The organism is Methanoculleus sp. UBA291, assembly GCF_002499755.1.
In the GTDB taxonomy this organism is placed as follows: Archaea; Halobacteriota; Methanomicrobia; order Methanomicrobiales; family Methanoculleaceae; genus Methanoculleus; species Methanoculleus palmolei.
The window spans coordinates 1-57,671 of record NZ_DANC01000013.1 but is presented as its reverse complement, the minus strand read 5'-3'; the positions used below and the strand labels follow the sequence as shown (position 1 = coordinate 57,671).

The 57,671-nt window shown below is 56.0% G+C and carries 51 protein-coding genes, 1 tRNA gene and 1 pseudogene (1 of these 53 running past the window's edge); 34 read left to right on the top strand and 19 right to left on the bottom strand.

Features of this window, described 5'->3' with window-relative positions; all coding sequences use genetic code 11:
• From BP737_RS02830 to BP737_RS02815, 4 genes are all read left to right on the top strand, one after another.
• A protein-coding gene (locus BP737_RS02830) for a hypothetical protein (RefSeq protein WP_342685908.1) crosses the window boundary here: on the top strand, positions 1 to 661 show its 3' end. Its footprint begins 2,255 nt before the window's first position; the window shows 661 of its 2,916 coding nt (coding positions 2,256-2,916); its start codon lies beyond the left edge, outside the window; the stop codon is at positions 659 to 661.
• Complete coding sequence (locus BP737_RS02825) at positions 658 to 921, top strand: hypothetical protein (protein WP_342685907.1); 264 nt, start codon at positions 658 to 660, stop codon at positions 919 to 921. Before BP737_RS02830 ends, BP737_RS02825 begins: the two co-directional genes overlap by 4 nt.
• A 293-nt stretch (positions 922 to 1,214) precedes the next feature.
• Positions 1,215 to 2,669, top strand: coding sequence for a DUF4062 domain-containing protein (locus tag BP737_RS02820; RefSeq protein ID WP_342685905.1), 1,455 nt, complete (start codon positions 1,215 to 1,217; stop codon positions 2,667 to 2,669).
• Positions 2,662 to 2,949, top strand: a complete 288-nt coding sequence (locus BP737_RS02815) for a hypothetical protein (protein ID WP_342685904.1) — start codon at positions 2,662 to 2,664, stop codon at positions 2,947 to 2,949. The genes BP737_RS02820 and BP737_RS02815 overlap by 8 nt, the downstream gene beginning before the upstream one ends.
• A gap of 226 nt (positions 2,950 to 3,175) precedes the next feature.
• Here the strand turns inward: BP737_RS02815 and BP737_RS02810 are convergent, their stop codons facing one another.
• The 3 genes and pseudogenes from BP737_RS02810 to BP737_RS02800 form a co-directional block, all read right to left on the bottom strand.
• On the bottom strand, positions 3,176 to 3,694 hold the full coding sequence (locus BP737_RS02810; RefSeq protein WP_342685903.1) for a hypothetical protein: 519 nt from the start codon (positions 3,692 to 3,694) through the stop codon (positions 3,176 to 3,178).
• A gap of 19 nt (positions 3,695 to 3,713) precedes the next feature.
• Positions 3,714 to 4,142, bottom strand: coding sequence for a DUF365 domain-containing protein (locus BP737_RS02805; protein WP_342685902.1), 429 nt, complete (start codon positions 4,140 to 4,142; stop codon positions 3,714 to 3,716).
• A 3-nt stretch (positions 4,143 to 4,145) separates the two neighbouring features.
• Positions 4,146 to 4,594 (bottom strand): annotated as a pseudogene (locus BP737_RS02800) (EVE domain-containing protein).
• Positions 4,595 to 4,778: 184 nt separating this feature from the next.
• Here BP737_RS02800 and BP737_RS02795 point away from each other — a divergent pair.
• From BP737_RS02795 to brxL, 7 genes are read left to right on the top strand one after another with little or no spacing between them, the layout of a single operon-like run.
• The gene (locus BP737_RS02795) at positions 4,779 to 5,564 is read left to right on the top strand and encodes a hypothetical protein (protein ID WP_342685901.1); all 786 of its coding nucleotides are present in this window, start codon (positions 4,779 to 4,781) and stop codon (positions 5,562 to 5,564) included.
• A complete protein-coding gene (locus BP737_RS02790; RefSeq protein WP_342685900.1) occupies positions 5,561 to 6,112 on the top strand; it encodes a BREX protein BrxB domain-containing protein in 552 nt (183 codons plus the stop codon). The genes BP737_RS02795 and BP737_RS02790 overlap by 4 nt, the downstream gene beginning before the upstream one ends.
• A complete protein-coding gene (brxC, locus tag BP737_RS02785) occupies positions 6,112 to 9,594 on the top strand; it encodes a BREX system P-loop protein BrxC (RefSeq protein ID WP_342685899.1) in 3,483 nt (1,160 codons plus the stop codon). Before BP737_RS02790 ends, brxC begins: the two co-directional genes overlap by 1 nt.
• Positions 9,591 to 12,779 (top strand): Eco57I restriction-modification methylase domain-containing protein, encoded by a 3,189-nt coding sequence (locus BP737_RS02780; protein WP_342685898.1) that lies wholly within the window; start codon positions 9,591 to 9,593, stop codon positions 12,777 to 12,779. Before brxC ends, BP737_RS02780 begins: the two co-directional genes overlap by 4 nt.
• Positions 12,748 to 14,394 (top strand): DUF2254 family protein, encoded by a 1,647-nt coding sequence (locus tag BP737_RS02775; protein ID WP_342685897.1) that lies wholly within the window; start codon positions 12,748 to 12,750, stop codon positions 14,392 to 14,394. Before BP737_RS02780 ends, BP737_RS02775 begins: the two co-directional genes overlap by 32 nt.
• Positions 14,395 to 14,424: 30 nt before the next feature.
• Complete coding sequence (gene pglZ, locus BP737_RS02770; RefSeq protein ID WP_342685896.1) at positions 14,425 to 16,722, top strand: BREX-1 system phosphatase PglZ type B; 2,298 nt, start codon at positions 14,425 to 14,427, stop codon at positions 16,720 to 16,722.
• Between the two features lie 4 nt (positions 16,723 to 16,726).
• Entirely contained in the window at positions 16,727 to 18,775 is a 2,049-nt protein-coding gene (gene brxL, locus BP737_RS02765; RefSeq protein WP_342685895.1) for a protease Lon-related BREX system protein BrxL, read from the top strand.
• Between the two features lie 110 nt (positions 18,776 to 18,885).
• Here the strand turns inward: brxL and BP737_RS02760 are convergent, their stop codons facing one another.
• Positions 18,886 to 19,158 (bottom strand): hypothetical protein, encoded by a 273-nt coding sequence (locus tag BP737_RS02760; protein WP_342685894.1) that lies wholly within the window; start codon positions 19,156 to 19,158, stop codon positions 18,886 to 18,888.
• A gap of 482 nt (positions 19,159 to 19,640) precedes the next feature.
• On the opposite strand from BP737_RS02760, the gene BP737_RS02755 reads away from it, so the two are divergent.
• From BP737_RS02755 to BP737_RS02745, 3 genes are all read left to right on the top strand, one after another.
• Positions 19,641 to 20,153, top strand: coding sequence for a hypothetical protein (locus BP737_RS02755; protein WP_342685892.1), 513 nt, complete (start codon positions 19,641 to 19,643; stop codon positions 20,151 to 20,153).
• Between the two features lie 1,226 nt (positions 20,154 to 21,379).
• Positions 21,380 to 21,640, top strand: a complete 261-nt coding sequence (locus tag BP737_RS02750) for a hypothetical protein (RefSeq protein WP_342685891.1) — start codon at positions 21,380 to 21,382, stop codon at positions 21,638 to 21,640.
• A gap of 127 nt (positions 21,641 to 21,767) precedes the next feature.
• Positions 21,768 to 23,066: a competence protein CoiA gene (locus tag BP737_RS02745; RefSeq protein WP_342685890.1), complete on the top strand. Its 1,299-nt coding sequence runs from the start codon at positions 21,768 to 21,770 to the stop codon at positions 23,064 to 23,066.
• 678 nt (positions 23,067 to 23,744) lie between these two features.
• On the opposite strand, the gene BP737_RS02740 is transcribed toward BP737_RS02745, so the two are convergent.
• A complete protein-coding gene (locus tag BP737_RS02740; RefSeq protein WP_250317314.1) occupies positions 23,745 to 23,894 on the bottom strand; it encodes a DUF2080 family transposase-associated protein in 150 nt (49 codons plus the stop codon).
• A 136-nt stretch (positions 23,895 to 24,030) separates the two neighbouring features.
• Between BP737_RS02740 and BP737_RS02735 the strand changes: the two genes are divergently transcribed.
• Genes BP737_RS02735 through BP737_RS02710 form a run of 6 tightly spaced genes read left to right on the top strand, consistent with a single transcriptional unit; the run spans position 24,031 to position 28,341 of the window.
• Positions 24,031 to 24,294: a hypothetical protein gene (locus BP737_RS02735; protein ID WP_342685889.1), complete on the top strand. Its 264-nt coding sequence runs from the start codon at positions 24,031 to 24,033 to the stop codon at positions 24,292 to 24,294.
• Complete coding sequence (locus BP737_RS02730; RefSeq protein WP_342685888.1) at positions 24,295 to 24,618, top strand: hypothetical protein; 324 nt, start codon at positions 24,295 to 24,297, stop codon at positions 24,616 to 24,618.
• Entirely contained in the window at positions 24,618 to 24,761 is a 144-nt protein-coding gene (locus BP737_RS02725; protein WP_342685887.1) for a hypothetical protein, read from the top strand. The genes BP737_RS02730 and BP737_RS02725 overlap by 1 nt, the downstream gene beginning before the upstream one ends.
• Positions 24,758 to 24,913, top strand: a complete 156-nt coding sequence (locus BP737_RS02720; RefSeq protein WP_342685886.1) for a hypothetical protein — start codon at positions 24,758 to 24,760, stop codon at positions 24,911 to 24,913. Before BP737_RS02725 ends, BP737_RS02720 begins: the two co-directional genes overlap by 4 nt.
• A 3-nt stretch (positions 24,914 to 24,916) precedes the next feature.
• Complete coding sequence (locus tag BP737_RS02715) at positions 24,917 to 25,936, top strand: ArdC family protein (protein WP_342685885.1); 1,020 nt, start codon at positions 24,917 to 24,919, stop codon at positions 25,934 to 25,936.
• A 32-nt stretch (positions 25,937 to 25,968) separates the two neighbouring features.
• The gene (locus tag BP737_RS02710; protein WP_342685884.1) at positions 25,969 to 28,341 is read left to right on the top strand and encodes a toll/interleukin-1 receptor domain-containing protein; all 2,373 of its coding nucleotides are present in this window, start codon (positions 25,969 to 25,971) and stop codon (positions 28,339 to 28,341) included.
• 223 nt (positions 28,342 to 28,564) lie between these two features.
• Here the strand turns inward: BP737_RS02710 and BP737_RS02705 are convergent, their stop codons facing one another.
• Complete coding sequence (locus BP737_RS02705; protein ID WP_342685921.1) at positions 28,565 to 29,071, bottom strand: hypothetical protein; 507 nt, start codon at positions 29,069 to 29,071, stop codon at positions 28,565 to 28,567.
• A gap of 180 nt (positions 29,072 to 29,251) precedes the next feature.
• Between BP737_RS02705 and BP737_RS02700 the strand changes: the two genes are divergently transcribed.
• The gene (locus BP737_RS02700; protein ID WP_342685883.1) at positions 29,252 to 29,497 is read left to right on the top strand and encodes a hypothetical protein; all 246 of its coding nucleotides are present in this window, start codon (positions 29,252 to 29,254) and stop codon (positions 29,495 to 29,497) included.
• A gap of 301 nt (positions 29,498 to 29,798) precedes the next feature.
• Here the strand turns inward: BP737_RS02700 and BP737_RS02695 are convergent, their stop codons facing one another.
• Complete coding sequence (locus BP737_RS02695; RefSeq protein WP_342685881.1) at positions 29,799 to 30,143, bottom strand: DUF86 domain-containing protein; 345 nt, start codon at positions 30,141 to 30,143, stop codon at positions 29,799 to 29,801.
• The gene (locus tag BP737_RS02690; RefSeq protein ID WP_342685880.1) at positions 30,127 to 30,429 is read right to left on the bottom strand and encodes a nucleotidyltransferase family protein; all 303 of its coding nucleotides are present in this window, start codon (positions 30,427 to 30,429) and stop codon (positions 30,127 to 30,129) included. The genes BP737_RS02695 and BP737_RS02690 overlap by 17 nt, the downstream gene beginning before the upstream one ends.
• 373 nt (positions 30,430 to 30,802) lie before the next feature.
• On the opposite strand from BP737_RS02690, the gene BP737_RS02685 reads away from it, so the two are divergent.
• Entirely contained in the window at positions 30,803 to 31,951 is a 1,149-nt protein-coding gene (locus tag BP737_RS02685) for an ORC1-type DNA replication protein (RefSeq protein ID WP_342685879.1), read from the top strand.
• Between the two features lie 465 nt (positions 31,952 to 32,416).
• Here BP737_RS02685 and BP737_RS02680 read toward each other — a convergent pair whose 3' ends face one another.
• The 7 genes from BP737_RS02680 to BP737_RS02650 form a co-directional block, all read right to left on the bottom strand.
• Positions 32,417 to 33,388, bottom strand: coding sequence for a Kiwa anti-phage protein KwaB-like domain-containing protein (locus tag BP737_RS02680; RefSeq protein ID WP_342685878.1), 972 nt, complete (start codon positions 33,386 to 33,388; stop codon positions 32,417 to 32,419).
• A 2-nt stretch (positions 33,389 to 33,390) separates the two neighbouring features.
• Positions 33,391 to 33,933 (bottom strand): hypothetical protein, encoded by a 543-nt coding sequence (locus tag BP737_RS02675; protein WP_342685877.1) that lies wholly within the window; start codon positions 33,931 to 33,933, stop codon positions 33,391 to 33,393.
• Positions 33,934 to 34,515: 582 nt separating this feature from the next.
• Positions 34,516 to 35,406, bottom strand: coding sequence for a Shedu anti-phage system protein SduA domain-containing protein (locus tag BP737_RS02670; RefSeq protein ID WP_342685876.1), 891 nt, complete (start codon positions 35,404 to 35,406; stop codon positions 34,516 to 34,518).
• A 76-nt stretch (positions 35,407 to 35,482) separates the two neighbouring features.
• Positions 35,483 to 36,652: a hypothetical protein gene (locus tag BP737_RS02665; RefSeq protein WP_342685874.1), complete on the bottom strand. Its 1,170-nt coding sequence runs from the start codon at positions 36,650 to 36,652 to the stop codon at positions 35,483 to 35,485.
• Positions 36,653 to 36,713: 61 nt separating this feature from the next.
• Positions 36,714 to 38,159, bottom strand: a complete 1,446-nt coding sequence (locus BP737_RS02660; RefSeq protein ID WP_342685873.1) for a potassium channel family protein — start codon at positions 38,157 to 38,159, stop codon at positions 36,714 to 36,716.
• 562 nt (positions 38,160 to 38,721) lie between these two features.
• Positions 38,722 to 40,005 (bottom strand): serine/threonine-protein kinase, encoded by a 1,284-nt coding sequence (locus BP737_RS02655; RefSeq protein WP_342685871.1) that lies wholly within the window; start codon positions 40,003 to 40,005, stop codon positions 38,722 to 38,724.
• A 268-nt stretch (positions 40,006 to 40,273) separates the two neighbouring features.
• Entirely contained in the window at positions 40,274 to 42,238 is a 1,965-nt protein-coding gene (locus tag BP737_RS02650; protein WP_342685870.1) for a nuclease-related domain-containing DEAD/DEAH box helicase, read from the bottom strand.
• 125 nt (positions 42,239 to 42,363) lie between these two features.
• Between BP737_RS02650 and BP737_RS02645 the strand changes: the two genes are divergently transcribed.
• Positions 42,364 to 42,711 carry a hypothetical protein gene (locus BP737_RS02645; protein ID WP_342685869.1) on the top strand — a complete coding sequence of 116 codons (348 nt, stop codon included), beginning with the start codon at positions 42,364 to 42,366 and terminating at the stop codon, positions 42,709 to 42,711.
• Between the two features lie 10 nt (positions 42,712 to 42,721).
• Here BP737_RS02645 and BP737_RS02640 read toward each other — a convergent pair.
• The 3 genes from BP737_RS02640 to BP737_RS02630 form a co-directional block, all read right to left on the bottom strand.
• Positions 42,722 to 42,806 (bottom strand) — tRNA-Leu (locus tag BP737_RS02640).
• Positions 42,807 to 43,238: 432 nt separating this feature from the next.
• Entirely contained in the window at positions 43,239 to 43,505 is a 267-nt protein-coding gene (locus BP737_RS02635) for a DUF1922 domain-containing protein (protein ID WP_292409015.1), read from the bottom strand.
• Between the two features lie 71 nt (positions 43,506 to 43,576).
• Complete coding sequence (locus BP737_RS02630; protein ID WP_342685868.1) at positions 43,577 to 45,130, bottom strand: FAD-dependent oxidoreductase; 1,554 nt, start codon at positions 45,128 to 45,130, stop codon at positions 43,577 to 43,579.
• A gap of 108 nt (positions 45,131 to 45,238) precedes the next feature.
• Here BP737_RS02630 and BP737_RS02625 point away from each other — a divergent pair, with 108 nt between their 5' ends.
• Positions 45,239 to 46,471, top strand: coding sequence for a glycosyltransferase (locus BP737_RS02625; protein WP_292409017.1), 1,233 nt, complete (start codon positions 45,239 to 45,241; stop codon positions 46,469 to 46,471).
• Positions 46,472 to 46,596: 125 nt separating this feature from the next.
• Positions 46,597 to 47,352, top strand: a complete 756-nt coding sequence (locus BP737_RS02620; protein WP_292409009.1) for a coenzyme F420-0:L-glutamate ligase — start codon at positions 46,597 to 46,599, stop codon at positions 47,350 to 47,352.
• On the opposite strand, the gene BP737_RS02615 is transcribed toward BP737_RS02620, so the two are convergent.
• Positions 47,349 to 47,507: a preprotein translocase subunit Sec61beta gene (locus BP737_RS02615; protein ID WP_292409006.1), complete on the bottom strand. Its 159-nt coding sequence runs from the start codon at positions 47,505 to 47,507 to the stop codon at positions 47,349 to 47,351. The two genes, BP737_RS02620 and BP737_RS02615, sit on opposite strands and share 4 nt — an antisense overlap.
• 46 nt (positions 47,508 to 47,553) lie before the next feature.
• Here BP737_RS02615 and BP737_RS02610 point away from each other — a divergent pair, with 46 nt between their 5' ends.
• From BP737_RS02610 to BP737_RS02570, 9 genes are all read left to right on the top strand, one after another.
• Complete coding sequence (locus BP737_RS02610) at positions 47,554 to 48,597, top strand: amidohydrolase family protein (protein ID WP_292409004.1); 1,044 nt, start codon at positions 47,554 to 47,556, stop codon at positions 48,595 to 48,597.
• Positions 48,598 to 48,633: 36 nt separating this feature from the next.
• Positions 48,634 to 49,062 carry a universal stress protein gene (locus tag BP737_RS02605; RefSeq protein WP_292409002.1) on the top strand — a complete coding sequence of 143 codons (429 nt, stop codon included), beginning with the start codon at positions 48,634 to 48,636 and terminating at the stop codon, positions 49,060 to 49,062.
• A gap of 14 nt (positions 49,063 to 49,076) precedes the next feature.
• Positions 49,077 to 49,937, top strand: coding sequence for a CBS domain-containing protein (locus BP737_RS02600; protein WP_292409000.1), 861 nt, complete (start codon positions 49,077 to 49,079; stop codon positions 49,935 to 49,937).
• A 145-nt stretch (positions 49,938 to 50,082) separates the two neighbouring features.
• Positions 50,083 to 50,727 (top strand): archaeal proteasome endopeptidase complex subunit beta, encoded by a 645-nt coding sequence (psmB, locus tag BP737_RS02595; RefSeq protein WP_292408998.1) that lies wholly within the window; start codon positions 50,083 to 50,085, stop codon positions 50,725 to 50,727.
• Positions 50,728 to 50,747: 20 nt separating this feature from the next.
• On the top strand, positions 50,748 to 52,640 hold the full coding sequence (locus tag BP737_RS02590) for a beta-CASP ribonuclease aCPSF1 (protein WP_292408996.1): 1,893 nt from the start codon (positions 50,748 to 50,750) through the stop codon (positions 52,638 to 52,640).
• Between the two features lie 2 nt (positions 52,641 to 52,642).
• Positions 52,643 to 53,719 carry an MFS transporter gene (locus tag BP737_RS02585; RefSeq protein WP_292408994.1) on the top strand — a complete coding sequence of 359 codons (1,077 nt, stop codon included), beginning with the start codon at positions 52,643 to 52,645 and terminating at the stop codon, positions 53,717 to 53,719.
• An 8-nt stretch (positions 53,720 to 53,727) separates the two neighbouring features.
• Positions 53,728 to 55,158, top strand: coding sequence for an aldehyde dehydrogenase family protein (locus BP737_RS02580; RefSeq protein ID WP_292408991.1), 1,431 nt, complete (start codon positions 53,728 to 53,730; stop codon positions 55,156 to 55,158).
• Between the two features lie 207 nt (positions 55,159 to 55,365).
• Complete coding sequence (locus tag BP737_RS02575) at positions 55,366 to 56,109, top strand: fasciclin domain-containing protein (protein ID WP_342685866.1); 744 nt, start codon at positions 55,366 to 55,368, stop codon at positions 56,107 to 56,109.
• A gap of 291 nt (positions 56,110 to 56,400) precedes the next feature.
• A partial coding sequence (locus BP737_RS02570; RefSeq protein WP_342685865.1) for a fasciclin domain-containing protein occupies positions 56,401 to 57,671 on the top strand: 1,271 nt, incomplete at its 3' end.

Below are 57,671 nucleotides of genomic sequence, written 5' to 3'. Positions count from 1 at the left end.
CTACCGGGAGTGGACGGCAGAGCTCGCGGTCTGGCTGGAGGATGAGGGTGAAGGAGGGGAGGACGACTCCCCACCACCTTCTGGCGACGGTTTGCAACATCGACAACCCTGCTGCAAAGGGGAGCGCAAACATAGTTGCAAAGAGATCGAGGAGGGGGATTCTCAACGGGACGAGACGGATTTGATGAACGGAGGGATTTTGTCCGGAATCGATCGCGGCGATCAGAGGTCGTTTGCAGCAAAATCCGGATCACACAGTTCACCTGATCCCGTTCCACTGGAAGAGCATCTTGTTCTCGTGCATGGACAGGGGGTGCCGTGTGGTTCCAGGCCTGCTGCAAATGAAAAGATCGAACGCGCTAATTTATCGTCGAATTGTAAAAATTACGGCATATCAAAGATTCCGCACGCCAAAAGTGTTTGCGCTCCTATTTGCGCACCCCTTTGCAGCACGGGTGCAAATGCTGCAAACGGCGTCCGGCCGCTGTCAGGGGTGCTTGACCCCAGGTCGTTTGCCAGGGTGAAGGTCGAGCTCGGCCGGTGCGACGTATGCGGTGCCGCAAAAGCGGTCTACCGCTCGCGAGAGGCGCAGGCGAAGATCTGCGAGGGGTGTTATGCACGGCTGGTGCGGGAGGGGAACGCAAAGGAGGGAATACGGTGATCCCTGTCGATCCCCTGCAGGGGCCGGCCGTGGTGCTCGGCATGGCCGGAGCGGCGCTGGTGGCTTCGCGATCGCAGGGCATCAGGCAGATAGGGTTCGGTGCCTGGATTGTGGGGAACCTCCTGTGGGTGATATACGCGACGGTGGAGGGGAACGCCTATATGATGACCCTCTTCGGGTTTTACTGGGTCACGGCAGCACTGGGGCTGATGAACACACGAGAGAGGGAGGATGCGGCTCGGTTCGCACCGGAGAACTGAAGGATGCAGAACGGTCATCCGCTCAATAGTTCGTTAGAGCAGAACGCCATCTCATTGCACCATCATCCGACGCCGCACGGTGCAAACCGTTAACGTCAATGCAGTTCGGATTGAATCTCATTCCGATAGCAGCAAACAACCCTGCCGGCATAAACACGTTACATTCTTCTTCATTCCCGGGAGAATACTCAGAACGAGATCAGAGGCATAGAGAGGGGAGAGATGGCAGTCGGAAAGATCGGTGCCTGGACACATTTGGGAGCATCCGCGATGAGCGTCATAAGAGCTGCGGCATGACCCCCGTCCGCATCTTCATCAGCAGCGTGCAGAAGGAGTTCGCCGACGAGCGGGCGGCTCTCCGCGATTACCTGCGGGGCGACGCACTGATGCGGCGGTTCTTCGAGGTCTTCCTCTTCGAGGACGTCCCTGCCGCCGACCGCCGCGCCGACGACCTGTACCTCGACGAGGTCCGGCGTTGCGATATCTATGTTGGGCTGTTCGGGGACGACTACGGCTCCGAGGACGCCGGAGGGGTCTCGCCGACCGAACGGGAGTTCGACCTCGCCACCACCGAAGGGAAGTACCGGCTCATCTACGTCAGGGGCACGGATGACACCGTCCGCCACCCGAAGATGCGTGCGCTCGTCGGCAGAGCGCAGGCGGGCCTGATCCGGAAACGGTTCAACACCCCCTCGGAACTGGTCGCCGGGCTGTATGCGGCGCTGGTCGAGTACCTGGAGGAGAGGCAGCTCATCCGGTCCGGCCCATTCGACGCGGCCCCGTGCACGAAGGCGACACTCGAACACCTGGATCCTGAACGTATGGCGTGGTTCCTCCGCACGGCCAGGGCGACCCGCCGGTTCCCCCTCGCCCCCGATGCCTCTCCCGCTGACCTGCTGGAGCACCTGAACCTGCTCGACGACGGACAGGTGACGAACGCCGCGGTCCTCCTCTTCGGGAAGCAGCCGCAGCGATTCCTGATCTCCTCCGAGATCAAGTGCGCCCACTTCCACGGCACCGAGGTCGCCAAACCGATCCCGTCCTACCAGGTCTACAAGGGCACGGTCTTCGACCTCGTGGACGCGGCGGTGGACTTCGTCCTCGGCAAGATCGCCCTCTCGGTCGGCACCCGCGAAGCCGGCCCGCAGGCGCCGGTGCGCTACGAGATCCCCAAAGAGGTGGTGGCGGAGGCGATCGTGAACGCGGTCGCCCACCGCGACTACACGAGCAACGGCAGCGTGCAGGTGATGCTCTTCGCCGACCGCCTGGAGGTCTGGAACCCGGGCACGCTCCCGCCGTCCCTGACGCTCGAGAAACTCCGGCAGGCCCACGGCTCGGTACCGGGCAACCCGCTCCTTGCCGAACCTATGTATCTCACCGGCTACATCGAGCGGATGGGTACGGGGACGCGGGACATGATCCGGCGCTGCACCGAGGCCGGGCTGCCGGAGCCGGAGTTTGCTGTCAGTGATGGGTTCCAGACGATCATCCGCCGGATCCGGGGTAGAGGTGCCGGCGAACCTAGGGAAAAACCTAGGGAAGAAACTAGGGAAAAAACTAGGGATAAGATCCTGGCCCTGATCGCAGCCAACCCATCTATCAGCACGAATGAGCTCGCAGAGCAGATCGGTATCACACCCAAAGGGATTGAATGGCAGATCCAGCAACTGAAGCGGGCGGGTCAGCTCAAACGGGTAGGTCCAAAGAAGGGTGGCCGCTGGGAGATCACCGAAGGCGGTGATGAGTAGCGTCGGTGAGCGTGGGATTTTCACGCAGATGCTGGTCGTCACCTTCTTCTGGAGGATGCGTGAAGGCAGGCTCAACGAGGTGACGACAGAGCACCCGCACGACATCACCGTGGCTCTTCACGGCCCGGTCGGGAAAGGGCTTCTGATGAGCGAGGGGTCGGGCCGGAGCACGTTCTCCTACCGTCCCGGCCGCCACTCGATGGCGGGTGGATGTTCGGAGATCCTGGGATCTGTTCGAAGCCGAGCTCCGAACATTTGCCGGGGAGCTCCGAACATTTGATCGCAAGCTCCGAACATTTGGATACACTGCACGAGACCGCAAGACCGGTTGGATCTGTGCGAAAAGCGTCGAGGAAGATAGTTGAGGCAACAGTTCTCCGCCTCTGCGAGGGCAGATACCTGGCCCTTGATGACCTGGCCGGCCTGCACTCGCACCTTCGGGTGCTCACGCTCCACTCCGGAGGGAGCATCGCGGCTCGCAACCTTCTACGCGAGGGACGCGGGGACTACGCAACATTCTTGATCTTTGCCTTCAGTCTGGATGCGAACGTCTCCATTGAGCTCAGATCTTTGAACCCGGCGAGGATCACCTTCCCTGACGAGAAGATGAGGGCGGTCCCTGTGTCGCCCCGGTAGATCAGGCCCGGGAACTGTTCGGGCTCGTACTCGACCTGCTCCATCTTGAGCGCGACGACGAGCCGCGATAGCGGGACCTCGAGCTGGAAGTCGTCCATGCCGACGATGTTCCTGATCTCCGGCGGCGACGCGAGTGAAGGGTCGATGAGGGGTGAGATAAGGGTGAGGAATTCCCGATAGGAGGCATCGACCTCGTCGAGGGACGTGAGGCCGTAGATGATGTATTTCCCGCTCTTGTAGATGGTGGCCTTCCCTCTGGAGAGGAGGATGTAGGCCCCGTGGTAGTTCTCGGGATTGTATCGGTAGTTCGTATCGGGGAGCTCCGGCAACCGCTCAAACGGGACGGGTTGGTGAAGGTCGCCGGAAGCGACGATATTGATGAGTTTCATCCTTGAAAATTTATGGGACTTACTCCCGGAGATACCTTCCCCCGACCGGAACGAACCGCTCTGGCTTCATCACCGTATCGTACTTCTGGATATCCTCGAGCTCGAGAGCCATCCAGGGCCGCTTTCGGGGCACCTCCTTCCTGACCCGGACCCCTTGCCACCGCTCCTGGTTCTCGGCGTAGGCTTTTGCCTCCTCCCTTGTGAGGAAGATCGCATCCCCGAAGGTCTCGAAGAACGCGAGGGGGTTATCGTCGATGACGATCCGTTTGATCGTCGCCTCCCCGACGTAGCCGGTATCCTCATGGGACTGGTAGAAGACGAGTCTCATGCCCGGCTTGAGTTCTTTAAAGACAGTGGCGGGCTTGATGAAGACGGTCTTGTTGTCCTTGAAGAACCTGGGCATGAGGTGTTTGGGGACGGGGAAGGTGACGCCGGTGATCTCGGGCATCGGTTACGCCTCCACTCCGGCCCGTTTGAGGATGAGGCGGTAGTCCTCCTCCGGGATCTCGCGCATGGCTATCCTGAGGTGGCCGCTCCACATCGTCTTGTTCGTGATGAATTTGAGATCCTCGATCAGCGGCTTGAACTCAAGTGGTTCAGGGAAGACCGTAACCGGCCGGACCTTCATGCGGTAGGGAAGACCTCGTCGCCCATCTGCGGCGGGGTGACAAAGAGGCGGGAGTGGTCCTCGTAGGGTTCGGAGACGACTTCATAGGCGCCGGTTATCGCTGAGGGGAGTATTGTGTAGTCCTCTTTCTCCTGCCGGACGTACACGAGTATTGTATCCCCGGGCTTCACCCGCTGCATGAGGGTTCTGTTCCGCTTTGGAACTCCCCAGGTGTGCTTCGCATCGAGGATCTTGGCGTTGTCCCGGTTGGAGGAGGCGATCCAGTGGGTCATATGATAGAGTCATTAACTCCACATCATATGAGGTTTGTTTTTGTGATTGATCTTGAGAACTTATTTTTCACGTAGTATCTCTCCCTTACAATGAGCATTTTACTAAAGGATTTCTTGGATCAATCGAAATCAACCAAAAACAATTCCTAACGTTTTTATCGGAGAACAGGGCTATTAAAAACGTGTGCAGTACCGTATCAGCGCTCAACAGCAATATCCCGAGGATGCAGGTTTTTTAAACGGAGTCGGAGTGCACACCGCTCGAACAATAATGTTCAAAGAGATTTCAACCATTCTGAGCACAACCAATGCAGATACTTCGTTCGATGAAATTAAGGGTAAAGTAATCGATGAGAACCTGCTTCAAAAGGCCAGCATCTCCGGGAGACGAAAGTCATTTGCTTACCTGAAGAAGGCATACGGGCTCGATCCCGACATCCCAATTTTCAGAGCGCTCTGCTGGGCGTGGAACGTGAGCGAAGAGGGCGAACGCCCGCTCATGGCGCTTCTCTGTGTTCTCTGTCGCGATGCATCTCTCCGTGTCTCGGCATCTTACATCCTCACCCTGCCTGCTGGAACAGTCGTGGAAAAACAGGTGCTGTCCTCAGAACTGGAGCGCGCATTTCCAAACGTGTACAGCCCGGCGGTGGTCGAGTCGATGACCAGAAACCTGCTCTCATCGTGGACTCAGTCCGGGCATCTTCAGGGGTTTCGGGATAAGAGTCGATCGAAAGCCTCGTCTCGCGCCGGGTCAACTGTGTTTGCGCTTTATATTGCGTCTTTAACTGGATTAAAAGGGCGGACACTCTTTGATTCACTCTGGGTCCGGGCGCTCGATGCAACCGATCGCGAACTTCAGGACTCAATTCACCTGGCATCGAGGCGTGGGTGGCTGAAATATCACGAGAGTGGCGGTATGATGGAGATTACTTTAATACCTGAGATATTCGCCGGGGCGAGAGGTCTATGAGTAAGATTGACGATCTGCTCGCGGCATATCAAAAACAGATCTCGCTCCCCTGGAATGATCTCCTGTCGCCGCAGGAGAAGGTCTGGTTCTGCATTTACGATCCTTCCCAGGAACGCCGGCTCAGGAAGCAGATGGAGGCGTTCGCCATCGTCACCCAAGAGACGGGGCATGACTGGATCCCGATCGACGTTACGTTCCTCTTTGAGCAGTTTCTCGCATCCAACGAGCATCACGAGAAATACTACCGAAATCCCAGGCTCATAAAATTTGAAGAGAAGAACTTCCTTGAGCATCTCTCAAACTACGTTGGGAGCCGGGCCAGTTCGAGTACTTCATCGTCTGTTGTTGCGATCAGCGGCATTGGGGCACTGTATGGCATCATACGTGTCAGCAAGATCGTCGAGGAGATTGTGAAGACCGTCCCGATTCCCGGTCGCCTTCTGGTCTTTTTCCCGGGAGAGCGGGATGGAAGAAATTACCGATTATTAAAGGCGCGGGATGGGTGGAACTATCTCGCCACCCCCATTGAGGCAGAGGAGATGGAGTAATGACAGCAAATTCCCTTACAGTCTTAAATCGCGAGGTATTCTACAACGACCCTACGACCTATGCTCTACCGAACGACGGCGTGGCAAGGGTAGGGCCGCTTCCGGAGGACAGAGAGGACAGGCAGTGGGCTGTCGCCCGTTACGAACTCGAACACTTCGTCTGTGAAGGGTCCTATCACGATGGGCTCAAGAGAATCCTCAATTCGTATCTCCAGAACCTCGATCAGGGATCACAACCCGCAGTGTGGGTGAGCGGTTTCTTTGGGTCAGGTAAATCGCATCTCGTTCGCGTGCTTGAGTTCCTGTGGTCAGATCTCAGGTTTGCCGATGGGGCCACCGCCCGCGGAATCTGCAATCTTCCACCGGACATACAAGAAGCCCTGAGAGAGTTAACGACAGAGGCTCGTCGGACCGGGGGTATCTGGTCCGCGGCCGGGACGCTCTCCAGCGGCGATTCGGACGACCCCCGCCTTGCGGTGCTCCAGGTGGTGCTCCGCTCCGCAGGGCTGCCTGATATCCTCGATATCGCACGCGTGCATCTCTGGCTCGCGCACGAGGGTATCCTCGACGGCATGCGCGAGAAGTTACGGGCGATCGGGAAAGAGAAGGATATGGAACTGCCGTTCGTTTCGGAACATTTTGCGCAGGCCCTTCTCGAACTGAAACCAAAGTTCGCCGAGTCCGCCACACAGGCAACCGAGTTTCTCAGCAACCAGTTCATGACGGATCGCCGGATGACGAACGCCGAACTGATCGGTCTGATGAAGGACGTCTTCCTTCTCAAGGGTTCGGCCAGGGGGCAGGTCCCTCTTGTTCTCCTCGTGCTCGATGAGGTGCAGCAGTACCTGACTATTGGAGAGGGGAGCAAGCAGCTGCTCGCATTTCAGGAGATCATCGAAGCCTGCTGTAAGAGTTTCGGGGGAAAGCTGCTCGTCGTCGCGACCGGGCAGGAGGCCCTCCAGGCGAACGTCCTGCTCCAGAGGCTTCAGGGACGTTTTTCGGTTCCTGTCCAGCTGGAGTCAAAGGATGTCGATGTCGTGCTCCACCAGACGGTGCTTCGCAAGAAGGAATCGATGAAGAAGACGCTACAGTCGGTCTTCGACCAGGTGAACGGGGAGATCTCAAGGCATCTCGGCGGGACGAAACTCGCTCACCAGATGGAGGACGATGACGCCCTCCTCCTCGACTATCCCCTTCTTCCTACCCGAAAGCGGCTATGGGACAGGATTCTGCACGCTGTCGACACCGGCGGCATGAGTACGCAGCTACGCACGCAACTGCGTCTGGCATACGAGGGTTCCCGGAGCACAGCGCTTGAACCTATCGGGAGCGTCATTCCCGCAGACTTCATCTTCAACCAGTTGAGCACCTACCTGATACGGAACGGGCTGCTTGCGGATGAGATCAACGAGATGATCCGGAAGGAGGATGACGGGACACCGGACGGGAACCTCCGGTCACGCGTCTGTGCGCTGATCTACCTCATCCAGTATGTCGACGAGTCGTTCGGGGTTAACGCGAACGCACAGACGTTATCCGATCTTCTGGTCACGGATCTCTCTGCTGGGAGCGAGATGTTGCGGAAGAAGGTTCCCGAGCTTCTTCTGGAACTCAATGACCGCGGCGTGATCAGCGATGTGGGGAACCGGGTCTACCATATCCAGACCAAGGAGGGAAAGGCCTGGGACTCGGATTACCGGACGAAACTTGCGCAGTACAAGGCGGACGATTCGAGAGTCATGTTCAAGCGGGATGAACTGCTCGGCCGCGCGGTTGAAGAGAAGTTGCGTGGGCTCAGCCTGGTCCAGGGGAAGAGCAAGACCCCGCGCCAGACGGAACTTACTGTCTTCGGGTCACAGAAACCAGAGATCGGCACGAAAGTTCCCGTCTGGATTCGCCACGGGTGGGAGGTGCCGGAGTCCCAGGTGAGAACCGAGGCGCAGGAGGAGGGGACCGAGAGTCCCCTGCTCATGGTCTTCCTGCCCCGGATGCACCACAATGAGATCCGGAACGAGATCGCCGGGATGCTTGCCGCCACCGAGATACTTCAGAGCCGGCCGACACCGACGACGTCGGAAGGACATCAGGCCAGAACCAATATCGAGGCGAAGTGCAGGAACCACGCGACGAAACTCGCGGAGTATATTACATCCATTCTCGCGAACACGAAGTTGTATCCCGGGGGCGGGAGCCCGGTTGACTGCCCGGATCTTGTCAAAGCAGTCCACGACGCGGCGCAGAACTCGGTTCTCAGGATGTTTCCCCGGTTCAGTGATGCGGATGCCGTCGGCTGGGAACGGGTGATCCCGAAGGTCAAAGCAGATGCCAGAGCTCCGCTTGAGACGATCGGCTTTGCCCGGGCGACCGAGGAGCACCCGGTCTGTAAAGAGATCCTGCACCGGCTGCACTCGGGTCCAAAGACCGGCAACGAGATCCGGAACGCGCTCGACGCTCCGCCGTTCGGGTGGCCGAGGGATGCGATAGACGGGGCGCTCATCGCCCTCTGTGCTTCGGAGCACCTGGTCGCCACGCTGCAGCGGAAACCGGTTCCCGCGAAGGAGATCGATCGGAAGAGTCTCGGGAAGATGGAGTTCCGCACGGAGACGGTCGTGCTCATAGCTGACGATAAGATCGCCCTGCGGGGTGTCTGCAGTACGCTCGCGATCCCGACTGATAATGTTGCAGAGGTTGAATCCGCACGCAGTGTGCTCGATGCGATAAGTGCGCTCGCCGGGAAGACCGGGGGTGAAACACCGTCACCGGAGCCAGAGGTGCCGGAGTATCTCTCTGAACTGCGGACACTCTCCGGGAACCAACTCGTCAAAGCGATCGTGGCCCGCCAGTCGGATATCCGGGGTGACGTCCGGCGATGGCAGCAGACGGTCAAGCGGATCGAAGAGCGTATGCCTGCGTGGACACAGCTGGCAACCCTGAATGATTACGCGGAAGGGCTCGACATCCATGAAGAGATTCAGGAGCAGTATGACGCGATACTAGAGCGGCGGAGCCTGCTTGATGATCCCGATCCGGTGCCTCCTCTCCTGCAGAAGATCCGGAAGGGGTTGCGTAATGCCCTGACAGAGGGGGCGAAGCAGGTAAAACTTGCGCAGGAAACCGTGCTTGACGAGTTGCAGAACGATGCCCTCTGGCAGCGGCTCACGGATTCGCAGAAGGAGGATCTGCTGAGCACGTACCAACTTGTCGTCCAATCCCTCCCGCCGCTTGAGGACGATGAGGCCATCATCGCGCAGATCAAGAAGACACCGCTCGCCTCGTTCGCGCAGACAGCCCGCCTGATCGAAGGGTCTCTGCCTGAAATCAGGACCGAGATGGCGAAGATGCTTGAGCCGAAGACGGTGACGGTGCGGCTCGCATCGGGGGTCATCGTCAAAACGGAGGAGGACCTCGATTCTTACCTGGGCGACCTGAGAGTCCGGGCGATGAGCGAACTCGAAAAGGGTAACCCGGTGGTGTTGAAGTGACGGTGCTGGAGAAGTCCGCCCGGAACCAACTGGACAAGGCGGTGCAGGCAGCCCGCCGGGCTGCGACGGCCGGCGCCGACCGAGCCCTGCGGGCGCTCGCTGTGGACCAGGAGAAGAAGCCGGCATATCTCACTTCTGAGCAGAGCGAACTGCGCCGCCGGCTCCGTGTCCGGTGCCGGGGACTCGGATCGTGGCAGGACCTCGTCCGGGCAGTCGCTTATGAGCAGTGGCACCGGATGCTCTTTGCCCGGTTCCTGGCAGAGAACGGGCTCCTGATCCACCCGGAGTATCGTGCGCCGGTGACGCTTGAGGAGTGCGCCGAGATCGCACGCGCTCGCGGGCTCGACCAGTGGGAGGTCGCGGCTGAGTATGCGGCCGGGATGCTGCCAGGCATCTTCCAGCAGGACGACCCCCTCCTGCTCCTGAAGTACGCCCCGGAGGACCGGGCCGCCCTACAGGAGATCCTTGCAGGGATTCCGGCGGAGACGTTCCGGGCGCAGGACGCACTCGGCTGGACGTACCAGTTCTGGCAGACGGAGGAGAAGGCGACGGTCAACAAGTCGGGGCGGAAGATCGAGGGGGCGGACATCTGCGCCGTGACGCAGCTCTTCACCGAGCCGTACATGGTGCAGTTCCTGCTCCAGAACACGCTCGGCGCCTGGTGGCTCGACCGGCACCCGGAGAGCCCGCTTCGTGCAGGGTGGGTCTACTACAAGGACCAGGTGCAGCACGACTTCTCGGCGTTCCCGGCGACGGCCGGCGACCTGAAGATCCTCGACCCTGCCTGCGGCAGCGGGCACTTCCTCGTCGAGGCGTTCCACATGCTGCTCGCGATGCGACAGGAGGAGGGCGAGTCCCTTGAGGCGGCGATCGCGGGCATCGTCCGGGACAACCTGCACGGGCTTGAGATCGACCCCCGCTGCATCCAGATCGCCGGGTTTGCCGTCGCGATGGAGGCGTGGAAGGCCGGTTTCCCCACCGACGATTACCTGCCGCTCCCGAACCTCGCCTGTGTGGGCCTCCCCATCCGTGCGGAGAAGGAGGAGTGGCTGAAGCTTGCCGGCGGGGACGGGCTGCTCGAAGGCGAACTTGAGAAGTACTACGACCTCTTCAAGAACGCCGACAGCCTCGGCAGCCTGATCCAGATCGAGGAGGGCGGCACGCTCGTTCCCGGCGAGGTGCTGATGCAGAAACTGGAGAAGGCGCTCGCGAAGGAGAAGGCGACCGGCGATCCGGTGGCGGAGGCGTTCGGGGAGACGGCGAGCGGGGTGTTGAAAGCGGTCCATTACCTAAGAAAGAAGGACTTCCATATTGTGGTGACGAACCCGCCGTTTTTAGGATATAGAAAACAGATCAAGATATTGCAAGACTATTGTGAACAAAAATATCCCCATTCAAATGCCGATTTAGCAACGTCGTTTTTTGAAAGGTGCAACTCATTCGTGAGACCCTATGGGCAATATGGGCTTGTAACTCCCCAAAACTGGCTATATTTAACCACATATGAGATATTAAGAACCACTTATCTTCATAATCAAATGTTTGGCACGGTTGCTAGACTAGGAGCGAATGCATTTGAAACGATTGGTGGATCTGTTGTTCAAGTAGCATTGATTACATTAGCAAATACGCATCCAAAAGAGGAATCTATCTTTCTCTTTTCGGATCTATTAGCAACTAAATCGACGATTGAAAAGTCCACGGAACTAAAAGAAAATTTTAAAGAAATCCATCAAAAAGATCAATTGAAAAATCCAGATGCACGAATCGGATTGGATGCAGATTTGAGTTGTTCTAAGACGCTGGATAATTTTTGCTATTCAGCACAGGGCATAGGAACAACAGATAACCCTCATTTTGTAATAAAATTTTGGGAGATTGCTGAAATAAATGGAGATTGGGTTTACTTCCAGACTGCAAATAAAACAAATAGTCTAATTGGCGGATATCATTCTCTATTGAGATGGGGGTCGGAATATTTTGATTACATTAACCTACTCAAATCGCAAAACAGGATTGGGGGGGGATGGCAAGCCGGGCGTTTAGCATGGGGTCACAAGGGTTATGCAATTAATGTAACCGGTTCAAAATATGTTACGATTTACTCTGGATGTAAATTTGATACCACGATTGGAGTTGTCATACCCCGTGAAGAGAGATACCTTGCAGCGATTTACCGTTATATTACTTCAACAGAATATATCGATAATTTATTGAAAATCGATCCCACATTAAGCATAACTGAAGGGACGCTAATTAAGGTCCCCTTCGACCTCTCTTATTGGCAAAAAGTCGCTGATGAGATGGGCCCGCTCCCCGAACCCCACTCCGACGACCCCACCCAGTGGCTCTTCAAGGGTAACATCGCCGGCAGCGAACTGCCGCTCCACGTTGCCATCGCCCGGATGCTCGGCTACCGCTGGCCGGAGCAGCCGGCAGACGACCCCCTCGACGCCCTCGCCGACCAGGACGGCATCGTCTGCATCCCTCCAGTCTGGGGCGAGCGTCCGGCAGTCGAACTGCTCCGGAGCATCCTCGCCGCTGCGTACGGGGACGAATGGTCGCCGCGGAAAGAGGAGGAACTCCTGCGGCAGGCCGGATGCACAAAGACCGGCGGCCTCGAAGGATTCCTCCGCGACGAATTCTTCGCGTCGCACTGCAAGCTCTTCCACCACCGGCCGTTCGTCTGGCAGGTCTGGGACGGCACGAAGGACGGGTTCTCGGTGCTGCTCAACTACCACAAACTCAACCGGAGGACGCTTGAGAAACTGATCTACACCTACCTCGGCAACAACTGGATCTCGCAGCAGAAGGACGAAGTCCGGCAGGAGAAGCCCGGCGCCGAGCGGAGGCTTGCCGCCGCCGAAGCGCTCAAGGCGAAGCTTGAGCAGATCCTCGAAGGCGAGCCGCCGTATGACATCTACGTCCGGTGGAAGCCGCTCCACGATCAGGCGGTGGGCTGGGAGCCGGACTTAAACGACGGCGTGCGGATGAACATCCGGCCGTTCATGGAGGCCGGCGTCCTGCGGTGGAAGCCGAACATCAAGTGGGGCAAGGACCGGGGCACCGATCCGGTGCCGAACTGCTCCGGGACGACGGAGCGGTTGAACGACCTGCACTTTACGCTGGAGGAGAAGCAGAGGGCGAGGCAGAATGCTGGAAGGATTGAGACAGAAGATCAGTGACTGGATCTATACCGACCCATATAAGCGCGGGTTTTGTGCTTGCAGCGCTCTTCTTTTATCGGCGTTTGCAGTAGCTTTGCTGATCGTATTGTCTTTTCCAGGATTCAACATCACTAGCGAGAGCGCCCGCTCTTTTGTTAGCGCTTCGAATCAGATCCAGGCAACAATCCTTGCTATCGTAATATCCCTCACGCTCCTTGCAGTTGAAATGACCGCATCAAAGTATTCGCCGAGAGTCATTGAAATATTCAAAAGAAATGTGACATTGTGGTTTTTCCTCTGCAATTACATAGTCTCGATCATAATCGGCTCGATAATTCTCACGCTTATTGACAGTCTTAATTCGCCAAGATCTACTACGTTCGGAACACTTTTTGTTCTTGTATTGGGAGTATACCTGTCCTTAATGCTTATTCTCTACGTCTTCAGTACCTTAGATTTCCTAAACGCAGAAAAAGTTGTAAAAAATCTCGCAGATTTAATTGATATAGAGACAATCAGCCCGCAGGTTGATCCGTTCCAATCAGTCTTTGACGTCATTTATGGCGCAGTTAGAATTAATGACTTTACTACCATGAGCACGGGGTTGGCCTGTGCTGAAGAGCGATTTAAAGAGCTTATCGCTAATCGTCCGGCGAATTGGCAGGACGATTACATTTTGTTCCGGTTCTTTGATGATATCAAACGCTGTGGATTCTTGCTCATCGAAAAGAGGGAAGATAAATATGTGTTTGAGATAATCACTCGTTTGGAAACGATTAATGAATGGGCTTTCAAAGAGCAGCAGATACTTGTTCTCAATAGATCTTGCTCCGCAATAGAAGATGTTGCAGTTAAAGCGTGCGAATATAATCTGGTTTCTGTTGTTAATCATTCACTCACAACATTGAAAGAAACAGCCAAATCTATTGGAGGAATTGAGGGGTTAACTCAAGACGATGAAGTTACGGAGAAGTGGAGATTCATACTATTCTCATTTGCTGAATCGATAAGCAACATCGGAAAAGCCTCGGTCAAACATGATCTGGATACCTCCTCACAGAAAGCAATTGAAATACTTGATAACCTTGGAAGGTGTGCAATAGAAAAGAACCTTATCTTCAAAGATGACTTTGTCTTTAAACGAATCGGTGAGATCGCACTCGAATACGTAAACAGAGATAAAACTACACTATTTAATTCATCGGTTCAGATGCTGCAGTACCTTGGCAAATATTCAATCCACCAAAATAACGGCAAGGAAGCGCTCTGGATACTGGACGAATTAAGAAAGATTGGAAAAAGCGCAGCGCATCAAAAGAAGACGCGGTGTATCCGGAAAGTGGTAGATGCAATTCAATCTATTGCCATTAGTGCTACAGAAAAAAAGAGGGGCGATATTGAAGCAGATGCTATTGATTTAATTGTAAAGTTTAAATTGATATACTCCGCCCTTTTTAAAAGGGAAAAAGAGGTTCAGTCACTTGATTATGGCCCCGATACTATCACTGTCTCAAAAGAAGAGTATGATATTGCGCTCCAGTATGAGTCTATCTTATTGGACGAATGCCTTCGTCTACCAGACGATTGGGAAGGCGCTTATGACGATGATGATGCAATGGTCCTCTCGCTCTAATTCACATCAAATTGTATGAGGGAACTCGAAATGAAACAAACCTTCTTAGACCGGGTCCGCGACTCGCTCGCCGGCGCCATGAACGATTACAACCGGGAAGACGTCGTCCGGCAGCAGGTGGTCGTCTTCCCGGACAGGACCGGCGAGTGGGCGCCCATCGTCGCCCGCCTCCGGGACAGCCTCCCCATCGTCACCTTCGGCGCCTACGACCCGGAGCACCTCACCGGCCCGGCCATCTACCTCCGATGCCTTGTCGCCCATACCACCGACGCTCCCCTCCCCCAGGACCAGCCGGTTATCGTGTACCTCCCCGGGTACTCACGCGAACAGCTCCGCAACCTTGAAGACTGCCCCGACGAGATCAAACCGCTCGCCGGCCTCCAGTACCTCGGCAACGTCTGGTCGCAGCGAAACGGGCGCGACTGGACCCTGCTCGCGTTCTTGAAGACAAGCCAGGGCGGCCTCTCCATCCAGGTCCACGACGACGCCGAGACACGGGATGCCATCCGGAGCGCCGCGGCCGTCCTCGCCGACGAAGCCGTGGAGTTCCTGAAATCAAAGGAGCCGCTCAACGCGGCCTTCTTTGCCGAACTCCACCACCCCGACCCGAACAAGCAGATCCTCCTGTGGATGAACGCCCCGGCCGGAGAAGAGCAGCGGATGAAGGTCAGCGGCGACTGGGGAGCGTTCTGTAAGATATGCAGGAAAGAGTACGACCTCGACCCGGAGAAGGACGGTGCGGCTACTGCCGCGGAGAAGCTGGGCTCTCAGTCCGGCAGGTGGGCGGACGTATGGGAGCGGTTCACGGAGAAGCCCGGAGCCTACCCCGAGGTCCCCCGGCTCCTCCGCAGCGTAAAATTGCCCGGCTGGATGCCCTATCCGGACTCGTGGCCGCAATACAACGACTTACGCGAGAAAGAACTCTATCTGGTCTTCATGGCCCTTGCCGAGGCCTCCCCGGAGGAAGCACGCCGGCAGATCGCGGACCTGGAACGGGCGCACGCCCCGCGGCGGGAGTGGGTCTGGGCAGGAATGGGGGAGAGCCCCCTCGCCCGGGCTCTCGAACACCTCGCGCACCTCGCGATCATCACGGCCGACATGAAGTTCGGCGGGACCGTACTCGAGCAGGCAGAGCGGTACGCCACTACCACATGGCGGGCCGACGATGCCGTGGTCCGTGCGCTTGAGCAGGCGACGGACAGGAAGAGCAGCGAGGCCGTTGCAGCCGTTGTCAACGTGCTCTACCGGAACTGGCTCGACGCGATGGCAGAGGCGTTCCAGAAGGAGTGGCTGCAGGAACCGGCACCGATGCGCAAAGAGAACCAGGAGCCCGTTGCCGGCGAGGTTCTGCTCTTTGTCGACGGCCTCCGCATGGACCTCGGCCACCGCCTCTCTTCGAGTCTGAAGGATGCCGGGTACTCCTGTAGTCTCTCCCACCGCTTCAGTGCTCTTCCAACGCAGACCTCGACGGCAAAACCGGCGGTCATGCCGATCGCCGGCGAACTCGTTGCCGGGGAGAACCTGACCCCCAGAACTAAGAGCGGGGCGCTCGCGACGATCACCGCGTTACGCAGCATCCTTAACGACAAAGGGTTCAGCGTGCTCAGCGACTCCGAGACCGGCGATCCTGCGCACTCCGCCTGGACTGACTGCGGAGACATCGATACAGAGGGGCATACCAAAGGGGCTGCCCTCCCTGAAGTTCTCGACAGGGAGATCGAGAAGATCCGTGACCGGGCGATCGAACTCCTTGAGGCCGGCTGGCAGCAGGTGCGCATCGTCACCGACCACGGCTGGCTCCTCCTCCCGGGCAAACTCCGGAAGACCGAACTGAAACCCGGGCTCACAGAGGTGAAGAAGGGCCGCTGCGCCGAGTTGCGGGCCGACGCAGAGACCGACTACCCTGTCGTCCGATGGTTCTGGGACCGCAACGTCCGGATCGCCCTGGCACCCGGAGTCTCCTGTTTCGAGGAGGGGAAAGAATACGAGCACGGTGGCCTCAGCCCGCAGGAGACCGTCGTGCCGGAGATTGTCGTCAAAATTGGTGCGACACGCAGCAAGGGTATCGAGATCGGTCAGGTCCGGTGGGCCGGACTGATCTGCAGGGTCCATGTTGACGGCGCCGAAGGCTACTCTGTCGACATCAGATGGAGGCCAGCCGACGCAGGGAGCAGCGTCACGACCGGCAGCCGTACGGTCAGCATCGAGGGCAACGCCTCGCTCACCATCGAAGATGACGGTAACGAAGGAAAAGAGGCCTGGCTCGTCGTTCTGGACAGTCAGAAATCTCCCGTAGCACAAAGGGCGGTCCGAATAGGACAGGAGTGACAGTATGGTGGACCTTGACGCACTTGATTCAAAGGTAACGGCGGCGTTTGAAGGATACGTGGTCCGTAAAGACCTCGCCCAGAAGTTTCGCGGCGGCTACCCTGTTCCGACCTACGTCGCCGAGTTTCTGATCGGCAAATATTGTGCGACCACTGACGAGGCCGAGATCCGCGAAGGCCTCGCCATCGTCCAGCGGCAACTCACCGAACGAATCGTTCGTGCCGGCGAGAACGAACTCTTCAAAGCCCGGGCTCGCGAGCAGGGCTCGGTCAAGGTGATCGACCTGATCACGGCCCGGCTTGACACGCGCTCCGACACATTCATGGCCACCATCCCGACCCTCCTCCTCAACGATGTCTACATCCCGGCCGAGATGGTCTACGAGAACGAACGGATGCTGACCGGCGGGTTCTACGGCGAGGTCGAGCTCGAGTACGGCGCCGGCCCCGGCGAGGGCAAGAGCGGCCGACCGTTCTCCATCACCAACCTCCGGCCGATCCAGCTCTCCAAACGAAACGTTATCAGCGATCTGGCCCGTGGCCGCGAGGGAATGACCACCCGCGAGTGGAAAGACTTCCTGATCCGCAGCATCGGCCTCGAACCTTCTTCCTTTGACGAACGGGCGCAAAACGTCCTCTTCCTCCGGATGGTCCCGTTTGTCGAGAAGAACTACAACTGTATCGAGCTCGGTCCCCGAGGCACAGGCAAATCCTACCTCTACCAGCAGATCAGCCCCTACTCGCACCTGGTCTCCGGTGGCAAAGCGACCGTGGCCAAGATGTTCGTCAACAACGCCTCCGGGCAGCGCGGTCTCGTCTGCCAGTATGATGTCGTCTGCTTCGACGAGGTCTCCGGGATCAGGTTCGACCAGAAGGACGGCGTCAACATCATGAAAGGCTACATGGAGTCGGGCGAGTTCAGCCGCGGCCGCGAGAGCATCCGCGCCGAGGGCGGCATCATCATGCTGGGGAACTTCGATGTCGACGTCGAGCACCAGCAACGGATCGGCCATCTCTTCGGTCCGATGCCCCCTGAGATGCGAGACGACACGGCCTTCATGGACCGGATCCACAGTTACATTCCGGGATGGGATTACCCGAAGATCCACCCCTCCATGATGACCGAGCACTACGGGCTCGTCAGCGACTTTCTCAGCGAGTCCTGGCGGCAGCTCCGGAACGGCAGCCGGCTCCACCTGATCACCGACCGGCTCCTTCTCGGCGATGCACTATCAGGCCGCGACCGCCGTGCGGTCATGAAGACGATCGATGGCCTTCTCAAACTTCTTTATCCATCACCCGACTGCGAGATCTCGGATGAGGATCTCGAATGGGCCGCCCGCATTGCTCTTGAGTCACGGCGCCGGGTTAAGGAGCAGCAGAAGCGTATCGGATCGGCCGAGTTCCGGAACACGATGTTCAGCTACCGGCTTGGGCCGGATGGGATTGAGCAGTACGTCACCACACCCGAGCTTCACAGGGAAAACACGATCAGCCCCGAGCCGCTGCCGCCGGGGCAGTGTTGGGCCGTAGGACCTGACGAGGAGGGAGGGGGCAGCGGCCTCTATAAGATCGAGGTCACGGTCACACCCGGCTCAAGCATCCGGTTGATCAACGTCAAGGCGCCAGCAGGACTTCGTGAGAGCCTCCGGGCGGCTGAGCAGGTTCTCTACACTCAGGCTCGCCGTCTTGTTGGGGATCACGATCCTGCAGATGCTGAGTATTCGGTCCAGGTTAGATCGATGACGCCGGTCGGCGCTGGCGCCTCTCTCTCGGTCTCGATCCTCATGGCTCTCGCCTCGGCCACGCTCAACAGGAGTCTTAAGGGAGGCATGGCGATAGCCGGAGGCATGAGCGTCGGGGGTACTATCGAGCCGGTATATCATGCGCTCGACATGGCAGAGCTTGTGGTCGAAAAGGGAGCGACCATGCTCCTCCTCCCTGTTGCAAGCCGCCGGCAGATGAACGAGATGTCGGACGAGTTAGCAGCCCGGCTCACCGTGATCTATTATACCGATCCCCGCGATGCGTTCCTCAAGGCAATAGGGGAGTAAATAGAAGTTAGTGTAACGAAAGCTCTGTAGTATTGAATTGGCCCTGAATCCAATCCCGATCCGGAGAACGGAAAATCGGGGCCATGAATCCCTTCGCGTTTATCGAAACGTCATCTGAAAAAATTCATCGCAACAAACCACTTTATACCCGCTGTGAAGGTTCCAACAATTATCTGAATGATCACCTGTCCAATTGAGGTTGGAGGAAGCGCCGTCTGAAGGAAGTACTGAATGAAAGCTTCAATAAAATCACCAGAAACGATATGGGGCAATGCGTTGAGAAGTGCCAATATTCCTCCACCATAGATGTACATTGAAACAGCGCCTACAATGGTTAGAGGTGTAAAAATGATATATTTGAGTAGTCCTTCCTCATATGCCATTGATTTTTAATCTCCTTTTGACAATATAAAGCCGCCTTATGCCGTGTGAGAGTATCTGAGGAATCTGGGTGAGGCTGCCCCAAAACGCCTATGCTGGAAAGGAAAATGCCCTCGCCGCACCCTCTCCTGCCGTGCCTCCAGACTCTTCACCCGCTCATAGAACTTCGTGCAACCTATCGACCCGATCGCGACCTATCAAGATGGGTAGCCCTTCTTGAAGGGTGGAGCGATTGCAGGGAGTGAGCGGGGCATTTATATGGTAGCCGTGGTAATTGGGCTGTATCTCGAGGGGCATGCGAGGGGTGTTCTTTCAATCAAAACAGTATAGGCTCAAACGCACACAACTCTCCGGGTAACGTATGCACGATTATCTCCCACAGTGAGTTCCCTGCTAGTTTTCTCCACCACCTGTCAGAGTCCGATAGCGGCATGGAGCCGCGACAACCAGGACATGCGCTGCCCTGCGTCTCCCCCGGGATAGTATGACTCAGGAGGAATTAGCTTTGATGGAATCTTCAGAGAGGAGTGAGTTAATCGTGGTGAGAACTCTTGAAGAAAAATTGGAGATTATCGATGAGAGATTCAGTTATCCGCACCAATCAGGTCGAAATTATGAGCGCTCTTACATGGGAGAGGTTAGGCAGATCGCAGCATCTACTCTGAACCTATCTGAACCCGACCATGCGGTCAGTATCACACTCACTCGCTCAGACTGTGCCCCAACCTATCTCCGTAATGTCATGACGTTCTTTGTAGATGGTACCACCCCGTTCTTTATGATTAAAAGCGTGGGGGACTATTATAAGAAGTATATCCCGGAGGAAGCAGCCAAAACTATCGATATACCGGGTCAGGATCCCGAGGGGTGGCGGGAGATATCTGAACTTCGAAGGCCCGGGCAGTTTAAGGGAACGGATATCGAATTGCTTTGCGAATACATCCGGTATACCTTCAACTGCTGTATTGGACGGCGACAGGAACCAATTGTTATTTAATTCGGAGAAGGGGCATGAATAGCCTCTAAAGCAATTTTATTGCCCCTAAACCCGGTTAATCTCCCTTTTTTACCCACGGATGTTACCTGATTTATCGACTCTCTCAGGCAGAAAACAGTGCCACACAATTCAGTATCCATCATCGAGGTCTCGTCCAGAGTCTCTTTTGACACCATTGTTCTGCCTCAGGACCCCGATACTACTTTGTTATAATCGGTCTGAGTCAGCCTCTGGAAGATTGCCATCATTTACGTAAGTTGGTCTACCCATAGAGATTCTTAAAAATCCGCTTATATGCCGCTCGATATGAGATGCTTGAGCGCCTCAAAGTTGTTGTAATTCTTGAACTCGACGTTCTTGGTGCTGGGCTTGTACTCAAGGCGAGTTGAAGGCAAAAAAAATTCAATGACGCCGGATGGCCTGCAGGGTTACTTGCCTATACTTACCCCCCGAAGAAAGTAACATCGATCGACCACAATATAAACAAGATGATGAACACGACCAGCGCGGCTAACGCCATTCTGCCCTCGTACTCTTCTTTTGTCATATGTGAGGGTCTGGGAAAAATTCGCGTCAATGAAAGTCACCTCCACAACCAGAACCGGTAGAGTACCGGGTTGGCTGTAAACAACGCGACGAGAAATAGCCGTTTATGCCATCATGCTGGGAATTTCTCAACCTGTTACATTCTTCACCTACAGCGTATGCTGTTCGTTCGCCCATACATCCGGCTGCGGTGAGAGTCTGGATCAGGGGCATGCGAGTTCTGTACACGTGGAGGAATAGAAGGAGGAGATATATTGCTGTTTCTACCGGCACGCAAGGGGCGGGGAGTTTGAGGCCCGGGGAAGCAACACCAAGACCGTCGTCACCCCGGACTCGCCTGCCGGGCCAGTTCCATGAACGCCCCCCGGCAAAAGACCCTCCATCCCTGGACCCGGCTGCAGGTCCCCCACCGGCCATGGCCGGTGTGACAGGCGTTCGCCTGTGCCAGAAGAGGGCACACCCTTATCCCGCCCGACAGTTCCGCCAGGCCCCCGCCGGTGGGGATATGAAAGCAACCCCTTTTATTTCTGTGAACAAATGACTCTCTGATGCCCGACCGGACCCTGGAACCAGACCGCGCGGGTTCCAGAGAGATCGAACCCTTCTCCTCATCCGGCGAATACTTTTATGCACTATTCTCCAATAAAAATTGAATTTGAACCAGCAGGAGTATCGACAACGTGAGTCAGCCCCACCCCGTTCCACCCGAACTGCTTTTAAAATCAGCCATTCTCGATGCGCTCATCAAGGGTGTACTCATGGTCGACCACGAGAGTCGGGTGGCATGGATCAACCGCCCGCTCGAGCGCCTGCTCGGCGTCGACCACTGGCTGACAGGGGATGAGGTGGCGGTTGTGAAGGGGGTTGTGTGGTGCAGGGGCCGATGCCCTGGAGATCCGGCGCAGGAGTGCTGTGAGATTTCATCGAGAGTAAGGATGTGATGGCATTCCGCTTTCAGCAATCATCAACGGTGAAAGGGTTATCGCCCCCGATCTATCTGATAGCGAATGGAGCGAACTCAAGGCTCAGCATAGAAAAGGCCTCACTATAACAATGCCCTGCTGCGGGATGAGCGGGCATGCCAGAATATCGAAGTGCGGCCTCAAACACTTCTACCATGCTCACAGATCTGATGAGTGTGGGAGAGAGCCGGAATCGCTCGACCACTTAAGACTCAAGAACCAGATTTACCAGATCTGCAAAGCAGAAGGATGGGATGCTCAACCCGAATACCAGTCGCCGGCCGGCGACTGGCGGGCAGATGTCTACGCAACGAGGGGAGAACGGAGCGTGGTGTTTGAGATCCAGCTCAGTAAGATCAGCCAGGAGGAACTTCAGGAACGGGAGGAGAAGTACGCCCGGGATGGAATCGAGTCCTACTGGCTCTTGAGAAATTACCTGGATCTTCAGCCCTATTATGAAACGTGGGGGGACTACGAGATCCCTTTGAACTTTCAGAATATCGATAGAAACGACCTCCGTTTAACTCACGAAAGGCTTTACTACGTTCGAAAAGGCATCCGTACTATCGGCATCAACTCCGACAACAAGACGCTGTGTACAACAAAAAACCCGTCGACAGGATTGAGGGAATGGGTCTGGTATGTGCTGAACGGGGATTACTCGCATTATCTCGCTGATGTTAAGGCGCAACACCAGAGATGTGCCAGATTAAGAGACTCTGTGTTACCCGTCCTGGACGATCTCACCGAGTTAAAGGACAAATACTACTATTATCGACGCGACCTGAAGAGACTCTATGCGGTGTTTAAAAGCAATACCTGGGACAATCCTACAACTCTGAGAGAAGAGATCAAATTAATGTACGCGTCATTTAAGGGATTCAAGGATGCTCTCTGGAAGGTCTACTCCCCAAAAAACGGGTTTGTATGGAAGACCAATTCCTATTCTGAAGGTAAATATAGGGAACTCGACCTCGTCTCAGAGAATCAGATATCCTCAATCCGTGAACAGGTGAGAGACCTTAAAGAGCTCGAAGCAAGGTTTTCGTCAATATTCAACGACCTGGATCACTATCTCGAACATAATGGCAGAAAGAACCAGACTGTGGTGCACACAATCGAGAGAGGGACGCTCCATAAACCGGATGATATCGAGCAAGTGATCCATAAGCCGGACAATAAAAAACAAGAACAAGTGATCCACAAACCAAACGATAGAAAGCGAGAACAAGAAGAGAAGGTGTACTTCGAATTTGCGAAAGTGCTGCCCGAGCTCACCCTCGTATCGCAACAGGGGCTGAGGTACAATAATCCATACGGATGCACGTGGGCTATCAACAAGGACGATGCAATAGAGTTTGAGCAAAAAGGCTACGGAAAAATCGTAAACCGAGCCTCAACTTAAGATCTTTTTCAACGTATCGCTCGCCACCGCGAGTTCTGGCCGAGTGGTGCAGTTCACGGCCTACCTGGGGAAAAACCGCTGCTCTGGACCCTCAACCGGCAGACCACACTCCCTCCGGTCAGCGAGGGTCGCGCCTCCGGCGCTGCACTTCGTGCCCCCTCGCCGCCCTCCGGTCGTGGCGTCTGCCTGGTCTTCTCTTCCAGTATGGGACCTCTGACGACCATGACCGGCTCGGAACTCGCCGGTCATCGTCTGCTGGGAAGTGCTCGTCACGCCGTGCTCCGCACCGCGCTCCTCGCACGGAGGGGTGGCGCAAGGCCACCCCTCAAACGGACCCCACCGCCCGCGCACTTCGCGCTCCTCCTCCGCACCTGACGGTGCTCGAACTCCGTTCCTGATGGAACGTCGTTCCGCCCCCTCGGGAGGCGGGCAGTCCGTGGCGATAGGACCCGGCCGGAGGGATAGGCAAGTATCCCTCCGGCCTGTTCATGGGGATCTGTGTTCCCCTCCATTATGGAGCAAACGCGGGGGCAGCCGTTGCGCCGCGAGGCCGCGACAAGCGAGGGAGGGCGCCCGAAATACCAAAACGCAAAAAAATGATAGCGCTGTTCTGAAGCGATTACGAGCAAGCGCGGTTGACCGAGAATGCTCGCCCGTCCGGCGGGACCCGGCCGCTCCTTACTCTTCCTCGACCGGGTCGAGCAGGACGATCTTCACCCGCTTGCCAACCCACGAGACCGGCACCATAACATGACCGCTGTTCCCGGTTTTGGTAACGGTCTTCTCTCGCACTTCGTATCCGCTGACGGTGACGTCCACCTTCTCCATACTCATAATATGACCCTCGTATCATTAAAGTCTAACTAAAAATATACAATGTACATACAAAGTATAAACATTTAAATACTCAGCCCTCCTATACTATAATAGTGAGACGAGAAGCACTCACTGGAGGAATCGAGAGATGACATTCAAGAAAATCGGCAGGCTGGCCCTCTGCGACGGCCGGCTCCGGGTGGAGATCGACACGGTCGGATCGTTCCACTTTGACAACAACTGCCTGGTCGGCGAGGACGGCCGGCAGCACGGCTACGCGATGCCGAGCGCGACGGGAAGAGCGGTGAACCTGCACCTGACCGAAGGAGCGCTCTGCACGGTGATCAAGTCACAGCTCCTGCAGGTCGTCAACGGGAGTATCGGAAAAGCGGCAGTGTTCGAGGTGGCGTAAATGTCCTGGTCAGACGCGGCCACCACGAACCCCTGCACAGAAATGATCGGTGGGCAGCCCCTTAACCCTTCCGGGCGCCCCCTCTCTTTTACCGACGCGATCCCCTACCGCGACCTGCTGAAGATGGCAGAGTACGACGAGCAGGCTGCAGAACTGGACGGGTTCCGGGACCGGCTCGCAAGGCTGGCGGCCGAGGAGTGCCGGCAGAAGGCCGAGCGGATCCGGGAGCACTACCGGGATCTCGTCGCGGAGTACGGCCTCGCCTTCTGCGTGCAGCAGGCCGCGGAGGAGGACGAGCGCTACGGCAACGGGAGGTTCTTCTGATGCCGTCCTTTACCCTCCCTGTTTTTCGGCACAGCGACAATGAGCAGGACGAGCCGGGCGCCCCGGACCTTGTCGTCCTCGTGTCGCCCTACGAGACCGGCAGGCAGGCCGTGCTGGTCCCCCGCAGGAGGGGAGACGAGTGATAACGACTACATGCGACAGGTGCGGCGCCGTCGTCAGGGAAGAGCACTGCCGGACGCACCGGGAGCGGGAGACCTTCTGGGGAGCGCCCTGCTCCTACACGGTGATCGCTGCCTACGTCTGCCCCGAGTGCGGCTACGAGTGGGAGGCCTGAAGCATGGTATCGGTCTATGAGGTGGTCCGGGACCGGATCCTCTCCTCCCTCGAGGCCGGCACCGTTCCCTGGCGGCAGACCTGGCAGAGCCTCTCCCCGATGAATATCGTCACCCACAAACCCTACCGGGGGATCAACCGCCTCCTCCTCTCCGGCCACACCTGGTGGGGCACCTACAACCAGATCCGGCGTGCGGGCGGCCACGTCCGGCGCGGGGAGAAGGCGAGCGGGATGGTGGTCTTCTGGTCCTCCTACGACACGGAGAAGGTCACGAACGAGAACGGCGAGCAGGTGACGGTGGCGCTCCAGCGCGACCGGCCGCTGGTCCGGTACTACAAGGTCTTCAACCTCTCGCAGTGCGAGGGCATCGAGGTCGAGCAGGCGGGCGAGGTCCGGCCGGTCGCCACCTGCGAGGACCTCATCGCCCGCAACCGGCCCCGGGTCGGTCCGGGCGAGCCGGCTTACTATCCGGCCGGCGACCGGATTGCCATGCCGGCACCGGACCGGTTCGCCTCCCCGGAGGCCTACTACTCGGCCTTCTTCCACGAGTTGACCCACTGGACCGGGCACGCCTCCCGCCTCGCCCGGCCGGGGATCACTGAGCCGATCCGGTTCGGGTCCGAGCGGTACAGCAGGGAGGAGTTGACGGCGGAGATGGGCGCCGCGTTTCTTTGTGCCATGACCGGCACCGACATGCCGGTGGCCGAGAACCAGGCGGCCTACATCGCCGGGTGGCTCCGGCACATCCGCGACGGTTCGGCGGCCGACGTGATCCGGGCGGCCGCGGATGCGCAGCGGGCGGCGGACTTCCTCACCGGGGGTGGTGAGGAGGGCTCTTCTTTTTCGGGCGGTGCGGCCGGGCGAGCTTCTTTGCTCCCGGTGGTCGCTGCAGAACATCGCCCTGGTTCTTCCCGGTGCACGGGACCGCGGACGCCCTCACCCGCTCGCTTCCGCTTGCACCGTGGCGGTCGCTTCTGCCTGCCGCGCGCACCGCCGGCTCCGCCAGGCATGCTCGCTGGCTAAACATTTATCATTTCCCAAACTGACGATCCAGTGTGGCTGATTTCTTTATAAGTTACAATATAGTCGACAAATTGTGGGCTGAGTGGGTTGCGGGGGTCTTGGAAGAAAATAGTTATTCAGTTATTATCCAAGAATGGGATTTCCGACCCGGAAATGACTTTGTTGTTTGCATGGACAATGCATTAAAAGAAAACAGTGTTTTAATCTCAATTTTGTCTCCCGATTACCTTACATCTGCGTGTTGTCAGGCAGAGTGGGCTTCAAAGTTTTGTGAGGATCCTACAGGTACACAAAGGAAAATAATTCCAATAAAAGTTCGTGAAACCGCCATAGGCGGCCTTCTCCGGTCGAGAATACACATCGATTTAGTTGGTCTCGAAGAAGAACAAGCAAAAGAGAGGTTATTGCAAGGCGTTTCACAGGAGAGGGCAAAACCATCACACCCGCCTCCTTTCCCCGGTACAAAACCAACATCGAAAAGACCAAGATTCCCCGGAACACTTCCTGAGACTTGGAATGTTCCTTTCCTTCGCAACAATAATTTCACAGGCCGTATTGGGGTTTTTCAGGCAATTGAGGCCTCATTAGACTCGCAAATACCCTCGTCTCGCATTCACTCGATACACGGTTTAAGTGGGACTGGTAAAACGCAAGTACTCGTTGAATACGCATACAGATTCTCTGCTAAATATGATCTGGTGTGGTGGATAAAATCGGAATCCCCAGAAACAGTCCTCACTAATTACCTTGATCTCGCTGAAAAAATAGGTTTGGATATCTTTGATATAAAAGAGCCAAAAGAGAAAATAGGCGCTATTCGGAGATGGCTTGAAACAAATTGCAACTGGCTATTAATATTTGATAATGCTAAGAGGCCTGAGGATCTAATTGGCTTTCTTCCAAGGTCAGCGACAGGAGACGTTCTGATCTCTTCAACATATCCTCACTGGGGGGAGTTATGCAAAGACACACTGGTTTCTGCATTCAGTCGAGAGGAATCGCTGGAATTCATCTATAAGCGGACTACACAGGATTGCATAGATGAGGCTAATTTGTTAGCAGAGTCGTTGGGGGATCTGCCGTTGGCTCTTGCACAGGCGTGTGCCTACATTGAAGCAAAGGGACTCCAAATCTCTGAGTACAACGGTCGCTACAAAAAATATCACGTAACCCTCCTCGATAGGGGCATCCCTCGAGATTATCCCTTAAGTCTAGTAAAAACTCTAGAGATATCTTACCACGAAATTGAAAGTCAGTCCAAAGTCGCAACCGACTTATTATCACTCCTTTGTTTTTTTGCACCGAATGATATCGATCTAAGTATATTAAGTAAAGATCAGGAAGCGATTCAAGAGCCATTAAGGTCAGTGTTAGGCAATGAATTGCTTCTTGACGACACCCTCGAAATTTTATTGAATTACTCTCTCATCGAGCGGAACAGAGATTATATTTCCCTCCATAGATTAGTCCAATCAATTCTCCGCAATCGTCTGGAAGAGCCATTTAAAAGGCAGATGAGTGCTACCGCATTGAAAATATTGTGTGATAATTGTCTCTTCGACTTTAGTGATTTCAATAACTGGCCAAAAGTATTACCTCTTCTCCCACACGCACTCGTCACAATTGAAATCGCAGAATCTTTAACCCTCGATGGAGGGATGAGAGGCTTCCTGCTGAATCAATTGGGCATATACTTTACTTCGATCGGTGATTACGATGTTGCAGCAAAGACATTCAAGAGATCGTTAGAATCTTTTGAACCTGCTTTGGATCGGGAGCATCCGATTTATGCAAGAGTTTTAAATAACTATGTAATAACTTTACGGCACCTCGAAGATCCTTCTCAACTGAGTGCGTTTGTTGCTGAATTAGAAAAGTCGCTTGACATTCATATCAGAACTTTTGGTCCTCAAAGCCCCGAAGTAGCTCCAGCGCACACAGCACTCGGCGTAGTTTTAAAAGATATCGGTGGGAAAGAGAACCTAATAAAGGCCGAGAAGCATTTTATGTTTTCTTACATTACCAACCGAGATCATATAGAAGAAAACCCTTTACGGGCGTCTACCGATTTAAGTAACCTTGCCTCAATACGGCAGGAATTAGGAGGCTCAGATAATCTAATGAGGGCTCGCCTTCTTCTCGAAGAAGCCCTTAGTATTGATGAGAAGTATTTTGGTAGCAATCACCCTATCTACGCGATGCACTTAAACAATTACGCTCTACTCCTTCAGGACCTCGGCCGCACGCAAAGACAGCATTGGTTGTGTAAATTAGCTAACACAAAGTTACATGAGGCTTGTCGGATAATGCTGGAAAAATACGGTGATCAGCATCCGGAAACTAGGATTGTATTGGAAAATCTACGAAACTCCGATGCATTTCTTTCAAAACTGAACCAGAGTTAGAATTTCAACAGGGCGATCTTCCGCACTCACGCTGCTCGCTTCGGAACACCGCCCTGCTTTTCTGGTGTCCGAGACCTCGGACGCCCTCACATCATGACAGATGTTTCCACTTGCCACTCGCATCGCTGGCGCTTGGGCATATTCATGGCAGCGGATAGAGTTGAGAGAAATTTCTACAAAGGGCTCATTTTCCTGAAGGAAAGAGAGGTAAAGAACCTCTCTCTCACGCCAGTGCGGGCACGGCGTCCGCCCAGGTCTCGACTGCGGTCCGGATGGCGTCGTCCTGATAGGACGAGATCCGGACGGTCTTCCTGGTGAAGGTGACGTAGTAGTCGTCACCGGACGGGTCGTGGCACTTGAGCTGGCAGTAGTAGGTTTCGCCGGCAAAGTTGCGCTCGGCGTCCCCGCCCATCGCGGCCGCGAGGGTCGCGTTTGCGAGAGCCTCCGCGGCGTTCGCGTTGAAGGCGGTGATCGAGGGGGACTGCAGGGAGACGTTCCCGACGCGCTTCCCCTCGCCGTCGATGAAGTCCACCTTCGCGGTGTAGTGCTCGCGGTTCCGGACAACGGCCGCGACGGGCTGGCCGTCGGAGCCGGTATACCCGACGCACCCGAAGGGGTTGTCATCGATGATGGTCTCGATGAGGTTGTCGAACGACGTTACATCGGCGATCGGGACAGCGAGGTCCCGGACCGCCGTCTTGTTGACGGTCTTCTGCACGAAGTCTGCCATGTTGGTACTTCCTGCCTGCATGCTCCCGGGAATATGACAGACAAGCATAGGATATGCCTTCCAGTAATATTAGCCTGACTTTATCTTAGACCGCAGATTTGGCCGGGATTCCTGTGTATATCCTTTACGGTCAGCCTTTTGGGGTCCGATGGCACATAGTCCTCGGGGAGGGTTACCAGGATGACCGGGGAAAAGACCACCAGGGAGCTCGTTTACGAGACGAACCGGGACGTAAAGTGGATCTGCCGGACGCTCCAGAGAATGGAGGCGCAGGACGAGGAGTTCGAGGCCCGGATCCGGGCGCTGGAAGGGTGGCGAGCCGAAAAAGTGGGCGAGGAGCGCCGGCTCTCGACGGTGAGCGCCGGCGCCGGCGGGGTCGTCGGAGGGGTGGTGGCGGTGCTGGTGCGGGTGCTCGGCGGGGGGTGAGAACCGGCGCATCTAGCAGAGATCCTCCGCCGATCCGATGCCTTCGGAGAACTCCTCTACGCTCAGTACGGTACCAAAGGATGCGGTGAAGATACGCGAGGTCCTCCGGCGTCATAGTGGTCTCCCGTACCTTCCTGGTTAATGTGCGTCCTGCCATTACGCCCGCCCGTATCTATGCTGAGTGGTATGACGCTCACCTCGTATCAGTCTTTTAAGGGGCGGGAAGGTTCTCCGGCACGAATAGGCGAGCTCAAACGACAGAATAAGCGCGTTTGAGCCCCGAACCACAGTAGAGGGGTGATCAGGCAGCCTCGTCATCAAGCATCTGCCTGACTGCAACCTGGAGTTCCGGGATCTTGTTCTTGACGACGTCCCACACGATCTCGTTATGGATCCCGAAGTATGCGTGAATGAGGATGTCGCGCATCCCTGCAATCTTTCTCCAGGAGATATCGGCATGTTTGCATTTCAGCGGTTCGGGGATGAGTTTCACGGCCTCGCCGATGACCATGAGGTTCCGGATCACTCCGTCCTGCACCAGGTCGTTTGCCAGGAACTCCTCGTAGTCCATTCCCCGGGTATACCGCTCAATTCTCCCGATAGCCTCGAGGATATCCCGGAGATAGAGGTTATACTCCCGGGACATATCGAACACTCCGGAGGATGTGCGGTGCGAGAGCCGGCTTTATGGCATCGCGGTCGACGAGGTCGACTTTCCTCCCGAAGAGATCTTCGAGGAAGAACTTGAGGTCCATGTACGTGTCAAAAGAACGGCCCCCTTTCTCGAACTCGATAAGGATATCGATATCGCTCTCTTCGCGCTCTTCGCCCCGGGCAAACGATCCGAAGACCCCGATCCGCCTGACGCCAAGGCTCCTGATCCGTTCCCGGTGTTCTGCCAGCGTGCCGAGGATGCCATCAGCCGTAAGCATGCCTATCATACTCCTGTTACCCGCCCGTCAGGATAACGCTTTTCCCCCGGGTTGCCGGCCGCAGGGTGGTGGCGGCGAGCATTTACCACCCCGGCAACGCTGTTTCTTCCGGTATACCCCCCATGGCTCACTGTTGAGCAGGTAACAATCTGTCTGCGGGACGGTTGCACCGGCGGGGTCGTTGGCGGGGTGGTGGCAGTGCTGGTGAAGGTGCTCGGTGGATGATCGGCCACACCGGATTTTTCGGCCATAGTGCCCTCTATCGGACAAAGCAACGGTGATAAGAGCGTAAACTCCTCCCGGCACAACTCCTTTTTCACTTTCACCATGCGCACGGCTCCCGCTTAAATAACCACCCCCCGACGATCCCTGTATGAGAACGCGACTCCTCATGTCCGACCAGACACTCTTCCGGAGCATCGATGTCTTCGAGATCGATTACGCTCCAGAGTTCTTCAACTACCGCGAAAGCCAGCTCAACGACCTTGCCTACCAGATCCGCCCCGCATTCGAAGGCGGGCGGGCACTGAACGCCATCTGCAGGGGTCTGCCCGGGACCGGGAAGACGACCAGCGTGCTCCGGATATTTTCCGAGCTCGAGCAGACCACCAAAAAGATCGTGCCGGTCTACGTGAACTGCCAGAACGACCGGACGAAGTACATGGTCTTCTCCCGGGTCTATGCCGCGGTCTTCGGCCATGCTCCGGCGCGGACCGGGGTCTCGATCCGGTCAGTGATGGACGCGATCGGCGGCGCCCTGCAGCGGCAGGAGAAGAGCCTGATCGTCTGCCTGGACGACGCGAACCTGCTCCACTACAACAACCTGCTCGGGGATGTCGTCAACTCCCTGCTCCGGCTGCACCAGGACTACCCCGGCGCCCGGGCCGCGGTCTTTGCGACGGTCAGCGACATGAACCTCGACCTTGCTGCCGACCTGAGCAAATGGGTCATTTCGCCGTTCCGCCCCTCCGACATCTACTTCCCGCCCTACGACGCCGACGAGATCCGGGGCATCCTCCAGGACCGGATCCGGATCGGCCTCTACCCCGGCGTCTTCCCGGCGCCGATGCTGGACCGCATCGTCGAGCAGACGATGGAGTCGGGCGACGTGCGGGTGGGGCTGGACCTGGTGAAGCGGGCGGTGCTGAACGCGGAGTGCGCCGCCCGCACCGAGGTCGTCGAGGAGGATATCACGAAGGCCTACGAGCAGGCGAAGCACATCCACCTCGCCTGCACGATCCGGGCGCTCTCGACGGACGAGCGGCTGCTGCTCCGGAGGATCGCGGAGATGTCGCAGGAACAATCAGGCCCGCTGGTCTCCGGCACGATCTACGGCCGGGTAGAGGAGACGCCGAAGGTCGGCTACACGGTCTTCTCCCGGCAACTGCGAAAGCTTGACTCGCTGCGACTGGTCGACCTGATCCGGGTGCAGGCCGGCGGGAGGACGAGCGAGGTTGCGTTGCGCTATGAGCCGGAGAAGGTGGTGCAGATCTGCGGGAAGCGGGGTATCGGCGGGGAGTGAGGGGCCGGCATCTGTTCACGATGCTAAAGATCCATCTTTTTTGGGATATGGAGACTGCCGGCGGGGACCTCGACCGGCAGACCACACTCCCTCGCGGTCGTGGCGTCTGCCTGATCTCTTCTTCCGGTATGGGCTCTCTGACGGCCGCGACCGGCTCGGAACTCGCCGGCCGCCGCCTGCAGGGGTGCGCGCTCCGCACCGTGCTATCGCACCGTGCTCCGCGCGGGAGGCGGTGGCCCTGCGGGGCCACCCCCTCTATTACGAGTTTTTCAGATGGGTCGATCAGTTGTTTCTCCCCATCCACGGCCTATCGCCCTGCACTGCCCGCCCCTGAGGGGCGGAACGACGTTCCGTAGGAACGGAGTTTGAGCACCGTCAGGTGCGAGTGAGGAGGCGCGGAGCGCCGGGCGGTGGGGGTCGTTTTAGCGTACCTAAATGTGTGGATTAAAACCGTAGGAAAAAGATTCAACGATTCAATAGTTTCAACTTTGAACGGGCTTCGTAGTTCTCTCCAGTCAAGCCTGAAGTTAGGTAATCGTCATCTAATAGGCGTAGTACTATCCACATATTGCTTTGACAGAAAGCGACGCTGCCATCCGCATCCATCTGGAGTTCGACATTGTATCGATGAAGCTGCTCTGATATTCTCTCGCGTGAATATATGCTTGGGTCGAAAGACCGATATGCAAGGATTCTCGCGAGCTTACGAATCATCAGACCGTGCTGCGAACAGTATTCGACCACACCTTGTAAATTGCAGATGAATTCGATGCCATCAAGTTTGGATTGATGCACGGATATCGCATGCATGTAATGCTCTTTGTAGTCGAAGAAAGCCTCAAAGTTCGGTCTGTTGAAAATGAAGACCTGATTCGATGTAGGAGACAATACTTCAGCAGTAACATCGGGTTGTAAGAAAGCTGCATCGTATGAGCCTTCAATAGTCAGGATATTTGCATTAACCTCTGAAAATGATCCGTCCCTCACCATTGCAAGAATTCGTCCTTTATGCAGTAATTTCGTAGGAGTACTCTTTTTGACTAAATATAGCGTGTTCCCCTGATTTTCGATTTTGACAATATAACCCAGCACAGAGCTGTAATTGTCATCCGAAATGGTATCCAGATCACTCTGCGCCAGTTGAAGTAAAAGATCTGTGAGATAGGGAACGTCTGCGGCGCTAATGAAATCAATAGTATATCTATCGGACGCGGAGAGAATGCCGTGCTCAATGAATTCAGGCTCTCGAGAAAGTATTGCATATATCTGGCTCTTCGCAGATTGGAAGAGTTCATCTCCGATTCCGTCCGAAATGGTCGTAGAATATGGGGAATAGCAATATCGTTGAGGGCCATTTGACTTCTCTCGGATAATAAAAAATAAGGTAATATTCGGCTCACGAACATGATTTAGAAAAGAAAAGATGTCGTTAAGCAACCTCATTCCTCCAGATATGTTGCCTTATCAACTTTATGCAACGACAGGGTCATGTTACGAGGTACTTTTTTCCTTCTGGTAATAAGCGTGATCATTTGAGTAGAGGTCTCTTCTCCCATAGAGGGTTTGTAAACCTCCAGCTCATAGATGTTGTAAGAAAAAAACAGAAGAAGCGGGTTAACGTATAACAAGTCCGAGTTTACGTAAACCATGAACACTATAACCAGGAGAACGACTAGTGCGGCCCAATCTTGCCATATGTTGACATTTAATGGGAGAAACCCGATGATGTACGGCAAGAGGTATGTTAATGACTCTTTCATCTTATTTGTCGCGGCAGTTACTCGGTATTCCTCTTTTGTTGTCTGCCTGGCAATGCGAACTATGAGCCACCACCAAATTAAGCTGTAGACAGAAATCACAACAAAAAGTACGAAGGTCGGAAGGTTGAACCAGTTTTTAATGGTCAAAATAAAGAACAGAGGGAGGTAAGCACTTAGAAAAAGACCAACTTTCACCCAGAGTCTCATTGTGGTTCTCTCCATCGCGAACTTATCCTTCCAGTTACGCCTGATCTATCTTCTGCGTTATAATCTGATAGTTCTTGCTTAACTCACCCGCACACCCCCTGCACTTTCTCCAACTCGTATCACAGCACGATCTTGTTCGTCCCGCCGCTGGCCTGCACCCGGATCAGGTCGACCAGCCGCAGGACGTCGAGTTTTTGCAATCACTTGAAGAACACCGTGTAACCGATTCTCAGGCCCTCCCTCACCGTCGCGTAGACCGCACCGAAGGTCAACGGCTCAATCTGCTCCCGTGACAACTCTGCGATCCGCCGGAGCAACTGCCACCCCTGTTGAGAGCGCCCGGACATGCTCGCGGCTGTTGGTCGGGTTTGCGGACCCCCGTCCTGTTCTATCGGCAAGAGGGTCCCCAACTACGGGCTATCGCCACGGACTGCCCCCCCTCTTGGGAGGGGAGCGGAGCGACCGAAGGGAGCAAGCGGAGGTGGGATGCGCTGGAGTAAGGTACTTCTAAACGTTGCTCTAGAAACGATCATTTTTCTTGAAAGTGGTGATTATGAGTATCTCCACTCCGCCTTAAATATTAGAGTGAACTCTTGATTATTCTGCATCGGCAGAAGATATTATACCACGATCTGAGGTTTTCGACCACTCATTCCAATAAGGAAGTCGACTCTTTAAGAAGGTTTTTCGAGTTTGTGATATATGTTTATTTGAGTCAATCGCAAATTCGAGTCCAGTTAACTGTGAACGCTCTTTGGCTAAACTGGGAGACCATTTAACCGTAGCGGGAACCGATATAGTCTCGAATATCACTTTACCATCCGATTTCCTAACATTCATACAAACTAATTGATCTGCATTACGATCTGGAGCCAACCGATCATAGGTCATAATTTTCACATCGGGTGGTAGCAGAAGATGACTTCGCAGTTTAGTGAAGTAGGGAGATCTATTTGCCTCCTCTCGGCGCCCATATACTAGGAGGTAGGACGGCTTGAAATCTCTACCATCTAACATTGCATAATTTAATCCATAGAAGGCCTTGAATGCCTCTACATTATGAGGCTCATTAAACCACACTTTCCACTGACTAATCTGGTTTAGTGCCTGTGTTAGTGTTGCTGTTGGCTGGCCGGATTTAGTAAACCACGATTTACCCGGTTCTTCAATTTCGATAAGTACCGGTTCCACCACTTCGCTGTTGAGTGCCAACCACATAAAATCCGGTACGTGATAATTGTATGACGGGAGTATGGGTTGAGAAATAAGCCCACAAAGCCATGGATAATGTCCACTCCGATTTCCCATTAGGTTGAAGGCACCAGGCACCATTGCGGGATACTCTTCAAGAAACCGTTGAACTTCTTTCTCGGTAGGTCCGGGGTTGCGATTCAACAACTCATCCCACCCAGATACCATCATTTGCTGGTATATCTCCCAATCCATTGCTGGCTCCGGTGGTGTTTCGATTTGATAAGTACGTTTCAAACACATCATCTCTCTTGCCGCGTATTGATCGAAATTGTGTAACTTTAGCAATGAAACTCGAGGCTGTTCCACTGTATCACGTAATTCGTGAAAGGTGTATGTATTCCTCAAAAAGATCATCGATCGTCCCCTCAAGGCCGTCTGCCCAGATCCCGATACGACGAAGTTCATCAGCAACCTCATCCAATTCTGCATACACTGATTCGGGAATGTCGTCCTCCACTTGGGTTGATTGCCATTTATCGGCATTATTCTTCCCAGAGGCAATTAACTGCTCATATTTACCACAGGCATCTTCAACGCGCCCGGGTATCAAACCAGGATCATACGTGAATAACTGGAGCCAGTTTGACCTGATTTTAGTATTTTCATACGCAGAGCCAAGTAACTCTTTCAGCTCCCGCGGTAAACTGGTGAATGCGGACAGTAGCGAGTTTAACCCGTACGTATAGATGAAGTCAAGGCACCAGACCATTAAATTCTGTGCTTTAATATCGCTAAGATCTCCAAACCTGCTCGAATCTTCGAACATGAGTTGAGACATGCTGAGGCATCTGTTGACGGTAACGGCTCTATCTTTCATATCCCAGAGCGTCCTCATAAGTTCTTGTGATGGTGGTCGGCTCGGGGTACTGGGAGGTGGATTATCGATTACCTCAACTATACTTTTCATAATCTGGAATATTGCCAGTTTAGTAGGTGAATTGTCTGCCTTGAGTTTAAGGGTGAGGTCAGATTCATTCAGTCTTTCTTCAAGAATCTTCTCATCCCAAAATTCCACTTTTGAAGCGAATGTTTCTCGTTGGTCCCTGAAACTCTGAGCTGCCCCATTAACGTATATATACATGCGCTCGTGTGCATCTCCTTGAGATAACTCTAAGACCTGTCCTAAATCGCCCTTCTTCGGTTTCTTTTTTACAGCGACGATGATTTGTTTGCCGTCTGAATCTCGCCTGCATTCGAGATCTATGCCTTTTTCGTTAGCAGGATCCTCTCTGTGACGCCAGATAACGCTAAAGCCAAGGATCTCAAAATGCAGTTTGAGGATCGCTTGGATTTCTACTTCGGAGAATGATGGCCACGGTATTCCCTTTGAAATTGGTTTGCCGAGGGCCATGCTCAATTTATCAAATTGTTCATCCCGTTCTTGAATGTCCCTCTTGGCACCCCTGAAAATGTTGTTCGTTATATCAAAGAGTGACGTATCGGAAGATTCCCTTGGCTTTGTTCTTTTGCCCTTTTCCATGATGAGAAGGATGTTTCTTAGATTTAAATGGATTTTGATAAAACAATTGCTTGTTATTCTCCTACCGCATGTACTTCCTTGCAAAGATCGTGATGAAGGCAGCCCACATAAATGTTCCAAAGAAAGCTTCGATCAGTGCTAACCATTGCCATCCGGGAAGAATTTTGTAGCCGCCGAATCCTGGAGTCATTGCGGTAGTCGTGCTGAAGTATACGTACTCAATAAATGTTGATCCAGGATCAAGTGTTTGAAAGTTGTGGTATATCAGCGCAAATGTGAGAATGACTGCAAACCAAATACAAAAGGTTCGAAGAGGCTTTATACCATATCCAAATATCAGTTGAACAAGGATATACTCTGGCCACCTAAAAACTTCCAGTTTTTGCCGTCGTTTCGCCTCCATCTCGCGGTAGAAATAGTTGTCAGCTTCAATAGTATCTCCTAAGTTCTCGTAAACTTTTTTTGCATATCTACAGGCTTCTTCTTGTGCTTTTGGATGTTTAAACGTTGTATTTTTAAACGAAACACAATTGCAATCTCGTAAGGAATCAATGAGTTCTTGATTATTAATTGTCGCTTCATCAAAATTCCAATGACTCTTGATACTGCGATTATTCCGAATCCATATATGATTGATTACAGATTTTTTGAAATTTAAAGGACCAGATACCGAAGAATTTGTGATATTAACAGAACCTGAAAAACTCTTAAAAGAACAATTTCCATCAACTTTAGAGTTGTTAATCTTGAGGTGTTCAATTACCGCATTATCAAAGTTCAAACCCCACATATTTGCGATGTTTAAAAACTGTACATTTTGAGTGACCCTTACTGTATCAAAATGAACTTGACCGCGAAAATTAGAATTAGTAATCTTTACTTCTTTATAGTGGGCATTTCGACAATCAAACATTGCTCCTACCAACATTTTGTCTACAACAAACTTTTCAGCACTCAATGATCCGAAATCAATAATTCCAGCGACTTTCGTGTTCCAAACTATAATATCGCCGCTAATATTAGCATTACTAAATAGAACAGATCCGCCAATATTATCCTGGCATTGGCTATCCCGATCGTTGTTTACAGGATCGAATTCGCCACCAAAAAAGATGGTTCCCGCGATTTCTGCATCCCTGAAACAGATATCTTTGCCAATTTCTATGCCCCCAAAAAAAACATCGCCGCCAATTTCCGCCCCATCAAAAATGAGTTCTTTCCCAATTTTTGCGCCGTGAAATATTGCATCCCTACTGATTTTCACGCCTCGAGAAATGATGTTCTCTTTAATTTCTGCTTTACTGAAATCGAGTTTTCCACTGAGTTGAGCATTAGTGAAATTAACGTGTCCAACTGCGTGAATTGGTATCTCAAAGGAGTCTAATATCGCACCCTCGAAATTTAAATTACCTTTGTCCACTTTTTCCCGTGCTTTGTCCTCCTTCTGTTTCAGCAATTGCTGGTAACGCTCGATTTCAGTATTCTCGGGAAATGGGGTGTGTAGCACACAAAATGGGGATCCTAATATCGCAGGTTCTTGGCATTTCTCACCGTTTTGAAAAGTATATTCACACAAAAAGCGTCACTTCCTGCTCCCACCTATTTTGACAACTGTAAGTTCCGCGATCAGACACTTGTCGCCGGTATGAATCTCTCAATGATTACCAATAAGAAGTATAACCTGAATAAACGTTTTGTATTTTATTTAGCAACGAATCTCCAGCGCTCCGGATTATTAGTCATTATGGCTGAAATAGGGGGTTTTGGTGCTTTTGTCTCAGGGAGGGGACGCCCGTGTGTCCTAAAGGCTAAACTGTGCGGTGTTCCCGTACATGCTTATTCAGCATAAATGGCTCTCCGCTCCTCGCCTCTGATTCCACCGTTGTTGCTGCTGGAGGCACAGATATTCTCAAACTTCCGTTCAACCACCCCACCTCAAGGTTTTAGATTCGCGAATGTGCGTTATATGCATGATTGTAGATTAGAATATGCTGACACGTCGGTAACGAGCAGAGCATTGGGTAAATACCGGTGACGGAATAGAGTAAATCCTAGTTCATAGCTATGAACTATTCATCATGCAATTCACGTATCATTTTAGGAATCCGAGGTTTGTCTAGGTAGTATTGGCACCATTCAGCCACGTTAGGTCGCGATTGTAAGAAAGTTCTCACCTTAATGATCAAGTATTCATCGTCTAGACCACTCACGATATCAGCGAATACATCGCCGACATACCAGCGACTATGATTGGCTCCTAATATTGGGAGCCGCTCAAGGATTATCTCTTTGATATAGAGAGATACATCCATATAGAAGACTTTGTGGTAAAATGACGCGACAACGTCACAATAACTATACTCAAGTGAACAATCGATTGAGTCATCATACGCCTTAAAAAGAGTCGCAAACATTTCCGGATAGTTTTGAATAAATTCTTTCAATATTGGATCAGGTAACTTCGGAAATATTCTCACCAACAATTCATCATCTTTGATGTTTTCCAGTAGTGCATATATGATCGACTTCACGGATTCCTTGCTGTAATCCCCAGAGTCCGACAACTGACGGAGCAAAGACTCAATTTCATCGATAGTTTTTGGAGATAGTGCTCCCTCTTGAAAAATCTTGAGATCCCGAACAAAGTCCTCAACACTCTGATATCGATCCTCTATTTTAGTCTTGCATGCTTTCTGAACTATAAACCTATATTTCGGAGGTAATTTTGCTACATCTTTATCGATAAAGTAAGGCTCTCCAGCCAATACCTCATACAAGAGAGCGCCCAGAGAGTATATATCTGATAAATGATTGACATTTTTGGCATCCTTATACTGCTCGGGGGACATATAGCCTGAGGTCCCCATTCCCATATTTGTAAGTGTAATCGATGAAGTGTCACGCTGCAAAAATCTCCCCAATCCAAAATCTCCTACAGCTGCGAAAACTCCATCACTTTCGCTATCAAAGATTAGTACGTTTTCAGGCTTAAGATCGCGATGAATGACACCTTGACTATGTGCATGTCTCAGCGCATCTGCAATCTGGCTTATTACCCAGAGACAGCTCTCCCCATGATGGTGGTGGAGATATTCTCGTAGGCTGCACTTTGCCAAAGGCATGGTAAAATAATAGGGCTCATAAACAATATTGGAATCCAAAATAGAGACAATGTTTTTGTGACTCAATGTGGACTGCAGACGAACTTCACGCTGGAATCTTGCTATCTCCTCTGATTCCGAGCCCGGTTTTAGGAATTTAATGGCACAGATGTTCCCGGAGTCATCACTTGCCTCAAAAACTTCCCCAAAGCCTCCGCCTCCAATCCGCCTCAATTTTTTGTAGACCTTCATTCAGCACCACATTGTCTGCTACAGCCTGCAGTAAAAAAAGTAATTTTAAGAGATTCAATCATTACTGTAAAATTCTTTGATTTCTAGAGCCGATATTACTATCCCCATCTCTGGTTAGCGTTTTGCCAAGATATAAACCTTGATATTTGCCATCCACTTTAGTGTGCCTGACTTCCTAGATCTCCCTTGTGCTGAAATCTCTCAGCCATCACGGTGCTAAAATTAACGATCACATTTACCCTCTAACTCTTGCCCTGTTCCCATACGATTAATAGACCACAACTTCTTCTGAAGCCAGCATCTTGTTGACGTACTCATTCTCCAATGAATGCGTGATGATCAAGACATCCTCGGCCCGCGTAAGTGCAACATAGAACCGGCTGTTCTCAAGCGGCAGGTCACCCGGCCTGACCGGCACGAACGCATCCGGCCAGAGCAGGATCACCACCCGGTACTGCAGCCCCTTTGCAGAGTCAACCGTCTGGATCTTGACACCCTCGTCCATCACCTTCGCCCGCGACGAAGAATCCTCGTTGATCCAGACGATGGGGGCATACGGGCGGATGCCTTCGATGAGATCGCCGAGCAGCTCTTTGTCCTCTGCCGACGCCTTCCGGTAGAGAATCCCGATCTCTTCGGGGTGCACGTCTTCAAGAGCGCTGCCGTCCGGCAGCCTGCCGGCAAGAAGGCCTTTCACGATCTCAAGTGCCTTCCGGCACTCATCGCCATGATCCGTGCACTGCACAAGGAACGGCTTCGGACCGCTCCGCTGCGCCTGATAGGGATCGACCGGGATGATCCCGAACGAGTCCTCGTTAAATTGTGTATCCTGCGAGGCGAAGTGTGATGCGAGCTTCAGGATCTCGCGGGTGTTCCGGTAGTTCCGATCCAGGTCCAGGGCGCGATGAATGGTTCTGCCCTGCGCTTTGATCCCTACGGACTTCCAGCTGACCGTCCCGACCGGCCGGATCCCCTGGTTGCCGTCGCATACGATCAGCAGGTCGCCGTCATAGGGGTCCTTCATCGCGAGAAGGATGCACGAGAACCAGGTCGGATGGAAGTCCTGAGCTTCATCGACCAGGACCGCATCATATGCCCGAAAGTCGCCGACGCGGCTCGAGAGTTGCGCGTGCAGGCGGTTGCCAAGGTGCTCGTCTTCCTCGACATGGCCGGTGATCGGGTCGCACCTGTACCGGATAACATCGTTCTGCTTTGCCCATCCGTCGAAGTGAGTGACGGTTATCCGTGGGTAATCGGCGAGGATATGTTTCAGATAAGCTCCAAGGGAGACGTTGTAGCAGAGCAACAGGATCTTTGCCTCGGGGTCGCGGTCGTGAAGCCAGCGTGCCCGTGCGACCAGGACGACCGTCTTGCCAGACCCGGCTACGCCACAGGCGATCCGGTGCCCGTCGCCGATCTTCCTGGCGGTGTTCTCCTGCCGCCTGTCCAGCACCTTCAGCGATGTTACCTTCGGTTCGTGGACTCCCCGGGCATAGGAGAAGACATACTCCTTCGCTGGCTCCTGGACTATGTCACTCTTTGCGGGGGCTGACTGCACCGGGTCCTGCGCCGGCGGCGTGTCGGAGGAGATGTAACTCAGGATGATCTCCGGATGGATGATAGCGCGGAGCACGTCGATCTGCTTCCGGGAGAGGGGTTCGATCCGCCAGAATGGGTCGAAGTACGATCTCAGTTTGTCGGCAATCTCCTGCGGCGACGCACTCTCAAGGCTCATGAGCACATCCCGCGTCAGGGTGTTTTCAGGCCGAAATACACCCGATAGGTCGTGCCCTTTATAATTCCGGAGTTGGTCCTGGGAGATATTCGAGAGCACGACGAAATGGCCGAACGGGAAGACAAATCGGTTCTTGTGCGGTCCGTCCTTGTGCAGGAGGTGTGAGAAGCTCGGGTTCTTCTCGCACGCTTTCACGAGCCGCCACTGGTAATTCCGTGCCTGCGTGAGCGGGTGTATCTCGGCCTTTGGGCGTCCGTCGTAGAGCGTAACGACTTCGCTGTCGCTTACCTTCTGGATGTCGTCGAGGTACCATCCTTTCACTTCGATGACGATGACACCCTGGTCCGGCGCGATCACGATGAAGTCTGGCCGCCGGTTGTCGATATTGGGTTCGTAGTAAACGAGGTAATCGTCAGGCAATTTCTTTAGAATACTGAATGTACGCTCCTCCCCTTTACTCGCCCTCGCTGGAAGGCGATCGGGGATAAATTCGGCCATGTTTTGAAGTTTTGCGTGGCGTGAGGAAAGTCTTTTGATTTTAAGGCGATAAAATGCGTTTTTTACAAAAAATCAGGTAAAGTACTCCTCCTCATTTTAATGTATGCGAGTGCTCATGACGGACTATGACTCAGGTCTGCCCGGACTGCAAAGAGAAATGGCCTGACACTTCGAACTACTGCGGGATGTGTCGGGCGAAGCTTCCGAATGCTGCCCCTTGGCTCACCGATTACAAAAAAGCCCGGAGATTTTTCAAGCATCTCACAGAGGAGGAGTTTTCAGAGTTCTTTCGAGCATGTTTTGCCAATCCAAAATTTAAAGACCGGCTGCTCGCACGGATTATCGAGCGCGCGGTCAATGAGAATGCACCGGGTGCCCCCGATAAGGCGTACTTCAGGGATGAGATCTTCCGCATCCTGGCAGAAGAGCTGCTAAAGGAGTACGAGAAAGGCACCGGCTACCCAGGAAGATAGATGAATAGTATGCGAGGGAAGGGATTCGAACCCTTGAACTCCTTCGAGAACGGACCCTAAATCCGTCGCCTTTGACCTGGCTCGGCAACCCTCGCGCGTGGGTGGGATGTAAGTCAGATATAGGAACCTTTTTTAGTATAAGACCCTAAATCCAGCGCCTTTGACCTGGCTCGGCAACCCCCGCGTGGATATATATCGGTGCCGGGAGAATTATACTTGCTCCTTGGAGGCCGCACCCCGCACACCGGAAGAGGCGGGGCGGTTCTGGCGGGCCAGTTCTGCACGGGAGGCGAACATTTTTCCGGTTTACCTGGGATCCGGCAAACAGAGGGAAAGGAAATCTTTTTGCGAAGGACTGCACATACCTGAACTGATGGTCAGGCACGAGTGTGGGTTTGAGGCCCCGATCTATTGTAAACGGTGCGGGAGACCCCTATCCTGCGACGAACGTACGGGTGGTCTGTTCTGTCCGCATTGCGGAAGGCGAGTGAGCCTCCTCTGTCCCGGTTGCGGGCGTCTCTGGTAAGTCAGACCCGATTTTTCACCCACTCGGCATACCGGGCCCGTAACCTTTGAAGGTCCTGTTCGGTGAGGTCTTCTTTTCCGGTCCGGTGAAGGTACGACTCCAGTTGTTCCACCACCTGTTCTGCGTCCAGGAAGTCGTCGGTCTCCAGGTAGACCGGCGCACGTCCGACGTTGATCGCCTCCCCGCACATCGGACAGAGCCTCCAGCGCTGATAGCGGTCCACATAGGTGAAGGTCTTGCAGCCCGGGCAGCGGATGACGAGATACATACCTACTGGGAGTAGGCGGTCGGCCGGATAAATAGTTATCTATCTTATCTTCTTCCGGGGTTTGGAGCGCTCTATGGGCGAGGGTTCCGCCTCCTTCGCGGCACAAGGTTCCTGACAGCCGGCCCGTGGATCACCTTCCCGAAGGTATCGTAGCGCGAACCGTGGCAGGGGCAGTCCCAGGTCTCTTCGGCGTTGTTCCAGGCGACGGTGCAGCCCATGTGCATGCAGGCCGGGTCCAGCGCAACGACTCCCCCGCGCCCGTCCCGAAAGACCGCAACCTTCCGCCCGTCGATCTCGACGACCCTCCCTTCCCGGGGCGGTATCACCGCGGCTTCTCGGTCGAGCCGGCCGGCGTCGATCTCGACCGGTCCCTTGACGACCGCGGGTTTCTTCCGTACCCCGTCGGGATACTCCGGCTGCCCCCCGAACCGTGCAGGATCGAAGACCTCCGCCCAGGGATTCGTGCGGCCCCGGACCAGGTCCGTGAGGATCATCCCTGCCGCGGTGCCGTTGGTCATCCCCCACTTCCCGAACCCCGTGGCGACGAAGACGCGGTCGTGCCCGGAGGCGAGCGGGCCGATGTAGGGGACGCGATCGGCCGTGACGTAGTCCTGCGCCGACCAGCGGTAGTCGACGACTCCGTCCGGATAGACCGAACGTGCATACGCTTCAAGGCCGCGGCAGTGCGCTTTCGTGTCGGTCGCCTGCCCGGTGTCGTGCTCCGCACCGGTGACGATGACCAGTTCGCCGGCATCTGCGGGATGCGACCGCCAGGAGTGAACGGGCCCTCCGGCGTTGATGAAGACGCCGTCCGGAAACGGTTCGCCGGTCCGGATGCCGAGGGCGTAGGAGGTAGACGGCCGCATCCGGGCGAAATATGCGCCGGGACAGTCGTAGAAGGGATACTGCGTGGCGAGAACGGCGTAGTCGGAAGAGAGCGTTCCCCGGTCGGTCCTCACCGCGACGCCGTCCGGCCGCTCCTCGAGGTCCAGGGCCCTTGTCGTCTCAAAGACGTAACTCCCCTCCCCCGGGAGGTGTCCGGCGAGCAGCAGCAGGTAGTTACGGGGGTGGAACTGCGCCTGGTCCTCCAGAGCGACGGCCCCGTAGGTCTCCATCGGCAGCGGCACGTCGTCCACGAACGCCGCCGGGAGCCCGAGGCTTCGTGCCGCGTCGGCCTCGGCCGCAACAGACTCGCGGGTCTCTTCCGACTCAGCGTAGGTGTAGGCAGGTTTTCGCTCGAAACTGCACGGGATGCTGTATTCCCGGACGAGTGAGGCGATCATCTCGATTGCCGCCCGGTTTGCAGCGGCGTACTGCCGGGCCCCTGCTTCGCCGAACCGATCGATGAGGTCCCGGTAAATCAGCCGGTGAAGGGAGGTGATCTTCGCCGTCGTATACCCGGTGGCGCCCGTGACGATCCGGTAGGCGTCGATGAGGGCGACGGTCAGTCCCGCGCGTTTCAGCAGAAAGGCCGTGGTGATCCCCGCGATTCCGCCTCCGATCACCGCAACGTCCGCGTGTCCGTCCCCGTCAAGCGGCGGAAACCCCGTCTCCGGCGAGGAATCTATCCAGTACGACTCCGCCGTCCCCGGCAGATCGGTGCTCCGGTCCGGTGATGCTTCCATACCCCCCCGTACCTCCGCCTGACGGGAAGACCGCGCACCCATATAACGGTTGTGCGAAGGCACGCCGTTACGCATAAGTGTGATCGCGGGGATGCAGAGGTGATCGGGATGGGGGATATTCACGGGATCAGGGATTATGAACCGTACGTAGGAAAAGAGACCGTACGCCGCATTGAGGCGAAGGCCCGGCCGCTCCGGGACCTCCACGTCATGCACATGAACTCCACCTACTACGGCGGCGGCGTCTCCCAGGTCCTGTCGTCTCTGACGCTCCTGATGAACAGTCTCGGCATAGAGACCGGGTGGCGCGTCGTCCACGGCCCGCCGGACTTCTTCAGCGTGACAAAGAAGTTCCATAACGCCCTCCAGGGTACCGAAATCAACCTGACCGACCGCAAGAAGGAGATCTATGAAGATGTCGTTCACGAGAATGCGATACGGAACCACCTCGACCACGACGTGATCATCATTCACGACCCGCAGCCGCTCCCGTTGATCACCCATTACCGGAAGAAATGCCCCTGGATCTGGCATTGCCATGTCGATCTCACCACTCCTGACCCGGCGGTCTGGAACTACCTTCTCCCGTTCATCGAGAAGTACGACGCCGTCATCTTCTCAAACAGGGATTACCGGCAGAACCTCCGAACACCGCAGGTCTTCTTCACGCCAGGTGTCGATCCCTTCTCCATCGTGAACCGGGAACTCTCCGAGAGCGCCATCGACGAGCGCCTTGCACACTACCATATTCCGACCGACCTCCCCCTGGTCGTTCAGGTCTCGCGGTTCGACCACTGGAAGGACCCCGAGGGGGTCGTCCGGGCTTTCCAGAAGGCCAGGAAGGAGGAGGAGTGCACCCTGGTCCTCGTCGGGAACGTGGCGACCGACGACCCGGAGGGCGCGGACGTCTACCGGTCGCTCCTCTCCCACCGGGGCGAGCGGATCATCGTGCTGAGCGTCCAGGACGGGGCGCTCGTGAATGCGCTCCAGCGCCGGGCGGCGGTCGTCCTGCAGAAGTCCCTCCGGGAGGGGTTCGGGCTGACGGTATCGGAGGCGATGTGGAAGGGTGCGGCGGTGGTCGGCGGCAACGTCGGCGGCATCCGCTACCAGATAGAGGACGGCGTGAGCGGATTTCTGGTCTCCTCCGTCGATGAGGCTGCGGAGAGGATCGTCCGGCTGCTCCGCGACCCCGACCTCGCGGAACGGCTCGGACGTGCGGCGCGCGAGCGGGTGCGAGAATGCTTCCTCTTCACCCGCTCCGTCGAGCAGTACCTTGACCTGATCGGCGCGTTCGATCCGGAGTTCCGGCTGACGCGGGAGGTGGAGTCTCCCTGCTGGTGATTCTCCAAAAAACAGGGTCGATCACGCGCCGCGCACCCGACCGCAACTGTAATCGGTGAAATTCGGCGGCGCCCGGTTGCTGAAAACCCGAGCATTTTTCTGCAAGCGGAGACGATCACTGATCCATGGCAATCCAGGTAATCGGTGTTCAGGGCCTCCCCCTGATCCAGAACGGCGACGACCTGCCAGCCCTGATCTGCGACCGGGTCAGGTTCGAAGACGGAGATATCCTCGCGGTCGCCTCGTCGGTCTACTCAAAGGCAAAGGGCTTCACCCGCGACCTCGCCGAGATCAACCCCGGTGCGGACGCCGTCCGGATCGCGGCAAAGACGAAGGAAGACCCCCGCTTCGTGCAGGCGGTGCTGGACTCGTCGACCGATATTCTGCTCGAGCACCCGTTCATCCTCTCCGCCCTCCCATCCGGTCACATCGGCGTGCGGGCAGGCGTCGACCACAGCAACGTCGAAGACGGCCGGATCATCGTCCTCCCTCCCGACCCCATGGGGGCCGCCGGCGAGGTCCGGAACGCGATCCGTCGCATCTCCGGAAAGGACGTCCGGGTGCTCATCACCGACACCTGCGGGCGGTCGTTCCGGCGCGGCCAGACCGGCATCGCCATCGGATGGTCAGGAATGACGGCGATCAACGATTATCGGGGCGACACCGACCTCTTCGGCCATGTCCTCGAGATCACCGAAGAAGCAGCGATCGATGAGGTTGCGGCCTTCGCAAACTTCGTCATGGGCGAGAGCCACCAGGGTGTTCCTGCCGTGGTCTTCCGGAACTGCCGGACCTGGAACGGGCACGATTCCGTCTACTTCACGCCGAAAGAGGATATCATCAGGGCGGCCCTGACGGCCCTGAAGAACAAAAAGGATTAGAAGAGGGCATTGAGGATAAAGACTGCCGCCCCGGTCACGATGGTTACGATGATCACGACTTGCGGGCTGATATGGATTGCCCGGTGATCTTCACTGTCGTAGTAGTTGACCAGGCCGGCAGAGGAGACCAGTCTTCCGCCAGATTTTTTCGCCATACAGAAATATTCTCTCTTACCATATTTAAAACACGGGTCCAACCAAATGCAAGCCGCATCGTATGTCGTCACCGGCCGGGCGCTTCTCGGCGAAGACCTCAGGGAAGAGGACGTCAGCATTGTCGTTTCGGGGGGGGTTATCACCTCGATAGAGCCCGCTCCCCGGAGACCGAACCGCTGGATCGTGCCCGCCTTCTTTAACGCCCATACCCACCTCGGCGACACCGTCGCGATGGACCTCCCTGTCCGGGGCAGCCTTGCGGACCTCGTCAAACCCCCGAACGGGTTAAAACACAGGGTCCTTGCGGCAACTCCGCGGGCCGACCTCGTCAGGGGGATGCGGTCAAGCATCGTCGCGATGATCGCGACCGGAACAGCCGGGTTTGCCGACTTCAGGGAAGGAGGGGCTGCAGGTGTGGCGGCGCTCCGCGAGGCGGCCGCCGGACTCGACTGCCTGCCCGTCATCCTCGGCCGCGAAGGCGGCGAGGAGGTGAGCGACGGGGCGGGCATCAGCAGCGCCCACGACGTGGCGAACGCCGAAGAGGTCGTCAGAGGCGCGCGGGCCGCGGGGAGGCTCGTCGCCTTCCACGCCGGGGAGAAGAACCCGGACGATATCGATGAAGCGCTCACGTTTGAGCCAGACCTGCTCGTCCATTGCACCCACGCGACGGACGCGCAGCTCCGGCGGATCGTCGATATGGATATCCCCGTCGCCGTCTGCCCGCGGTCGAACTGGTTGCTCGGCGTCGCGGCGTCCCCGGCGCACCCGCCGATTGCGCGCATCCTCGAACTCGGCGGCAGGTTCTATCTCGGGACGGACAACGTTATGTTCGTCCAGCCGGACCTCTTCCAGGAGATGGCCTTCACCGCGACCGTCTACCGCGCGCCCCCTGCCGACGTCCTGCGCGCTGCGGTCTCGGGGGCCGGACTCGCCGGAAGACCGGGATACCTCGAAGAGGGGCAGGAAGCACATCTGCTGGTCTTAAACCCGGAGAAAGGTAATCTCTCCTTCAGTAAAGACATCCGGGCAACCGTTGTAAAGCGGCTGGATTCTTCATTCGTCGACCAAACAGTTTTAACCACGCAATAGAAAACAGATAAGAAGTATCTGTTCTGCGTGGTGTGTATGTTCCGTAAGATACTTGTTGCTATAGACGGTTCAGAGCCGGCTAACCGGGCTTTAGAGGAGGCTATCGGCGAGGCCGGCGTCTGGAACGCCGAAGTTCATGTTGTTTATGTGGTCGAATCCGGACTCTTTTCGTCCCTTCCTATGGACAACACACTCGAAGTCATGTACAGTGTTTTGCAGAAGGAAGGCAAGGAGGTTCTTGAAGCAGCTCGAAAGAAGGCGGATGCAGCAGGCGTTTCGCTGACCACGCACCTCGGGCAGGGGCATGCGGGGTCTCAGATCGTCGCCCTCGCCAAAGAACTGGGAGTCGATCTCATCATGCTCGGGTCTTACGGCAAGAGCGGTGTCGACCGCCTCCTCCTCGGCAGCGTGACCGATTACGTCGTGCGGAACAGTTCTATTACGACCACGGTGGTGAGATCATAGCCGCTTCTCAGCAGATGTTCGTCCGGGACTTTATGGTAACCGACGTCGTCTGCGTTGAGATCCCCGGCAACAGGGACGACGTTCTGCGCATCTTAAAGCGCACGGGTATAAGTGGTGTGCCGGTCTTGAAGAACGGAGAGCTTGTCGGCATCATCACGCGTAAGGACCTTCTCCGCAAGGCGGAAGAGACCCAGCTCGGGCTTTTGATGACGCCGAACCCGGTCGTCATCAGGCCGGACGCTCCCATCTCGGAGGCGGCCCAGTTGATGGTGCGGCATAACATCAGGAGGCTGCCCGTCATGGAAAACGGGTCGATGATCGGGCTCATCAGCGTGGCCGACCTTATCGGCGCCATCGCCCAGATGCGCCTCACCACCCTCATCAAGGACAACTACGTCAGCAAGACCTATGCCCTCTGGGAAGAGACGCCCCTCTCGCTGGTGGGGAGAGTCCTTGAGATCTCCGGCTACGACGCCATCCCCGTTCTGATGGAGGACGGCACGCTCACCGGCATCATATCGGAGCGGGACCTCATCAGGCACTCGCGCATTGAGGACGGCGTCGAGGTCAGCGACTTCTCAAACGGCACGGACGATGACGAGTGGACCTGGGAGAGCATCCGGGATATGCACACCATCAGTTACGGGATCTCCCGGATCCAGCTCCTCCCGATCCCCGTGAAGAACGCGATGGTCCGGAACGTTCTCGCAGTTCCTTTGAACGCCGAGGTCAGCGAGTGTGCGCTGAAGATGAGGCGGTCCCGGGTCGATCAACTCCCGGTGGTCAACGGGAACAAGCGGCTCATTGCCATGCTCTTCGATCGGGAGTTGATCAAAGTCCTGCTGCCGGACCCGCAGGGTCTGCGAAAGAGTTAAGGGGCAACATTCATATAGTATATGGATGACTATCAAGTCGTGCCCAAAAGTCGGTACGACGATAAATTTATGTTTTATGATATCACTATACGCTTAACCGCTTTTGAGCGAGATAAAGTGTTTTAATGATTTTAGGGGTGCTTCAATGGCTGATATTTCCCAACAGATAATGACAGGCACAACCACGGTAGGACTGATCTTCGACGGCGGCGTTGTCCTTGCGACAGAGATGCGGGCAACGATGGGAACCATGATCGCGAGCAAGCGGGCCAAGAAGATCTATCAGATCACGCCGAGGATTGGCCTCACCACCGCCGGCGGCGTCGGTGACGCGCAGCAACTCGTTCGGATACTGCAGGTCGAGTGCAACCTCTTTGAGATGCGCCGCGGCAAGACCATGTCCGTCGGTGCGGCATCGACCCTGCTCTCGAATTACCTGAATCAGAACCGCTACTACCCGTATTACGTCCAGCTCCTGATGGGCGGGTTCGACGATGAAGGACCGAGCGTCTACTCCGTCGATGCCATGGGCGGAGCGACGAAGGAAGAGGATATCGTCGCTACCGGCTCGGGATCTCCCTATGCCTACGGTGTGCTCGAGGACCAGTATCGCCCCGACATGAAGGAGGACGAGGCAAAGGACCTCGCCGTCCGCGCCGTCAGCTCGGCGATGCGCCGTGACGCTGCATCCGGCGAGAACATCATGGTGGTCGTGATAACGAAGGAGAAATACGAAGAACACATAGAGAGCGGGTTGCAGAGGCCGTCTGCGGCCCACTCGACATCCTGACATTTTTTAGGACGATTTTAATGGTTATTGATGAGAAACTCCGGGACCTTAAGGAGCAGATCGAGAAGATTGTTCCCAGTGGGATTGCAATTTCGGACGTCGAGTTTGAGGGGCCTGAACTTGTCATTTATACCGATGATCCGAAACTGTTTGCCGATCAGGCGGACCTGATAAAAGTACTGGCGCGCGACCTCCGGAAGCGCATCGTCGTGCGCCCGAATATCCTTGAGGACCCGGAACGGGCGGCTCAGGAGATCCGGGCCGTGGTGCCGGAGAGTGCGGGGATCTCCGATCTCTTCTTCGACCCGGAGACCGGCGAAGTCCTGATCGAGGCGGAGAAGCCCGGCGTCGTCATCGGCAAGAACGGCATTACGCTCCGGGAGATCACAAAGCAGATCGGCTGGACGCCGAAGGTTGTCCGGACACCGCCCATCGAGAGTTCGACGGTGAAGCAGATCCGCACCTACCTCCGGTCGGTGAAGGACGAACGCAAGGCGTTCCTGCGAGCGATCGGCCGCCGCATCCACCGGGAGGTCACGAGCAAAGACCAGTGGCTGCGGGTCACCACGCTCGGATGCTGCCGTGAGGTCGGCCGTGCTGCGTTCCTGGTCTCGACGCCGGAGAGCAAGATCCTGGTGGACTGCGGGGAGAAGCCGGGCAGCGCCCAGAACGGGACGCCGTACCTCTACGTGCCCGAGATTTATCCGCTCGACTCGCTCGATGCGGTGGTGCTCACCCATGCGCACCTCGACCACTGCGCTCTCGTTCCCCTTCTCTTCAAGTACGGCTACGAAGGGCCGGTCTACTCGACCCCGCCGACGAGAGACCTCTCGACGATGCTTCAGCTCGACTACCTTGACGTCGTCCGGAAGGAGACGGATAAGATCCCCTACACCTCAAACGAGGTGCGGACCTACATGAAGCACTCCATCACCCTCAACTACGGCAGCGTGACCGATATCGCCCCCGACGTCAAGCTCACCTTCCATAACGCGGGGCATATCCTCGGGTCGGCCATCGCGCACTTCCATATCGGTGAAGGTCTCTACAACATTGCGTTTACCGGGGACTTCAACTACCAGAAGACGCGGCTCTTCTCCCCGGCAGTATCGACCTTTCCCCGCCTTGAGGCGCTCTTCATGGAGAGCACCTACGGCGGGTCGAACGATATCCAGCCCCAGAGGAAAGACGCGGAGGATAAACTCTACGAGACGGTCTCGCGGACGATCAAGCGCGGCGGCAAGGTGATCATCCCTGCGTTTGCCGTCGGGCGGTCGCAGGAGGTCATGCTCGCCCTCGAGGAGGGTATCCGGAAGCAGAAGATACCCCCGGTGAAGATCTACCTCGACGGTATGATCAAGGAAGCGACGGCCATCCACACGACCTACCCGGAGTACCTCAACAGCGATCTCCGGAACCAGATCTTCCGCGAGGGCCTCAACCCCTTCCTTGCCGAGGCGTTCGTCCAGGTGGACTCGCCGGCCATCCGCGAGCAGGTGATTACGGGCGACCCGTGCGTCATCATCACCACGAGCGGCATGTTGAACGGCGGGCCGGTGATGGAATATCTCAAGGCTCTCGGCCCCGATGAGCGCAATGCGCTTGTCTTCGTCGGCTACCAGGCGGAAGGGACGCTCGGGCGGCGCATCCAGAAGGGGTGGCGGGAGATCCCGCTCGGGTGGCGCGAGACGATCGTGATCAACCTCGAGATCGTGACGAGCGACGGGTTCTCCGGCCACTCGGACAGGAAGCAGCTGATGAACTACGTCGCTCACCTTCAGCCGCGCCCGGAGAAGATCTTCACCATCCACGGCGACGAGAACAAGACCCTCGACCTTGCAAGTTCCATCTACAAGCGCTACCGCATCGAGACGCATTCTCCCATGAACCTTGAGACCTACCGCATGATCTAGGGATGCTCCGGAATCTGCCCGTCCTTCTCGGGATATTCGTGGTGATGGCGCTCTCGAACGCCGTCGTCCCGGTGCTTCCCGATTTCGGCGAGGGAGCGGCGATGCAGGGTGCGGTCTACGCCGCCTACTTTCTCGGCACGTTCGTTACGGTGCTGCCGGCAGGGATGGCAAGCGACCGGATCGGCCGCGTACCGTTCATCCGTGCCGGTCTTCTCCTGACCTTCGCAAGCGGAGTCCTCATCCTGCTCTTTCCTTCCGGGTTGCCGCTGATCGTCTTCCGGGTGGTGGAGGGGATCGGTGCCGGGCTCTTCCTCTCGGCGGCGTTTGCGTGGGCAAATTCGCACCCGTCGTCCGGGCGGGTCAGCGGATATGTTGTGGCGGCCCAGAACCTGGGCCTGGTCGTGGGGCTCCTTGCCGCAGGCTGGCTCGATGCGGCCCTCAATAGCCATCTTGCCGGAATTGCCCTCTTTACGGTGCTTGCCGCCCCTGCGCTCGTGATGGGCATCGCGGTCCGGGAGAGCGAACGGGACGGGTTCGCGAGCGTCGACATCTCCCCGATCGTCCGGGACTACTTCTGGCTGTTTGCCGCAGCAGCCGTCCTGGTGGGCATGACCGGGGCGGTGGCGGCTGTTTACCCGGAGTATACCGGACAGGACCCGTCGATCCTTGCCCTGCAGCTCGCGACGATCAACGTCGCGACCGCCGTTGCCGTGCTCATTGCGCCGCGCTTCTCCCTCCGTCCGGTCCCGACCCTCCGGGTCTCGTCGATCCTGATGGCCGGGGCGGTGGCGGCGGGTTACGTTACGCCTTATGCCTTTCCCTTCATCGGCGCCCTTGCGGGAGTGGTGATCGTCGCGGCGCTTGCATTCCTTGCAAAGACCAGGGTTCAGCAGGGCGTTATGACCGGGCTCTTCAATTCCGCAACTTACGCCGGGTTTACGCTCCTTCCCGCCCTTGCGGGGCTGGCCGCCGGAGCGTTCGGTTTCCTGGCCGCGTTCCTCCTGCTGGCCGGGATGTCGGCGGCGATGGCTGTTCCTGTCGGCAGGTGCCGGTGCGCATATTACCACCCCCGTCTATAGGATCGGGTATGAAGATGCTGATCAACGGTGAGCAGCGCGACGCGGTCTCCGGGAAGGTGTTTCCCGTGCATAACCCCGCCACGGGGGACGTGGTTGATGAGGCGCCGCTTGGGGGCGAGGACGATGTCCGGTCCGCTGTGGAAGCCGCCGGGGAGGCATTCGGGGACTGGGCCGGAAAGAGTCCCCGGGATCGGGCGAAGGTCCTCTTCTTCGCAGCAGAGGAGGTGCGCCGGCAGAACACCGATCTCGGGGCGCTCCTGACCGCCGAGCAGGGAAAGCCCATCCGCGAAGCGGTCGACGAGATCAACGGGTTTGCGAACATCCTCGAGTATTACCATGCCCTCTCTGCGGGAGGAGAGGGAGAGTTCATGAAGATCCGGGGATACGGCCGTGCCGTTGTCAGGAGACGCCCGCTCGGCGTCTGCGGCGCGATCATCCCCTGGAACATGCCGGCGATCATCATGGGCTGGAAGATCGGGGCGGCTCTGGCGGCGGGGAATACTCTGGTCTTAAAGCCCGCCACGACAGCCCCGCTGACCTGCATGCGGCTCACGGAGATCCTTTGGGGTGCGGGCCTTCCGCCGGGTGTCCTGAACGTCGTCACCGGCCCGGGGGAGACGGTCGGCCGGGAGATCGCGAGGAACCCGGGCGTTCGGAAGGTTTCGTTTACCGGCGAGGTCGAGACAGGACGGCAGGTCGCCCTGGACGCCGCACCGACGATGAAGCACCTCACGCTGGAACTCGGAGGCAGCGACCCGATGATCGTTTGTGACGATGCGGATATCGGAAAGGCGGTCGAGGGAGTCGTCCGGGGGCGGTTCTACAACTGCGGTCAGGTCTGCACGGCGGTCAAAAGGCTCTATGTCTTTGAATCGATCGCGGACGAGTTCGTGCGACGTCTGGTAGCCCGGGTCGGGGCGATTGTGGTCGGGAACGGTATGGACCGCGGCGTCGGCATGGGCCCGCTGAACAACCGGGCGGGCCTTGAGCGGGTCAGCGGCCTGGTCGATGCCGCCCGGGAGCGGGACGAGGGGGAGATCGTCGCGGGCGGACGGGCCCCGGCGGGGAAAGAGTACGAGCGCGGTCATTTCTTCCTGCCGACGCTCGTCACCGATGTTCCGTATGATTCCGCTCTCTTCACGGAGGAGGTCTTCGGTCCGGTGCTGCCGATTGCCGCCGTCCCGGACCTCGACGAGGCGCTCAGTGCGGCGAACAATAGTCGTTACGGTCTCGGGGCATCGGTATGGACCCGGAACGCGGATACTATCGCCCGGGCGACGGAGAGCCTCGAAGCGGGGATCGTCTGGGTCAACCAGCACCTGAAGATCCCTCCGGAGGTACCGTTTGGCGGGACGAAGGCAAGCGGTATCGGCCGGGAAAACGGCAGCCGGGCGCTTGAGGAGTATACGGAGGGGAAAGCCGTACTGGTACGGCTGTAACCCTTGAAATCGGGGAGGGCCGGCCGATTGCGCAAGGATTACCGGGGCCTTCCTGGACTCACCGGGGGTGCCGGCCCGTCCGGGACGCCTGCTTTAATATTCAGTGTTTGAGGTTCGTTCTTCCGAAACAGTGTTTGTTGTAAGTATGCGAAGATTTATATAATTCAATATATATCCTCTCCCTCCTCCCAAGGGGGGGATGATAGTATGAGACGATGGACAACGTTAGGTGTGTGTATCCTTGTCCTTCTGGCAATGCCGTTTGGTGTGACGGCGGCAGTGGTTGGGGACGAGAATGCAACAACGACACCCGGGAACCTGACCGGACAGGATAACGAAACCGCAAATATGACAGTCGCCACCGCCATCGAGCAGGACCAGAACCTGACGAGGTTCGCCGAAGCGATGGATGTGGCAGGGCTCTTTGACACCCTGAACTCCGGAGGGCCGTATACGGTCTTTGCACCGAGCGACGAGGCGTTCGACGCCCTCGGTAACGACACTGTTCTCCGGCTCATGACCGAGCCCGAAAACCTGACCCTGGTCCTTCAGTATCACGTTGTTGAAGGTGAGTACACCGTAGCGGACCTCACAAACATGACCGAGAACCAGACCGGAAACGAGACCGGAAACGAGACCGGGAACCAGACGGGGAACGAGTCTGACGGTGGAGTTCTCGATATCTTCGGCGGGCTCCTCGGCGGGAACGAGACCGGAAACGAGACGACGCTCACAACGCTCTCCGGTGAGAGCCTGAACGTCAGCGTCAGCGACGGCGAGGTTATGGTCGAGAACGCGACCGTCACCGAGGCAGACACCAACGCGACAAACGGTGTGATTCACGTCATCGACCGGGTGCTGGTGCCTGAGAGCGTGAACCTGACGGCGGCCGAGAACCAGACCGTGACTCCGGAGGCGGGTCTCAACGAGACGGTGAGTAACGTGCAGTGAACGTAATAGAAGGATGGGGGGCGGCAACCACCATTGCCGTCCTCTGAATTCTATCACGAGTATTCGATCTTTATTCCGAGCCTTAACGTCACTTCTGTCTTTGCAGGCGCGGCCGGTGAAAGAACGCAAACCGGGTGTGCCGTCAATTGCCCGTGACCGGGACCGTGGGGCTCTCCGGCCGCAGCAGTCCGGAATATGGGCCCTGATCCATGTGGGTAGGCGTTTAATCATAATTATAACAATATTTTTATATTACATTGGATATTCATCTGCCTGAAAGGGGGGATATGTATGAAACGACCTTTACTGTTCAGTCTGTGCCTCGTTCTTCTCCTGTCGTTTTCTGCCGCAAGCACGGCAGTCCTGATCGGAGAGGGGCCGGTCGAACTGAACCAGGGTGAGTCTGTGAACATTACACCGATTAACGGTACCGAACCGTATGAGGTGCCACAGACGACCGTTCTTGGAGCACTTGACAGGGCCGCGGTTCTCGGAGCGTTCGAGTACCAGGTTGCTGAAGACCTGCCTCCGGAGGAGGGGAATTTAAGCATTTTCTCGATTACGGACGTTGAGAACGAGGTGGTAAACGGGACACCGAACAACTGGACCTACTGGGTGAATGGCGAGGAAGGCACGACCGGGCCCGCGGTGACGGATGTGACCGACGGGGACAACGTGACCTATTCTTACGGGCCTCCGGGCCACACTCCTGAGAACGCCTCATACACGCTGTTCGTGAACGTAAGCGTACCCGGCGGAGGCGTGACACCGGAACCGACCGGGAATGTAACACCGGAACCCACCGGGAACGTGACACCGGAGCCGACCGGGAACGTGACACCCGAACCCACCGGGAACGTAACACCGGAGCCGACCGGGAACGTAACACCTGAGCCGACAGGGAACGTAACACCGGAACCCACCGGGAATGTGACGCCTGAGCCGACCGGGAACGTGACACCGGAGCCGACCGGAAACGTGACACCCGAACCGACGACCGGAGCGGGCATCACGGCCGAGATCGCTGCGGGGCTTTCCGGGGAGGGGAACCTGACGACGTTCGTTGGAGCCTTAAATAACTCCACTCTCGACCAGAAACTCGAACAGAACAGGACGTACCTCGTATGCGCTCCGACCAACGATGCGTTTGAAGGGCTCGGCAATCAGACCCTCGCGGCCATCATGAACAACACGACGCTCCTGAACACCATCATCGAGTACCACGTCATCCAGGGAGACTACACGATCGAAGAACTCATACAGCTCTGTCAGAATTCGACCGACGGCCAGATCTCGCTGCCGACCGTTGAGGGAACGGACGTTAACGTCTCGCTCACCGACGACAATCAACTGGTTATCAACAACATTGCCGTCGTGACCCAGATCCCGATCACGAACAGCATCACCGTCTACGTGATCGACGGTGTCCTGATCCCATCAGGTGCCCAGATTCCGCCTCCGACCGGGAACGTGACACCGACACCGACCGGGAACGTGACACCGGAACCCACCGGAAACGTGACACCGGAACCCACCGGAAACGTGACACCGGAACCCACCGG

Excerpts from the sequence above, each read along its gene's own strand:
- BP737_RS02635 (WP_292409015.1), bottom strand. The coding sequence starts at position 43,505 with ATGTATCTCGTCATCCGCTGCCCGGGCTGCAAGACCTTCACCTATGTG.
- BP737_RS02580 (WP_292408991.1), top strand. The coding sequence starts at position 53,728 with ATGAAGATGCTGATCAACGGTGAGCAGCGCGACGCGGTCTCCGGGAAG.
- brxC (WP_342685899.1), top strand. The coding sequence starts at position 6,112 with ATGACAGCAAATTCCCTTACAGTCTTAAATCGCGAGGTATTCTACAAC.
- BP737_RS02590 (WP_292408996.1), top strand. The coding sequence starts at position 50,748 with ATGGTTATTGATGAGAAACTCCGGGACCTTAAGGAGCAGATCGAGAAG.
- BP737_RS02625 (WP_292409017.1), top strand. The coding sequence starts at position 45,239 with ATGGGGGATATTCACGGGATCAGGGATTATGAACCGTACGTAGGAAAA.
- BP737_RS02820 (WP_342685905.1), top strand. The coding sequence starts at position 1,215 with ATGACCCCCGTCCGCATCTTCATCAGCAGCGTGCAGAAGGAGTTCGCC.
- BP737_RS02790 (WP_342685900.1), top strand. The coding sequence starts at position 5,561 with ATGAGTAAGATTGACGATCTGCTCGCGGCATATCAAAAACAGATCTCG.
- psmB (WP_292408998.1), top strand. The coding sequence starts at position 50,083 with ATGGCTGATATTTCCCAACAGATAATGACAGGCACAACCACGGTAGGA.
- BP737_RS02700 (WP_342685883.1), top strand. The coding sequence starts at position 29,252 with ATGACCGGGGAAAAGACCACCAGGGAGCTCGTTTACGAGACGAACCGG.
- BP737_RS02630 (WP_342685868.1), bottom strand. The coding sequence starts at position 45,130 with ATGGAAGCATCACCGGACCGGAGCACCGATCTGCCGGGGACGGCGGAG.
- BP737_RS02690 (WP_342685880.1), bottom strand. The coding sequence starts at position 30,429 with ATGCTTACGGCTGATGGCATCCTCGGCACGCTGGCAGAACACCGGGAA.
- BP737_RS02665 (WP_342685874.1), bottom strand. The coding sequence starts at position 36,652 with ATGGAAAAGGGCAAAAGAACAAAGCCAAGGGAATCTTCCGATACGTCA.
- BP737_RS02735 (WP_342685889.1), top strand. The coding sequence starts at position 24,031 with ATGACATTCAAGAAAATCGGCAGGCTGGCCCTCTGCGACGGCCGGCTC.
- BP737_RS02755 (WP_342685892.1), top strand. The coding sequence starts at position 19,641 with ATGACTCAGGAGGAATTAGCTTTGATGGAATCTTCAGAGAGGAGTGAG.
- BP737_RS02610 (WP_292409004.1), top strand. The coding sequence starts at position 47,554 with ATGCAAGCCGCATCGTATGTCGTCACCGGCCGGGCGCTTCTCGGCGAA.
- BP737_RS02600 (WP_292409000.1), top strand. The coding sequence starts at position 49,077 with ATGTTCGTCCGGGACTTTATGGTAACCGACGTCGTCTGCGTTGAGATC.
- BP737_RS02695 (WP_342685881.1), bottom strand. The coding sequence starts at position 30,143 with ATGTCCCGGGAGTATAACCTCTATCTCCGGGATATCCTCGAGGCTATC.
- BP737_RS02760 (WP_342685894.1), bottom strand. The coding sequence starts at position 19,158 with ATGGCATATGAGGAAGGACTACTCAAATATATCATTTTTACACCTCTA.
- pglZ (WP_342685896.1), top strand. The coding sequence starts at position 14,425 with ATGAAACAAACCTTCTTAGACCGGGTCCGCGACTCGCTCGCCGGCGCC.
- BP737_RS02655 (WP_342685871.1), bottom strand. The coding sequence starts at position 40,005 with ATGAAGGTCTACAAAAAATTGAGGCGGATTGGAGGCGGAGGCTTTGGG.
- BP737_RS02585 (WP_292408994.1), top strand. The coding sequence starts at position 52,643 with ATGCTCCGGAATCTGCCCGTCCTTCTCGGGATATTCGTGGTGATGGCG.
- BP737_RS02675 (WP_342685877.1), bottom strand. The coding sequence starts at position 33,933 with ATGGAGAGAACCACAATGAGACTCTGGGTGAAAGTTGGTCTTTTTCTA.
- BP737_RS02810 (WP_342685903.1), bottom strand. The coding sequence starts at position 3,694 with ATGAAACTCATCAATATCGTCGCTTCCGGCGACCTTCACCAACCCGTC.
- BP737_RS02740 (WP_250317314.1), bottom strand. The coding sequence starts at position 23,894 with ATGGAGAAGGTGGACGTCACCGTCAGCGGATACGAAGTGCGAGAGAAG.
- BP737_RS02615 (WP_292409006.1), bottom strand. The coding sequence starts at position 47,507 with ATGGCGAAAAAATCTGGCGGAAGACTGGTCTCCTCTGCCGGCCTGGTC.
- BP737_RS02575 (WP_342685866.1), top strand. The coding sequence starts at position 55,366 with ATGAGACGATGGACAACGTTAGGTGTGTGTATCCTTGTCCTTCTGGCA.
- BP737_RS02725 (WP_342685887.1), top strand. The coding sequence starts at position 24,618 with ATGCCGTCCTTTACCCTCCCTGTTTTTCGGCACAGCGACAATGAGCAG.
- BP737_RS02620 (WP_292409009.1), top strand. The coding sequence starts at position 46,597 with ATGGCAATCCAGGTAATCGGTGTTCAGGGCCTCCCCCTGATCCAGAAC.
- BP737_RS02815 (WP_342685904.1), top strand. The coding sequence starts at position 2,662 with ATGAGTAGCGTCGGTGAGCGTGGGATTTTCACGCAGATGCTGGTCGTC.
- BP737_RS02775 (WP_342685897.1), top strand. The coding sequence starts at position 12,748 with ATGCTGGAAGGATTGAGACAGAAGATCAGTGACTGGATCTATACCGAC.
- BP737_RS02645 (WP_342685869.1), top strand. The coding sequence starts at position 42,364 with ATGACTCAGGTCTGCCCGGACTGCAAAGAGAAATGGCCTGACACTTCG.
- BP737_RS02705 (WP_342685921.1), bottom strand. The coding sequence starts at position 29,071 with ATGGCAGACTTCGTGCAGAAGACCGTCAACAAGACGGCGGTCCGGGAC.
- BP737_RS02605 (WP_292409002.1), top strand. The coding sequence starts at position 48,634 with ATGTTCCGTAAGATACTTGTTGCTATAGACGGTTCAGAGCCGGCTAAC.
- BP737_RS02715 (WP_342685885.1), top strand. The coding sequence starts at position 24,917 with ATGGTATCGGTCTATGAGGTGGTCCGGGACCGGATCCTCTCCTCCCTC.
- BP737_RS02745 (WP_342685890.1), top strand. The coding sequence starts at position 21,768 with ATGAGCGGGCATGCCAGAATATCGAAGTGCGGCCTCAAACACTTCTAC.
- BP737_RS02650 (WP_342685870.1), bottom strand. The coding sequence starts at position 42,238 with ATGGCCGAATTTATCCCCGATCGCCTTCCAGCGAGGGCGAGTAAAGGG.
- BP737_RS02805 (WP_342685902.1), bottom strand. The coding sequence starts at position 4,142 with ATGCCCGAGATCACCGGCGTCACCTTCCCCGTCCCCAAACACCTCATG.
- BP737_RS02685 (WP_342685879.1), top strand. The coding sequence starts at position 30,803 with ATGAGAACGCGACTCCTCATGTCCGACCAGACACTCTTCCGGAGCATC.
- BP737_RS02730 (WP_342685888.1), top strand. The coding sequence starts at position 24,295 with ATGTCCTGGTCAGACGCGGCCACCACGAACCCCTGCACAGAAATGATC.
- brxL (WP_342685895.1), top strand. The coding sequence starts at position 16,727 with ATGGTGGACCTTGACGCACTTGATTCAAAGGTAACGGCGGCGTTTGAA.